A 57,671-nucleotide genomic window follows, 5' to 3' on the forward strand; every position below is an offset into this window, starting at 1 on the left:
TATGCTTTCTAAGCCCTGCAATGAGTGAGGTAGTGCGCAGTTCCTGCGGTTTCTACTGAACCGAGTCCCAGTATCGAGTGCTAGTTTTTATCCCCTATGCTTACTTACCAAAGCTTTCTTTATTATTACCTGGAAACTTTATTCACTAGATTATGTTATTTTCGGGGGAGATTTCTCTGCTTTAGATGTTTTGATTTAGCCACAGGCGCTCATGAAAATAAACTCAGCGCATTTAAAACTTTCCGAACATGGATTTTGTTTGTAGATCTATTTAAGCAAGTGCCTGCCTTAAAGGATATTTGCTACTTCTTCCCCTCTAACCGTCTCCAACCGATAAAGCCACCACTACGTACGTATAACGTGAGCGGTATAGGTGCTCTCATAGCTGTGTTTGCTGAGTAAGTCGTTCACCTGGCACATTGACTGAGGAAAGGTCTTCTTTCAGTGGACCTTCGTGTAAGTCACGATAGTTTTAATAATTATCTGGTACTTTTTATTATAAAGGTGTACGCTTCACATCGAATGTTTTTTCGACAGTAAACCATGTTATATCTCTTGTTTAAAAGCTTTGTAAGAAGGCTGAACTCCGTGCAAAAACGCGATGAAGTGTTGCTCGGAGTCTTAAATTAATCTTCATCAGGTGTTTTATGCGTGAGTAACTTCGCTGAAGTTATACGCAGGGGTCTGTACACCTGATAAAAGAGAAGAGATGGCCGGTGATATTTCATCATCGGCCTTTTTGTATCTGTTAAGCAGCTACAAAGCATTATCCAGTATTGAAATAAGGGCCGGTATTGATCACCGGCCCTTTTTATTTGGTTAAAAACATGAGTATTTTACAAGTTAAAAATTTGTCTTATCAGATCGCTGATAAGAGTTTATATAACAACGCGACATTTCGAATTAACGTGGGAGAGAAAATAGGTATCACTGGAGCGAATGGCGTTGGAAAAAGCACCTTATTAAAACTGCTTATCGGTGAATTATCTGCAGATAAGGGCTGCATTGACTGGTTACCAAACCTTGAGGTGGGGTATTTAGAGCAAAATTTTAAGATGGATAATGCGCTGACGGTTTATGAATGCTTAAAGAGTGCTTTTGAGAACTTATACGCTGCCGAGCAGAAGCTTTGGACTTTGTATCAGGCGATGACCGAGTCTCACTCTACATCTCTTTTAAGCCAAGTCGCCCGACTACAGGCATATTTAGAAGATGAAGACTTCTATGCAATTGATACCAAAATTGAACAAGTTGCTGTAGGTCTTGGCATTTATCAATTTGGCTTAGATACACCGCTTGTCTCGCTAAGTGGTGGTCAAAGACACAAGGTCCTTTTAGGGAGGTTGTTACTCCGCAACCCCGATGTGTTAATTCTCGACGAGCCGACAAACTATCTTGATGCTCTGCACATTGAATGGCTGGCCACGTTTCTCAACGATTACACTGGCACTGTTTTACTGGTTTCTCATGATATTGACTTCCTTAATCAAGTAGCGACCAGTATTTGTGATATTGATTATCAAACGGTCCGAAAATACAGCGGCACTTATGTCAAAGCAATGCAGCAAAAGCATCACGACGGTGCTTTGTTAGAAAAGCAATATAAGGCTCAGCAAAATGAAATTCGAAAGTTAGAGCAATTTATTGCCAAAAATGGCGCTGGAGTTAACGCGAGTCTTGCTAAGGGACGCAAGAAAAAACTGGATAAAATCGAACGTATTCAACTGAATTATATAGGGAAAGTATCGATGTTTGACTTTGCTCACCAGCCTATTGGGCAACAGTATGTGATTGACGCAAAAGCGTTGATGATAGGTTATCAGCAGCCTCTGCTTCCTGCGCTTGATATCACGTTAGCGCACGGGGAGAAGTTGGTCGTTTCTGGTTTTAACGGCGTAGGTAAGTCGACTTTACTTAAAACCCTTATGGGGGAGATCGAGCCGCTCTCTGGTGAGGTGGTATTGGCAAAAGGTGCAATGATTGGGTATTTTTCTCAAGATTTGTCTTGGCGTCACCCTCAGCACACGCCTGAGCAGGAGCTATGCTCTTGTGATCCAACGATATCAAGCAAAGAATCACGCAAGCTATTAGCTCGCTTTGGGGTCACCGGAGATAAGACGCAGCGCCACCTAGATACATTAAGTGGAGGTGAGCAAACTCGCGTGAAACTTTGTTGTTTATCAGTCCAGAAATGCAATGTTTTGCTATTGGACGAGCCAACGACACATTTGGATAGCAGCAGTAAAAATGCGCTTAAAGAAGCTCTCCAGCGCTTTTCTGGTAGCGTGATTGTGGTATCTCATGAGAAGGCGTTTTTACAATCTTGGCCCGACAGAGTTTTAGACATTTCGTTGCTCACTTGTGCTGAATCGGAAACAGAACAGGAGGTGGAGCTATGATGCAGTCCATGATCCTATTTCTCGTTGCTTTTCTTGTTGGTGCTGATGAGTTGATGCTTGGATCTATTCTTGAACCTATCGGAAATGATTTAAGTGTTCAACCGAGTCAGGTTACGTTATTTATTACGGCATATAGTTTAGCTATAGCAATTTGTGCTCCTTACCTGGGACGTTTATCAGACCGGGTTGGGCGTATTCGTATCATGTTGCCTGCTTGCTTCGTATTTGGGGTTGCGTCTATTACGACGGGCATAGTTCATGATTTTGAACTTGCGATTGCAAGTCGAGTGATCACAGGTATTGCAAGTGCAGGCATGTTGCCAATTGCATTCGCGTTGGCGGGAGACGCGAAGGGTAATAGAGCGATGCGTCAAATTGTGATGGTTCAGGCGGGATTAACGCTGGGTATGATAACCAGCCCGGCGCTCGGAGCATTGTTGACCCAGCTTTTATCATGGCGTGCCGCTTTTATTATTTTGGGCGTTGCGGCTCTTCTTGTCGGTGCCATGAGCGTAGTGTTCATGAACAACAAGCATGATGAGTCCAAGGCATTAGATACTCTGCCGCCTATCACAGACGTCATTCATCTTCCAGGCGCTTTGAGGGCGATTTTAGCGATGTGTTTAGGCCTAGGGGGAGGTATTGGTGTATTTAACCTGATAGGCCTTCATATTCGAGATACCAGCGAGTTGGCGCTCGGTTGGGTGGGCGCTATTTATGCTGCTCTAGGGATCGTGAGTGTGGTTGGAAATATGTGCGTGGGGAGAGCTTGCCGTTGGCTTGGTAGCTCTCGAGCCGTTATGCGAGTGGCTTTAATGGTGTGCATACCTTGTAGTGCATGGGTGTTCTCAAATGAGATGAGTACGGTGACCGCTTATCTTCCAGCTCTAGTGCTCTGGTCTCTTGCTGGAGGGGTAGGCTCTCCGGCGTTACAAGCACATATAGCAAGCTTATCTGATGAACATCGAGGTGTGCTGATGTCTTCTGGAATGAGTATGATGCACTTTGGTGTCGCGATTTGGTCTGCCTTGGCGGGCTTTGCTTATTCTGTAGGTAGTGAATGGGTCGGTGTCGTGGCTTTGTTATTGTTTGGCTCAGCGGTAGTTATATTAAAGCCAGTTGGTAATGCTGAACAAAGTGAGCGTTATTCGTAGTGTTTTAGTAGATAAAGAAAAGCCGTTACCTAAAAAGGTAACGGCTTGTTCCAAATACTTTTTGAAAGCCGGTCTTAGTTCATGCCGTATTTCTTAAGTTTTTTGCGAAGAGTACCGCGGTTGATACCCATCATAGTTGCCGCGCGAGTTTGGTTACCGCGAGTGTACTGCATGATAGTATCTAATAGTGGCTGTTCAACTTCAGCTAGAACTAATTCGTATAGTTCTGTTACTTCCTGGCCGTTTAGTTGAGCAAGGTAGTTTTTAAGAGACGCTTTAACAGAGTCACGTAAAGGCTTCTGAGTAATCTGGTCTTGTGACGTTACTGTAGTTACTGTTAATGCTTCTGAAGTCAGATTTTGTTCGAACATATTCGGTCTAGCTCTTCTCTTAATTATGATGCAACGTTATCAAAATAACCTTCTAACGCCTCAATTTGCAGCGGAGCTGCGTCGATAGCGTTGAAGGTACGGCGAAACTCACTTGCCTGTTCATGCTCTTTCAGGTACCACCCAACGTGCTTGCGCGCGATACGTGGACCTAAGAACTCCCCATAAAATTCATGCAGAGCATTTACATGACCAAGCATAATGGTTTTCACTTCCTCAGTTGGAAGCTCCTCCATTGTGGTGCCGTTTTCCAAATAGTGATGGATTTCCTGGAAAATCCAAGGACGACCCTGGGCAGGGCGTCCAATCATTAAAGCGTCCGCACCGGTGTACTCCAGTACAAATTTGGCTTTCTCCGGGCTATCGATATCACCGTTCGCGATAACCGGAATTGAAATCGCCTCTTTTACCGCTTTAATGCTGTCATATTCGGCCTCACCTTTGTACATACATGCTTTCGTTCTGCCATGCAGAGCAAGAGCTTGTATGCCGCAGTTTTCGGCTAATTTAGCGATCTGGACACAGTTCTTGTTGTCTGTATCCCAGCCAGTTCGAGTCTTTAACGTTACAGGAACGTCCACTGCATTCACGACCGCTTTCAAAATCTCTTCGATAATGTTTGGGTATTGAAGCAGAGCAGAGCCCGCTAGCTTCTTATTCACTTTTTTTGCCGGGCAGCCCATGTTGATGTCGATGATTTGTGCACCGTTCTCAACACTGAATTGAGCTGCGTCCGCCATAAGCTGTGGATCGGAACCCGCAATCTGTACAGAGCGAATGCCCGATTCGCCCTCGTGTACCATGCGCTGTTTCGACTTTGACGTTCCCCATAGTTTTGGGTTAGCAGACATCATTTCACTGACGGCCATTCCCGCACCATAGCGAAGACACAACTCGCGAAACGGTCTATCCGTTACACCAGCCATAGGGGCTACGATTAGATTGTTCTTAAGTTGATAGTTTCCGATTTTCAAAACGTCATCACAGTTCTGTACCAGCAAGGGCGCGCATTTTACGCATTTTTTCACTGCGTGAAAAGACTAATATTTGAGCATTTACAAATTGTTTTTGTAAATTGTATGAATTTCAAACAATTAGCTCTGAAAACCTTGTCTAGCCTTGCTTACGACCAGAGATGCGACACCATTCACTTTGCTCAACAATCGGGTCAATGTGAAGCTCGTCACGGTAATAGTTCGCAACATCTTCGGCTTGGGTGTCTAATACGCCAGACATTGCAAGGTCGCCATTTGGTTTAACTAGGCCTTTAATGATTGGTGCAAGTTCACGCAGTGGGCCAGCAAGAATGTTAGCAACAACCACGTCTGCAATCAGACCTTCTGGTTGGTTTTGAGGAAGGTAAACTTCTAGTTTGTCGGCAACGCCGTTACGCTCTGCGTTGTCTTTCGAAGCAAGCAGTGCTTGAGGATCAATGTCGATCCCTATCACTTTTTCAGCGCCCAGTTTGATCGCAGCGATCGCCAGAATGCCAGAGCCACAACCGAAGTCGATAACGGTCTTACCGCTTAAGTCCATGCTTTCTAGCCACTCAAGACAAAGTGCTGTTGTAGGGTGAGTACCCGTACCGAATGCAAGGCCAGGATCCAACATAACATTAACAGCGTCAGGATCTGGAATGTCGCGCCAGCTTGGACAAATCCATAGGCGTTCACCAAATTTCATTGGGTGGAAGTTTTCCATCCATTCGCGTTCCCAGTCTTTATCTTCAAGCTGTTCTACTTTGTAAGCAAAATTGTCAGCCAGCATATTGCTCGCTTTAATTTGGTCGATGATGAAGTTGGTGTCTGCTTCTGCATCGTACAGTGCCAGAATGTCAGTATCGCCCCATAAGCGAGTTTCGCCAGGTAGAGGTTCGAATACAGGTGTATCCTGCGCGTCTAAGAATGTAACAGACAGCGCGCCAGTCTCTTCCATTAGCATATCGCCGATTTGCTCAGCGTTTTCATTGGTCGCGTTGAGTTTGATTTGAATCCAAGGCATTGGTTTTTGCTCTTAAAGTGAATGAAGTGGCGCAGAGTTTACCAGAACTCTACGATTTGTTTGAGTATATACCCAAATAAGCCTACGTATTTGTTGAATGCTTAGAGTACATACAAAACAAAAATGCCCACGGGTGTGGGCATTTTTTAAGACGTTAGCTAAGGCTTATTGTAAGCCGAGCTTCTTCTCTAGGTAGTGGATGTTTGCACCACCATGCTGGAAGTTTTCGTCATTCATAATGGAGAATTGCAGTGGCACGTTGGTTTTGATGCCTTCGATGATCATCTCACCCAGAGCATTCTTCATGCGCGCAATCGCCACATCACGGTTTTCACCGTACGTGATTAGCTTACCAATCATTGAATCGTAATGAGGTGGTACTGTGTAACCAGAATAGATGTGTGATTCCCAACGCACACCCATACCGCCAGGCGCGTGGAAACGCTCGATCTTACCTGGAGATGGTAGGAAGCGTTCTGGGTCTTCTGCGTTGATACGGCACTCAATCGCATGGCCACGGATCTTAATGTCATCTTGAGTGAATGACAGAGGTTGACCCGCTGCAACGCGAAGCTGTTCTTTGATTAGGTCGATGCCGGTAACCATTTCTGTTACTGGGTGTTCTACCTGAATACGAGTGTTCATTTCGATGAAGTAGAATTCACCGTTCTCGTACAGGAATTCGAACGTACCTGCGCCGCGGTAACCAATTTCGATACATGCACGAGTACAACGTTCACCGATGTACTTACGCATCTCTTCAGTGATACCTGGTGCTGGCGCTTCTTCCACTACTTTTTGGTGACGACGTTGCATTGAACAGTCACGCTCACCAAGGTGGATTGCGCCGCCTTGACCGTCAGCGATAACTTGCACTTCAACGTGACGAGGGTTTTCTAGGAATTTCTCCATGTAAACCATATCGTTGTTGAACGCTGCTTTTGCTTCAGCACGCGTCATTGCAATCGCTTGGATTAGGTCTTTTTCTGCGCGAACGACACGCATACCACGGCCACCGCCGCCACCAGACGCTTTGATGATGACTGGATAACCGATGCGTTTAGCAAACGCCTTGTTTTTCTCTTCGTCGTTGTCCAGAGGACCGTCAGAGCCAGGTACACAAGGAACGCCAGCTTTCTTCATTGCGTTGATAGCCGACACTTTGTCACCCATCAGGCGGATAGTGTCTGCTTTTGGACCAACGAAGATGAAACCACTGCGCTCAACTTGCTCAGCGAAGTCTGCGTTTTCTGACAAGAAGCCGTAACCAGGGTGAATGGCAACGGCCCCTGTTACTTCTGCTGCAGAAATAATTCGTGGGATATTTAGGTAGCTGTCGATACCACGAGCAGGGCCGATACATACGGTTTCGTCTGCGAGTAGTACGTGCTTAAGATCGCGGTCAGCTGTCGAGTGAACAGCGACGGTCTTAATACCTAATTCTTTACAAGCGCGAAGAATACGAAGTGCAATTTCACCTCGGTTCGCGATGACTACTTTGTCTAGCATAAGGCAAGCCCCGCTTATTCGATTACAACAAGAGGTTGGTCGAATTCAACTGGTTGGCCGTCTTCAGCTAGGATCGCTGTAACAACGCCAGATTTGTCCGCTTCGATTTGGTTCATCATTTTCATTGCTTCAACAATACATAGCGTATCGCCAGCATTTACTTTCTGACCCACTTCTACGAATGCTTTAGAGTCTGGGCTTGGAGAACGGTAGAAAGTACCAACCATTGGAGAAAGAACTTGGTGACCTGCAGGCGTTGCAGCTGCTGGAGCTTCTGCTGCTGGCGCTTCTGCTACTGGTGCCGCTGCTGCTGGAGCAGGTGCCGCTACTGGAGCTGCTGCGTAGTGAACTGGTGCTTGAGGGGCTGCAGTGCCGTGACGACTGATGCGTACTGACTCTTCACCTTCAGAAATCTCTAGCTCAGCAATGCCAGACTCTTCAACTAACTCAATTAGCTTCTTGATTTTACGAATATCCATCTTTTCTTTCTCTTTTATCTTGTGATTAAGACAACCCTCGTGGGGTTGCAGAGTGTTAGGGTTACTTTGCCTGTAGCTTATTAATCGCGGCAGACAGAGCGAATTCATAACCTTGTGCGCCTAGACCGCAAATCACGCCTTCTGCTTTATCTGACAGATAAGAGTGATGACGAAATGGTTCACGTGCGTGCACATTTGATAAGTGCACCTCAATAAATGGGATGGCGACGCCAAGTAATGCATCTCGCAGTGCCACACTGGTATGAGTGAAAGCCGCTGGATTGATAATGATGAAGTCAATCTTGCCATAAGCAGCATGAATGGCTTCAATCAGTTCGTACTCACGATTTGATTGTAGGTGCTCCAGTTCCACCCCAGCGTTATGAGCTTGCTTCGTAAGAGCATCCACAACTTGTGCTAAGGTGCTGTGACCATAGTGTGTCGGTTCGCGCAGACCCAATAGGTTAATATTTGGTCCGTTTAGAACAAGAATCCGTGACTTTGCAGACATTATGTTGCTATCTTCCCTTATCGTGAGTGGAACGTTTATATTCCCAAATATACGATAGTTCAGCACGATTTTTTTGTTAAAACCGAGCAAATTTTAAAAAATCGACCAAGATTATAGCTAATTCATAGCAATTAGCAGCAATTTACTGGTCTAATCTCCTAATAGCCACCTTCGTTTCTGTAACCAAGTTAACAAAAACAATATAATTGCCATGTTCTTTATGTGGCTAATTTGTGCGCAAAAGCAAAAAACCGCCATGAGTAATGGCGGTTTTTAAAGTGCTTTTAAAACAGTTGGTTGAATTTATGCCAATTCTGCTTTCTCTGCGATGAGTTTGTCTACCACGCTTGGATCGGCAAGCGTTGACGTGTCTCCGAGGTTGCTTGTATCGCCCGTTGCAATCTTACGCAGGATTCGACGCATTATCTTACCAGAGCGAGTCTTCGGTAAGGAATCCGTCCAGTGCAGTACATCTGGTGTCGCGATTGGACCAATCTCTTTACGCACCCAATCTTTCACTTCTTTGTGCAGCTCAGCTGACGGGAATTCACCATCGTTCAATGTAATGTAAGCGTAGATAGCTTGGCCTTTGATGTCATGTGGAATACCAACAATCGCCGCTTCTGCAATCTTGTGGTGCGCCACTAGCGCTGATTCAATTTCAGCGGTACCCATACGGTGACCCGACACGTTTAGTACGTCATCAACACGGCCAGTGATCCAGTAGTAGCCGTCTTCGTCACGACGCGCACCATCACTGGTGAAGTACATCCCCTTAAAGGTTGAGAAGTAGGTTTGTTCAAAGCGCTCATGGTCGCCGTAAACCGTGCGCATCTGGCCTGGCCAAGAATCAAGGATAACCAAGTTACCTTCAGCAACGGTATCTTCAAGAATGTTGCCCATATTATCGACAAGAGCAGGCTGGACGCCGAAGAATGGGCGAGTCGCAGAGCCTGGTTTTAGATCGGTTGCCCCTGGTAGTGGCGCAATCAAGATGCCGCCAGTTTCCGTTTGCCACCAAGTATCGACGATAGGTGAGTTCTCGTTACCAATCGTTTTGTAGTACCACTCCCACGCCTCTGGGTTGATTGGTTCGCCCACTGAGCCCATGATGCGCAGGCTTGAACGAGATGTGCCTGCAACCGCTTCATCACCTTTTGCCATTAGCGCACGAATCGCGGTTGGGGCGGTGTATAGAATGTTGACTTGGTGTTTATCAACCACTTCACTCATTCGGCTTGTGCTTGGGTAGTTTGGTACACCTTCGAATAAGATGGTCTTCGCCCCATTTGCAAGTGGACCGTAGATTAGGTAAGTGTGACCGGTAATCCAACCCACATCCGCGGTACACCAGAAGGTTTCACCTGGTTGGTAATCGAACACATATTTAAAGGTCATCGCCGCGTAGACGAGGTAACCACCAGTCGTGTGTAGTACACCTTTAGGTTTGCCTGTTGAACCTGAAGTGTAAAGGATGAAGAGCGGATCTTCGGCTTTCATTTCTTCTGGTGGGCAAACGTCAGAAACGTTAGCTGTTGCTTCGTGCCACCAAACATCACGGTGTTCATGCCATTCGACATCACCACCTGTACGTTTAAGCACCAACACTTTATTGATGGTTTTTACGTCTGGGTTAGTTAGTGCTTCGTCCACGTTCTTTTTCAGTGGAACGGCACGCCCGCCGCGCACGCCTTCATCAGCGGTGATCACGACTTTAGCGTCAGAGTCGATGATACGGCCGGAGAGTGCTTCTGGTGAGAAACCGCCAAATACAACGGTATGAACCGCACCGATGCGGGTACAAGCGAGCATAGCCACTGCGGCTTCTGGAACCATTGGCATGTATAAACACACCACGTCGCCTTTACGTACGCCTTGCTCTTTCAATGCGTTGGAGAACTTACATACTTCTTTGTGCAGTTCGTTGAAAGTGAGTGTTTTGTCGTCGGCTGGATCATCGCCTTCCCAGATGATTGCGACGTCATCCCCGTGTTCTTCGAGATGACGGTCAATACAGTTAGCCGAGACGTTCAGTGTGCCATCTTCAAACCAACGAATGTCGACATGACCAGTATCGAAAGAGGTGCTTTTTACTTTGGTGAAAGGTTTGATCCAATCAACGATTTTGCCGTGTTCGTTCCAGAAGCCCTCTGGATCGGTTACCGACTGCTGATACATGGCTAAGTAAGTATCATTATCCGCGTGTGTATGAGTTTTAATATTTTCTTTTACCGGATAAACGTGGGCTTCGCTCATGGCTTCTCTCCTTGTGCCTTATTTCTCGGCCTTACACCAATCTAGATAAGATTTTGAATATGTTTTTGTAGGGCTGTTTTTTGGTTCTAAATAACTTGGTCGTGGTAATGACGACGTTGTGCTTATAACTGTCAGTCACTGCGCGTATTTCCACAATTAGACTTTAGGATGAGAGTGAAGGAAGCGCCGTGAAATCGCTGAAACAAAAGTATTTCTGGGAGCTAGGTCAACTGATTTTTATGTATATGGCGCGGTTAGGTTGGGCAAATCGCCTTTCGTTAAGCGAACAAAGACCAAAGCGGCAGAAATCGCATCTTGTAAAGCGTCGTGTTTATCTTGGATAGGAAGTTCGAGGTGTTTACAAATCGCATCCAGACTTAAGTCGAAATAGGCATTCGGCAAATGTCTTTCCAGCTTGTCGTGATAAATCTGACTTACCTCGATGAGCGGGTTAGGAAGTGGAAAGCCAAGTTGCCTCAGACAAGCAAGATCTAAGATCTTTTTATCGTAACGAATGTGATAACCGACAAGTGGTCGGTTGCCGATAAAGTCGAGCAGCTCGAGCAGCGCCTCTTTTTCGCTAATCCCGTCGACTAAGTCTTGGTGGCGAATTCGATGAATTTTGACTGAGCCAGAATCGAGCGATTGCGGCGCGCGTAAGCGGACTTCAAATGGCTGGCTAGTGATGATGCGGTTGTCGATGATCTTCGTGGCCGCAATGGTCACCAACTCGGCGCGATTTGGATCAAGGCTGGTGGTTTCGCAGTCGAGCGAAACGTATTCCGTTTTATCGGGCGTGCAAAAAAGCGACTGATAAGGAGAGCCTTTCAGTTTGTAGTGCCAGTATTTGCGTTGTAACCAGTTCATTGCCTACGCCTCTGTATGATTTATGAAAATCATGGTTAATCACGAATTTGATAGTGGAAGCCTAAAAATTGCTTAAATTTTTTCACTACATGTAAGCTGTGGCGAAGTAAATCACGCTCGGTTCTATCCAGTTGTTTAATATCAATGTTATTCAATGCTTCTTGCTTTTTGAGTTGTTGATTAAGGCGAACCTTAAAGAACAATTTCAGTGCTTCGTTGAGGTTATCTGCCGTTTCAGGCTCTAAGATGCGTTTTTTCCGAAGTGCTTCAATGCGCTCAAACGTGTTCTTCTCCTCAATGGCATATTCCAAAGACAAGGTGCGAATGCCGTGCACAATTGGGAAAATGCCGCCGCGTTTAATATCTAACCCGTCCTTAGCACTTTTTACGTTGCCAAACAGAGTTAGGGGCACAGAAAACTGCAAGGCAGGACGAGTAAAATCAGACAGTATCAACATGCGATCTTTCATTGTGTCGCGAAGGTGGGTCGCGATTGGAGCCAGCAGTTCGCGATTTCCCGCAACAGCATGGGCGTCACTGAAAATGGCTAAGTCCATGATTTGTTGTGGTTCGGCTTTGGCTATCCAGCGGTCTAAGGTGTTTATCCACTCTTGCTGCGTTTTGACCCATTTCGGGTTGTTGACCATGACTTTACCCGGGCAAAGTGGATAACCGAGCTGTTGTAGAGTGTGCGTGAAGGATTGCATCACTTGTTCGCAATGAGGCCATTCCAAACCATCTTGAATAATTAGAGCATTGTCTTGGTCTGTCTTGAGAATTTGTTCTCCTCGACCTTCTGAGCCGAGCACGATTAAGCAGCAATGATCGTGCAAGGCTGGTGGTACCACTAACTCGAACGCTTTTTCGATAATTTGCTCGTTCACGGCGGAAATCAGCTCCATGATAAAGCGAGTGCGGATGCCGTTTCTCAATAAACTCTCGACCAATTGACGCTGGCGGTTTGAGGCCAATGCGAGCTCTTCCACACTGCTTGCTCTGGCAATACTGAGCGTTAACACGTGAGAGTGGGTGGAGAACGCGCTGAGAATTTGGGTCATATCCAGCATGCCGACGGCTTGGTTGCCATCACATACCATGAGACGTTTCATTCGATTGCGGGTCATGGTGATCATGGCGTTGAATAAAAAATCACCATCATCAACGTGATAGACAGGAAAGGTGGCGATATCACCAACAGGGGTATTGAGTGCGCAATCATCTAACATCACGGAGTGCAGCATGTTGGTGCGCGTCACGATGGCGTATGGATGAGCCGAGGGCCATTTTTCTAATCGCGGATCGTCGTCATTGAGTTTGACAAGTGCAGCATCAATCCCATTTGCTTTTAGGGTGTGCGTCACCTCGTTAATCGGCGTGTTTGGCTCAAGGATCATCGGTGGGTGATAAATGCTGCGGTCCACTTTGGTGAGGATAAACTCTGCCAAGTTTTGTTGTTGGTGAGCGGCTTCGATGAGTTCTTGTCGCTTTGATAAATTGTTATCGAAATAGGCCGCAAACTGACCATTCTCGTTGTAAAGCGCCAGAAAGACGTCTTTCGGCAGAAGATAGGAGAGCGTGTCCTCAAGTGCGATGTATTGATGACGTACGTTGTCTTCAAGTAATGAGCGCACATCAAACATATCGTCGTTGGCATAATGCGCGAACACTTCCTGCTGATCTTGGGAGCGCTCTTCTACTGCGCCTTTGATCAGAATATGCAAGTGAGGGTTCTTCTGTCCGCAAGATAAAATAACATCTCGAGCTCGATAGTAGGCAACGTCCAGAGACGAGCGCAGTCGTGTCTGTTGTGCTTCGGTTAAGCGGTCGAACGGTGGAGATTGCATGTTAAATTTGTCAGGCATGAGAACACCCAATGATGGAAGGAACACTCTCTAAGTCTGACAAATTTCCTACCGGAAGCCAGACGACTTTGGTCTAAATCACGATGATTTCGCTTTAAGATGGCCAATGTCGCAAAGTTAGTATTCCATCGAGGAAACGATAAGTTGCCTATTCTTCCCTTTTTATAATACGCATAGCGATCCATAATTCTCGGTTCGAACGTTGATGTTCCCGTTTTAGGATATTAGTAATGTTGAAACCTTCTCCGTATGGCTGGATTTCCCAGTACTTTCTCGGATTCTTCTTTGCGTATGGCGTATATCTGCCATTTTGGTCACTTTGGTTTAAGGAGCAAGGTGTCTCTTCGACCGACATCGGTTTGCTAGTTGGGTTGGGTCTTGCGACACGTTGTGTCGCCAATATCGTGATCACCCCACGAGTGCACAAAGTTGAACACCTTATGCCTGCTTTACGTTGGTTGAGTTTCGCTGCCCTCCTTTTTGTTGGATTTCACTTTTTTACAGGTGGCAGTTTTTGGTTAATGGCGTTAGCGACGGTGCTATTTAACCTCTGTTGTGGACCGATTGTTCCATTATCGGACGCGATGGCAAACTACTACGCTCGTCTGAAAATGCTCGACTACGGCCGTACGCGCTTATGGGGCTCGATCGCCTTTATCGCGGGTTCGACGGCCGTGGGTTATCTGGTGGCTGAATTTGGCTCTGATATGATCTTGTACACGGCGATGGCCGGGGTATTAGTTTCGTTGCTATTTTCAATGCGTATGACTAACCCGATGCCCGTTACACTTGGTGGGCAAAGCGCGGAGCGTCCAAAACTGAGTGCTCTTTTGACAGACAAGCCGATACTTAAATTCTTAGTGTTGGTGTCATTAATTCAGGGCAGTCATGCGGCTTACTACGGTTTTAGCGCTATTCACTGGAAAGCCGCAGGTCATTCGGAAGATGTGATTGGCTATCTGTGGAGCTTGGGTGTTGCAGCCGAAGTGGCAGTGTTTGCGCTGAGCAAGCGTTTATTTGTCGGTTGGTCAATGCGTGCGTTATTTGTTGTTGCTGCCGTTGGTGTGATGATGCGTTGGGGCATTACGGCATCGACAACGTCGATTGTTGCTTTGGTGATTGTTCAATTATTGCATGGCGTGACCTTCGCAACGGCACACATTGCTGCGATTCAATATATCCAAAACTCGGAAGAGAATAAGATAGTGGCGCTGCAAGCATTGTATAACGCGATTCCGCTAGGCGCATTCATCGCACTGATGACCGTGTTGAGCGGTTGGGGTTATGAGCACTGGGGACCACTTGTGTTCTGGGGCATGGCCGCGATGGGGTTATTGGCACTGTTCATCAAGCTCGAACCACAAGAGCCACATCATGTGGTCGATGTATCAGACAAGTCACTGGAAACACAGAATTAGACTTCTGTGACAAAGGTTAAAAACTAAGCTTTGTCTCCGTTGTGAAAGCAGTGTTAAATGAAACCTCTCCCTAATGGAGAGGTTTTTTTATTCTCTTGTTTTAAAACGGCAAGAAAGGCAAGAAAGGATATCGGATGCAAGGATGGCTGGTGGTTCCCGTTTCTTTGGCGTATTTGGGAGCCTTATTTATCATCGCGTGGTACGGCGACATTCAGAAAAGGTGGTTAGCACGCTGGCGGCCGTGGATTTATAGCCTTTCCATTGCGGTGTACTGTACATCGTGGACCTTCTACGGCACGGTCGGGCAGGCCAGCAGTAACCCTTGGTCTTTCTTGCCCATCTATATTGCCCCCATTTTAGTGTTTACCATCGGATGGCGCGTTTTAGCTCGGCTTATTTTGATTGCTAAACGGGAACACATCACGTCGATTGCTGATTTTATCGGGGCTCGTTACGGCAAATCTCAAGGTTTGGCCGTAGTTGTTACACTCATTGCGGTTGCGGGAATTTTGCCGTACATCGCTTTGCAGTTGCGTGGTATCACCATGGGGCTAGAAATCATTGCCCCAGAACTGGCTACCGATTTTGGTTATCAAAACGATAGCGTGTCGTGGTTTGTCGTGGTCGCACTGGCAATTTTTACCATGCTATTTGGTACCCGGCACATTGATAACACGGAACACCATCGTGGGATGATGATGGCGATTGCCTTCGAATCGATTATCAAACTGTTGGCGTTTTTAGTAGTCGGTGTATTCATTGTTTGGTTGGCGATGAACACCGAGAATTTGAGCTTAGTTGATGTTGCCGCACAGACGTATCAGTCACCAAACATCCCGACCATATTGATTCATACCGTACTCACGATGCTGGCGATTGTGTGTCTTCCACGACAATTCCATACGATGGTGGTGGAGAACGAACGCGCGCAAGATTTGCATGTTGCTCGTTGGTTGTTTCCCATTTATCTGATCTTGATGGGGATTTTTGTTTTACCTATTGCGTGGGTAGGGCAAGGGTTGTTGAGTGGTGCTTCGCCTGATACTTATGTGATCAGTGTACCGATGTCGGTAGGGGCGAGTGAAATCGCTTTGCTTGCATTTTTAGGCGGCACTTCGGCGGCCAGTGGCATGGTTATCGTGTCGACGATTGCCTTAGCGATCATGGTATCGAACGACTTGGTTATGCCACTACTGTTGCGTCGCATGCGATTGACGCATCGTAACCATCATCACTTCTCTGAATTATTACTGCGGATCCGCCGTGGTCTGATTTTAGTCCTACTAATTGGCGCTTGGGGTTTTTATCAAGCGTTAGATACCATTCACTCACTTTCAGCGATCGGCTTTCTCTCATTTGCGGCGATCACGCAATTCGCGCCTGCGCTGGTGGGCGGTATGTACTGGCGTCAAGGGAATAAGAAAGGTGTGTATGTTGGCTTGGCGGTAGGCTTTACCATTTGGCTGATTACGTTAATGAGCCAAACGGACATGCTTGCCGGGAATGCCAGTAACAACTTTTTGATTTGGTTGATCACTCCACCAGAGGTATTGGCTGGCTTTGACATTGCGATTTCAGATTGGGGGATGATCCTCAGCGTTGTTGCCAATGCAGTATGTTTTGTTGTGGTTTCTATGACCACACGACCAAGCCTAAGTGAGCGCTTACAATCGGCGTCATTCGTTGGTACGCCACTGCCTGAAAGCGAAAACATGAGCCTGTACCAGAGTCGTGTTACGGTTGCTGAACTAGAAATGCTAGCGTCTAGGTTTGTTGGGCGAACGCGAGTAAAAGCGGCTTTTCAAGCGTACTGGAGCCAGCAACGAGAAGAGCTAATGCCGAATCAGCAAGCGCCATCTTCTCTGATTCGACATACCGAACGTGTATTAGCCGGGGTATTCGGTGCTTCTTCTGCTAAGTTAGTACTTACTTCTGCCCTGCAAGGAAGAAACATGCAGCTTGAAGAGGTGGCGACTATCGTCGATGAAGCCTCTGAACTGTACGATTTTAGCCGAGGCCTACTTCAGGGGGCGATTGAACATATCGGCCAAGGTATTGCGGTGGTCGATAAGCAATTACGCTTGGTGGCCTGGAACCAACGCTACTTAGAACTCTTTGAATTTCCGCCAGGCTTGATCCAAGTTGGGCGACCGATTGCGGATGTGATTCGGCACAATGCAGAGCAAGGTTTATGTGGCCCAGGCGATCCTGATGACCACGTCCGTCGCCGTGTGTATCACCTTGAGCAAGGGACTCGGCACACCTCTTCTCGGGTCCGTCCCGATGGTCGCGTGATTGAGGTACAAGGTAACCCAATGCCAGGTGGTGGCTTTGTGATGAGCTTTACCGACATCACCGTATTCCGAGATGCAGAGCAAGCGCTGAAAGACGCCAACGAGACATTGGAAGAAAGGGTACGTCTGCGGACTCGGGAATTAGAACAACTCAATAAACAGCTAGTGGCAGCGACGCAACGCTCCGATTTGGAATCGAAGTCCAAATCACGGTTCTTGGCGGCAGTAAGCCATGATTTGATGCAGCCACTCAACGCTGCGCGCCTGTTCGCTTCTTCATTGTCGGAAGTAGCCAAAGACAGCGAAGCTAAAAAGCTGTCGGCACACATTGAGAGTGCTTTAGAGGCTGCCGAAGACTTAATTGGAGATTTGCTGGATATTTCGCGTTTGGAATCGGGCAAGTTGGAAGTCAACGTGCACGGCTTTGCGTTAAATGATGTGTTGTCGAATTTGAATGCTGAGTTTAGTGCGTTAGCCAAACAGCAAGGTATAGAGTTCACCATGATTCCATCCTCACTCATGGTGAAATCGGATCCCAAACTGCTGCGCCGTGTGGTGCAAAACTTCCTGACCAATGCATTTCGTTATAACCCGAATGGCAAAGTGGCGCTCGGTGTTCGCCGGGTAAAAGGGCGAGTGCGTATTGATGTGTGGGACAACGGTGTAGGTATTGAAGAAGAGAAGCAGCAAGAGATCTTTGAAGAGTTTAATCGCGGAACTCAAGTTCGTTCCGACCAAGGTCTCGGGCTTGGTTTGGCGATTTCTAAAGGAATTGCTCAAGTGCTCGGGCATGAAATTTCGATGCGTTCTTGGGTCGGGAAAGGCAGTGTCTTTTCTATCACACTTGATAAAGCTGATCATGTGCAGCCGCACCCAGTTCAAGTTGCGACAAGTAACCAGTCTGAACTTGGTCATCTAAGAATTCTATGTGTGGATAATGAGCCCGATATTTTAGTCGGTATGGAAAACTTACTGTCTCGATGGGGCTGCGATACGCGAGTGGCGACCGATTTGGTCGAAAGTCTACAAGCACTCGAGGATGGTTGGATTCCGGACGTGATTTTCTCCGATTACCGACTTGATGATGGTCGTACTGGCTTGGAAGTGCTACAGCAATGTCGCTTGAGACTAGGCAGCTGCTTTGAAGGTGTCATCATCAGCGCGGATCGCACCGATGATATGCTTGATGGCATCAAGGCAAATGGGTTCAGCTTTATTGCGAAGCCAGTTAAGCCGCTTAAATTGCGTTCGGTGCTCAACCGCGTCGCATAGATTTAGAGTGTTTTAGCGCTGCTATAAAAGAGACCTCCGAATGGAGGTCTCTGTGTTTGTAATCTTATTTTGGTTTGTCGGCTGAGTTTGCCGCTTATTCCGCGACGCCGCCTTGGGTTAGCTTCGCTGGATTAAGCAATCGTTCTAGCGTTGCTCTATCTAAATCGGTTTCTTCTTCCGCGACATCAATAATCGCACGCCCCTGCTTATAGGCGTTTTTCGCGACTTCTGCCGCTTTTAGGTAGCCAATGACCGGGTTGAGGGCCGTGACCAAAATTGGGTTTTTGGTGAGCGCTACATCCAAGTTATCTTGACGAACTTCGAATGTTGCAATGGCTTTATCAGCTAAAGCCGTTGCGCTGTTAGCGAGTAAATCGATGCTCTCCAATACGTTATGAGCAATGACAGGTAGCATGACGTTTAGTTGGAAGTTGCCTGCTTGGCCCGCGACGGTAATCGTGGTGTCATTACCAATGACTTGCGCTGAGGCCATAGCTGCGGCTTCTGGGATCACAGGATTTACTTTGCCAGGCATGATGGAAGAACCCGGTTGCAAGCCCTGTAATTCAATCTCACCTAAACCAGCCAATGGGCCTGAGTTCATCCAGCGAAGATCGTTTGCGATCTTCATGATCGCAACTGCTGCTGTTTTGAGCTGTCCCGATAGGGCGACGATCGCATCTTGGCTGCTTAAATTGAAAAAGAAATTATCACTGGCTGTGAACTGAATACGAGTAGATTGTGTCAGGTTGCTGGCGAATAAGTCCGCAAAGCGTGGATCGGCATTGATCCCTGTGCCAACCGCCGTACCACCTTGGGCTAAGGCTTTTACCGCTGGCAGTGCTTGCTCAATCGCTTGCTTAGCATGGTCGATTTGGAACTGCCAACCGCCAAGCTCTTGAGCAAAGGTAATGGGCATCGCGTCCATTAAGTGAGTGCGCCCGGTTTTTACAACATCTTTCAGTGCTTGCTGCTTAGACTCTAGTGCTTGGCTGAGGTGTGACAAGGCCGGAAAGAGCTGTTTTTCAATGGCTAATGCTGCGCTAACTTGAATGGCCGTTGGCACCACATCGTTACTGCTTTGTCCCATGTTGACGTGATCATTAGGGCTGACAGTGCCGCCTAGATGCTGGGAGGCCAGTGTTGCAATCACTTCATTCGCATTCATATTTGAGCTGGTGCCTGATCCGGTTTGAAATACGTCAATTGGAAATTGCTCAATATGATTGCCCTCGATAATCGCCTGAGCTGCGTCAGCAATCGCATTAGCGATATCACCTTCAAGCAGCCCCAATTGTGCGTTGGTGAGTGCCGCAGTCTGCTTGATGTGTGCCAACGCTTGGATGAAGCCAGATGGCATCTTATGTTGACTGAATGAGAAGTTATCGACGGCGCGCTGAGTTTGGGCTTGGTAGAGTGCATCTGCTGGGACTTTCACTTCGCCCATACTGTCAGTTTCTATGCGGAATTCGGTGCTCATGGTAGGGATCCTTTTGGTTAATCGAGTGAGATTTGAATCAGGCGTAATTGTTGTTGTAATGCGAGAAATTTCACGTCGCCTTGTTCAAACTGATAGTAATAGCGTTTGAGACAGAATAATGGCGTATGGATAGAATCGAGACAGACACGACGGAAGATGCGACTGCGAGTGGAGTCTTGAATTGCGTCTAGTAGATGGAAATAAACCTGACGCAAAAACAGCTCACACAACAATAGATTTTCTTCATCGGCACCGTGTTCATAGCAGGAAGACAACACCATTCCCCAATGAATATAGTCATGAATTACGTCTGGCTCAAAGCCGTGTGGTACGGCGAGAAGGAATCTATCTTGTGCTTTAAAAAATGCGTTGAAGATGTCCCGTTTGTTGTCCATAACCACCTCTCGTTTAATGTAATGATAATTATTATCAATTAAGTGGTGGGTTGGCAACCCTTTTTAGAGTAAGAGGTTGTTGAAGAAAGACTTACGGAAACAAAAGCCGACGTAAAAGCGTCGGCAGAGAGGGAATTATTTAGTCCTGAGGTGACAATGAGGTATCGACGTTTTGGATATCGGTGTCTTTATCTGTGGCCATTACTCTGTAAATAAGGTTTCGTACTTCACAAACGCGGTTTGTGTTTCGCCGTAATAAAGTGTGCCTCCAGATTGAATGACGACTCTTAACCAACTTTCTGCGGATGCTGGTCTTGGTAAGGTAATGTACCAACTTTTTCCAGCCTGATCGGCGGGCTTCATATCAATCGGCTGAGCATTTTTCTCTTCGTCATTAACGATGGAAACTTTGACCCCTTCGAGTGGATAGGCGGCATTGAGTGACAATTCTAAGCCATTTTTCGTGAGCTGTTCTGAGCGAAACTTCACTTTAAAGTCGCCATTTTCCATGTCACACAGTCCACTGGTGTAACGACAGTTAGACTTACTCGCGAGTTTGTAAGTTTCCCCTTCTTGTGCCGCGTGGGGTTTCTCGCTGAGTGCCATATCGGTGCCGAAGTAGGCGATCAAAGAAAGAATCGGCGCAATCAGCAGAGCGAGAATGAAGTGCTTGTTTTTGAACATAAAATACTAATTCCATCAATTATCTGTTCATTTTAACTGGCTAAAATCACTAATAACTTCGTTAATGATTTTGAAGGTAGAGCAACTAGCTTGCTGCAATCTTTGCCTTGTTCTAAACGATTGTTTCTGCGTTCCCCGAACATATAACCAATGCCATTCGTGTGCTTCCTTGCTACGGCTCAGGGAATCTAATTATTAGAATAAGTTAGGTGAATAAAAAGCCCCAAGTGGGGCTTTTGTGGCTTGCGTTATATTTTAGTGGTCCACGGCATCGCCTGCACCAACAGGGACACGAACGTGTTCAACAAGATCTTTAACTTCTTGAGGTGTTTCCGCCGTAACTTTCGATACCGCGAATGCCACGATGAAGTTAAATAGGGCGCCGATAGCACCAAACGCGTTTGGCTCAATACCTAGGAACCAGTTGGTTCCCCAGCTTTCTAGATATTTCCAGTCAGCAACGAATAGGATGCCTTTGTGCTGGAATACGTAGAACAGTGTGATACTGATACCGGCAATCATACCGGCGATTGCGCCTTCTTTATTGATGCCTTTGCTGAAGATACCCATCATCAACGCAGGGAAGATGGATGACGCAGCAAGACCAAAGGCGAGCGCCACCGTACCAGCGGCAAAGCCTGGAGGATTCAATCCGAGATAGCCTGCGGCTGCGATTGCCACCGCCATCGAGATTCGGCTGGCAAGCAGCTCCTTCTTCTCGGATATGTTCGGATTTATAACCCCTTTAATTAAGTCATGGGAAATCGCCGACGAAATAGCAAGCAACAGACCCGCTGCTGTGGATAGTGCTGCAGCGAGACCACCAGCGGCAACGAGTGCAATGACCCAGTTTGGTAGCTTAGCGATTTCTGGGTTTGCTAGTACCATGATGTCACGGTCAACTCGCAATTCATTGGTGTCAGGGTTTGAGGTGTACTCGATCAGGCCATCGCCATTCTTATCATCAAAGCCTAATAGACCTGTTGTTTCCCAGTTTTTGAACCAATCAGGGCGCTCATCATACGCAAGGTGTTGGCCCGGAGCTGGGTTAACGGTATCCATTAGGTTTAGACGAGCCATTGCTGATACTGCTGGCGCCGTTGTGTATAGAATCGCGATGAACACAAGTGCCCAGCCTGCAGAAGTACGCGCATCACGCACCTTAGGTACTGTAAAGAAACGGATGATAACGTGTGGTAGACCTGCAGTACCGATCATCAATGACATGGTGTAAACGAACATGTTTAGTGTGCTACCGCGAACCTGCGTAGTGTATTCACTAAAGCCGAGTTCGGTCACCACTTGGTCGAGCCTATCGAGAAGATAAACATCGGTGCCTTGAATGGTACTCCCGAGGCCAATCTGAGGTAGCGGGTTACCTGTAAGTTGCAGAGAGATAAAGATTGCAGGGATAGTGTAAGCAAGAATGAGTACGCAATATTGAGCAATCTGCGTGTAAGTGATGCCTTTCATACCGCCAAGTACGGCGTACATGAATACGATACACATACCAATCAGTAGGCCTGTTGAGTAATCAACTTCTAGGAAGCGACCGAAGGCAACGCCAACGCCTTTCATCTGGCCGATAACATAAGTGACCGATGCGATGATAAGACAGATAACCGCCACGATACGTGCTGTGTTCGAGTAGAAGCGTTCACCAACAAACTCTGGCACCGTAAACTTACCAAACTTACGTAGATAAGGGGCGAGTAGTAGCGCAAGCAGTACGTAACCGCCCGTCCAACCCATTAGGAATACGGAGCCGCCGTAACCCATAAAGGCAATCAGACCCGCCATTGAGATGAACGATGCCGCCGACATCCAGTCAGCAGCGGTTGCCATACCGTTAGCGATTGGGTTGACCCCGCCACCAGCGACATAGAACTCTTTGGTTGACCCCGCACGCGCCCAGATCGCAATACCGATGTAGAGGACGAAGGTTGCACCAACAACCAAGTAGGTAATAGTTTTCAAATCCATCTGAGTTACTCCTTACTCATCTACGCCGAATTCACGGTCGATTTGGCGCATCTTCCATGCGTAATAGAAAATAATACCTAGGAAGGTGTAGATGGAGCCTTGCTGAGCAAACCAGAAACCAAGTTTGTATCCACCTAATTGAAATTGATTAAGTACGTCGACAAATAAAATGCCGCAGCCGAAAGACACTACGAACCAGATGACCATAAGGCCAATCATGAGCTTCACGTTTTTGTCCCAATAGGCTTTGGCTCTTTCTTCGCTTTCAAATGCCATTGCCGTCTCCTTACGATTGGTATTGTTGTTAAAAAAATGTTTCAACATGTACATTAGCAAGGTGTTGGCAAGAACGCTTTTCAACTTTAGTCGGGGTATAAAAAATAAAAAACTCCCGTGATATGGGCGCTTAGAGAAGAGTTAGGGTTATTTGTTAATGTTAAAAAGCTGTTAAATTAGCCAAAGGTCTAAAGAGAGAAATGATAAAAAGCACGAATAAGAGACGTGATTAATTTTTTCTTCATTGATTTTAGCGATCCTTAACAGAAACATTCTGCGTTCTTCTTTTTATCAATCAGCGAAAAAGTTGGCGTGAAAAATTCACAAGTAATTTATTTACATAAAGTTTTCGTACCAAATCACCGTTTTAGCGCACAATAAAGTAATATAACTGAGTCATTCTCGTACAACCTCGCGCTTTGGGACGGTTTAAGGAGGAGGCAGATTAAGGCATTAACTTATTAACGAAGTCGCCTTAGCTCATCACAAGCATATCGTTTTTCATTAAGGGAGGGTGAGAATGGACGCAGACACCATTAATAGTTTTTTTCTTATAGGTGCGTTGTTAATCGCACTTAGCGTTCTTTTAAGCCCAGTTTCCTCTAAGTTGGGAATCCCAATTCTTTTGGTATTTTTAGCCGTTGGAATGCTGGCGGGGGAAGACGGTTTAGGCGGTATTTTATTTGATAATTTTTCGATCGCTTACTTGGTCAGTAACCTCGCATTAGCCATCATTTTGCTCGATGGTGGTATGAGAACACGGGTTGCCAGCTTTAGGGTGGCGTTATGGCCTTCGGTGTCCTTGGCAACGTTTGGGGTTGCGATCACCACTATTTTGACCGGGCTGATGGCAACGTGGTTATTCGACTTAGACTTGCTGCAAGGTATATTAGTTGGTGCGATTGTCGGCTCCACTGATGCCGCCGCGGTTTTTTCTCTACTCAAAGGTCGTAGTCTTAACGAACGTGTTGGCTCAACGCTGGAAATTGAATCCGGCACCAATGATCCTATGGCGGTGTTTCTGACTGTTACTCTGATTGCTATTTTAGCGAACCCAGATGCAGATTTGAGTGTGGGCTTTTTGGCGCTCAGTTTTCTTAAGCAGTTTGGTATTGGCGCTTTACTCGGTTTTGCTGGTGGCTGGATTTTGTGGAAGGTCATCAATCGTAATCAACTGCCGGATGGCTTATATTCGATTTTAACCGTCAGTGGTGGCTTGCTGATTTTCGCTTTATCTAATGCATTAGGTGGCAGCGGTATTCTGTCAATTTATCTGGTTGGTTTACTGCTAGGTAATCGTCCAACACGCAGCCGCCATTCCATTCTTCATGTGCTAGATGGCATGACGTGGCTAGCTCAAATCGGTATGTTCCTCGTGCTTGGTTTATTGGTTACGCCTTCCAACTTGCTTTCTATTGCGTTGCCTGGTTTGGCGCTGGCCTTTGGGATGATTTTATTTGCCCGTCCAATCTCGGTTTGGATCGGTTTACTGCCATTCAAGAGTTTCACACCACGTGAAAAGTGGTTTGTTTCTTGGGTGGGCTTGCGCGGTGCTGTCCCAATCATTCTCGCGGTATTTCCAATGATGGCAGGATTGCCAGATGCGCAGTTGTACTTCAATTTGGCGTTTTTCGTGGTAATGGTCTCTTTGATTGTGCAAGGTGGCACATTGACTAAAGCGATGTCTCTGGCGAAGGTAGAGCTGCCTTCTAAACCTGAGCCAATTTCACGAACTGGTGTGGAGATTTACCCAACTAGTGAGTGGGAGCTGTTTATCTATAAGCTTAAAGCGGATAAATGGTGTATTGGTGAACCATTGCGTAGTCTTTCGATGCCGGATGGAACGCGCATCGCCGCAGTATTTCGCAATAAGGCGTTATTGCATCCGTCAGGCAGCACGCGCCTCGAAGAAGACGATACCTTGTGTGTGTTGGCGCAAGAAAAGGATTTGGATGCTCTGAGCTTGCTATTCAGTGAAGCGCCTGAGAAAGCGTCATTGGCACGATTCTTTGGTGATTTCTTCCTAGATATTGAAGTGAACCTTGCCGATATCGCGATGATGTATGGCTTGAACTTGGGCGATGAGTCACTCGATAAAAGCTTAAGAAACCTTGTAGAAGAACAATTGGGGAGTACACCAGTGTTAGGGGATCAATTCGAGTGGCAAGGCTTGCAATGGATCATTGCCGATGTCGTTGACCAACAAGTCACCAAAGTAGGTATCCGTTTGCCAAGCGAGCAAAGCCTGCTCGCTGACGAGGAGTGAACCTAGTCGTTCATCTCCGTTAGCATGATGACGGCTTGTGTGCGGTTTTTTACGCCGAGCTTGCGGAAAATCGCCGTCATATGCGCTTTGATGGTGGCTTCTGAAACATTCAATTCGTAGGCGATTTGTTTGTTCAGTAAGCCATCTGACAACATCCCCAACACCTTATATTGCTGTGGCGTTAGCGCGGCAATCTTCTCCGCTAAGTCATTACATGCCGCGTTATTGGTGATCAGCCCTTCTGGAAAATACGGGTCGCCATTGAGCACTTGATTGAGCGCATTCACTAATTCGCGCATGTCGCTCGATTTAGGAATAAAACCAAACGCACCATGGCTTTTCACTTGTGTCACGATCGCTGGCTCTTCACTAGCCGAGACGACGACGATTGGTAAGTCTGGGTGTTCTGCTCGCAAGTGAATCAAGCCAGACATACCATTTGCTCCTGGCATTTTGAGATCCAATAGCACCAAATCTGGCTCTTCTTCTCGCTCTAACAAAGCCAGTAGTGCGTCGAGTGAGTCCGCTTCCAGCAAATTTGCCCCACTGATTGCCATGTGGATAGATTGAAACAAGGCATTACGGAAGAGTGGGTGATCATCTGCAATGATGATGGTGTAGGTCGAATCCATGACGTTAAACACTTTTGACTATTTCGTTAAATTTATTATTGTCCAGCTTTGAGAGAGTGGACAATATTTATTCGCTAAAAGTCTGAACCAAATCGACTTTTATTAGGAAAATTGCATATAAGCGCAATTTTCTCATTCAAATCTGGGTAATAAAAAACGCCAGTGGTCATCACTGGCGTTTGAATATCTGGTGATCAGAATTGTTGGATGTGCTTTAAGAAAGGCTCGGCTTGCATAAAGCCGGTTAAACGCGCGTTTGAAATGTGTTCGCCATTCGCATCCCAGAACTCGATGGTTGGCAAGCCAAGTACGTTCATGTGTTTGAGTAACTCAATATCTTGCACTTGGTTCTTGGTTACATCAGCTTGCAAAAGAACAAAGTCTTTTAGCTTGGCTTCGACGCTTGGATCATGGAAGGTGTACTTCTCAAACTCTTTACACGCCACACACCAATCGGCGTAGAAGTCGAGCATCACAGGTTTGCCAGCTGTTTTGGCTAGCGCTAGTTGTTCTTCCAACTCTGCAACATTGGCAATGCGTGTAAAGCTTACGGAAGTTTGTTGAGCTTGCGTTGCGTTATTACCAAACCAGTAATTTAATACTGGCTGTGCTGACGCGAGCAAACCCAATACGGCCATGATGCCAACGGCGCTTTGTTTCCAGCCACCAAACTCCAAGCTGTTTTTCACATGATACAGCCAACCAAAGGCAGCGATGCCCAGTGTTGACCACAGAATTGTTGACCATATTTCTGGCATGATGCGTTCCAACAAGAAGATAGGCGCAGCAAGCAGAATAAAGCCGAACAGCGTTTTCACGCGGTCCATCCAACCGCCGGCTTTTGGTAGCAACTTGTTGCCAAATACCGCTACAAGGATCAACGGAATACCCATGCCCATCGCTAGCGCGTAAAGGGCGACCCCACCAGTGAGTAAGTCGCCACTTTGTGCGACGTAAAGCAGCGCACCAGAGAGTGGGGCGGTAGTACACGGAGAACAAACCAAGCCAGATATTGCCCCCATTGCAAACACGCCAGCACTGCTACCACCTTGCTGCTTGTTACTTAAGTTATTCAGCCACGTTTGCACGCTGCTTGGTAACTGCAATGAGTACAGACCAAACATCGACAGAGCTAATGCAATGAACAGTACACTCAAACCAATCAGCACATAAGGGTGTTGCATCGCCGCTTGGAACTGCATGCCCGCAGACGCCACTACAAGGCCGAGCAGCGTGTAAGTCAGCGCCATGCCTTGTACGTAAACAAATGACAAACCAAGCGCACGACGTTGGCTCAGCTTGCCACTGCCAAGCACGATGCTGGTCAAAATTGGGTACATCGGCAGCACACAAGGGGTAAATGCTAGACCCACACCAAGTGCCAAAAACAACAACGGCGTCCACCACTTGTCGGCTAGATTCGCGGCTAAGCTATCTTGCTCACTGACTGGTACTGAAGTGGTGGTTGGTTTTGTTGCTGGCTGTGCTTTTTCTGTCGTCGGTGCCTTGGCAGTCGGTGCTACGGTGTCGGAATTGGATGAAGAAAACGCGCTGATTGGAATCTCACGCGTTTCTGGTGGGTAGCAGAAGCCCGCTTTCGCACAGCCTTGATATTGCACAATGACACGTGCGCCCTCTTGCCAATTACTCATTGGGATATTGACAAATAGTGGTGTGGTATAGATATGCACATCACCAAAGAATTCATCTTTATGTGGCGTGCCGTTTTCCATTTGCAGTTCGCCCAGTGAGATGTTCTCACCAGACACAGATAAACGCTCTTGATACAGGTAATAACCATCGCGTACCTGCCAATCGAGCATCAATTTGTCGTCTTGCTGGTAGAAATTAAACGGAAATGCCTGATCGACCGGAACAAAGTTGTCGCTGCTGCTACCAAAACTGTTGTTCTGGCTATTGGTAAACTGGTCTTTGCCAAATAAAGCTAAAGACGGAGTGGAAAAGGTAATGAGCCCTAAGAGTAAAACGGAAAGTAATGCGCGCATAAAAGAGTCAATTCATCTTAGATAATTGCCGTTAGTGTAACTCAATCAGACCCGGAGGCGAGTCAATAAGTTTCATGAAAATGAAGATTTATTGAGCATAAATCAAGACAACAGGCAATAAAAAAGGGAGCCGAAGCTCCCCGAGTAAGACTCTGTTTCTACTAGATCAGTAGACCACCGAATGCGAAGCCAAGTGCTACCGCAGAAGCAATGGTTACCACACCAGGTACAAAGAATGGGTGGTTGAATACGTACTTACCGATACGCGTTGAACCCGTGTCGTCCATCTCAACCGCTGCTAGAAGCGTTGGGTAAGTTGGCAGTACGAATAGCGCACTTACTGCTGCGAAAGATGCAACTGCGGTAAGTGGTGCCACACCGATAGCAAGTGCTGCTGGCATCAGCGCAACCGTGGTTGCACCTTGCGAGTAAAGCAGCATAGACGCGAAGAATAGAACAAGCGCTAGCATCCATGGGTAGTCTGCTAGTAGTGCTCCAGCGACTTCTTTGATGCCGTCAACGTGCGCGTTAACGAACGTAGAACCTAACCATGCCACACCAAGAACACACACACACGCTGTCATACCAGAGCGGAATGTTGCTGCGGCTGGAATTTTGCCAGCGTCGATTTTACAGCTCATTACGATAGCTGCCGCGGCTGCTAGCATTACCGTCATGATAGCTTCGTTACGACCTAGAGCAGGGTTCTCGATAAGGCCAACAGAGCCAGAAATTGCTGCTGCGTAACACACTACGAATGCGATTGCGCCTAGGAAGATGAACGTCGCTTTCTTCGCTGTTGGTAGGATTTCGCGTTTTGCTTCTGTATTTAGCTTGATTAAGCCTTTTTCTAGACGCTCTTGGTATTCAGCATCGTCTTTTAGCTCACAGCCCATGAAGTTCGCAACGAACGCACCGATCATACACGCGATGAACGTCGTTGGGATACAGATTGCCAATAGTGTTAGGTAGTCAACGCCGAATGGATGCAGCATCGCAGCGAACGCCACTACTGCCGCTGAGATTGGTGATGCGGTGATAGCGATTTGCGATGCCACTACTGCGATAGACAGTGGACGAGAAGGACGCACGCCTTGGCCTTTCGCGACTTCTGCAATTACTGGCAAAGTAGAGAATGCCGTGTGGCCAGTACCCGCCATTAATGTCATTAGGTAAGTTACGATAGGCGCATAAAAGGTGATGCGCTCAGGATGCTTGCGCAAAAAGTTTTCAGCAACTTGCACCATCCAGTCTAAACCACCAGCCACTTGCATTGCTGCGATGGCCGTGATGACAGACATGATGATCAAAATTACGTCAACGGGAATGTAAGCTTGGCTTGTTGGCACACCTAAGATCAAAGACAACGCAATGACCCCAGCACCACCGGCAAAACCAATGCCGATACCACCGATTCTTGCCCCCAAATAGATGAAGAGCAGAACCACGAAGAGTTCGACCATGACCATATTGATACCTCTTTAGTTTTTATTTGATTCTGATTTTTTGAACACTCAGGAACAGGAGTAAATGCTCAGAGAATTAGAACCCAGTGGCCTAATGGCAATAAAAGCATATAAAAAATGTGGTTAACCGTATGAGAGCCTAAAAAAGGGGCCTGAGTGGCCCCCTTCGAATTAGTTATTACTCGTAGCGTTTCGCTTTGTAAGTTGGATGCATGAAGTTTTCGACTGACAAGATTTCATCAAGCTCTTCTGCGGTTAGCAGGCCGCGCTCTAGCACAACTTCGCGAACACTCTTACCGGTTTCCGCACAAATCTTACCTACGATGTCACCTTCGTGGTGGCCGATGTATGGGTTTAGATAAGTGACGATACCGATAGAGTTGTAAACGTAGTTTTCACAAGTCTCTTTATTGACTGTGATGCCGTCGATACATTTATCACGTAGGTTCACACACGCATTGTGTAGTAGAGAGATAGACTCAAACATGCTTTGTGCGATAACTGGTTCCATTACGTTTAGCTGTAGCTGACCGCCTTCTGCTGCGAAAGAAACCGTGTTGTCGTTACCTAGAACTTTAAAGCAAACTTGGTTTACTACTTCTGGGATAACTGGGTTTACTTTTGCTGGCATGATTGAAGAACCTGCTTGCATTTCAGGTAGGTTCAATTCATTTAGACCAGCGCGTGGGCCAGAAGAAAGTAGACGAAGGTCGTTACAGATCTTCGATAGTTTCACCGCTAGACGTTTTAGTGCACTGTGCGTCATTACGTATGCGCCACAGTCAGAAGTCGCTTCGATAAGGTCTTCTGCCGCAACAACGTCAAGACCTGTTACTTCCGCTAGGTGTTTTACTGCAAGGGCTTGGTAGCCAGTCGGTGTATTTAGACCTGTACCGATTGCGGTTGCACCTAGGTTGATTTCTAGGAGTAGTTTAGAGGTGTAATCTAGAGCACGAATCTCTTCGTTTAGTGTTACTGCCCAAGCGTGGAACTCTTGACCTACAGTCATCGGTACCGCGTCTTGTAGCTGAGTACGACCCATTTTCAGTACATCTTTAAACTCAATTGCTTTAAGTTCGAATGCGCCTTTTAGGTACTCAATTGCTTCCATTAGTTTGTGTACGCTGTTGTAAACCGCGATACGGAAACCCGTTGGGTACGCACAGTTGGTTGATTGGCTCTTGTTTACGTGGTCATTTGGGTTAACAAATTCGTATTGACCTTTCTCTTTACCCATTAGCTCAAGCGCAACGTTTGCAATCACTTCGTTCGTGTTCATGTTCACTGAAGTGCCCGCACCACCTTGGAATACGTCTGATGGGAACTGATCCATGCACTTGCCAGTTTCTAGGATCAAATCACACGCTTCGATGATGTAGTTTGCAACGTCTTTTGGAATCGCACCAAGTTCTTTGTTTGCCAACGCCGCTGCTTTTTTGGTCATTACCATACCGCGTACAAATTCTGGTACGTCAGAGATGGTCATATTAGAGATGTTGAAGTTCTCGATCGCACGTAGCGTATGAATACCGTAGTACGCATCTGCAGGGACATGACGTTGACCTAATAGATCTTCTTCAATACGAGTGGCTGGGTTTGCTGTTTTTGGAGCATCAGATAGGGTAGCCATAGCAGGATCCTTAGATGATAATTCTGATAATAAAGTTATTTATTAGCCATTTCTGCAATCTAGAATCCATTCATCAGAATTTTTGGCTGGAAAATCCGTCCTGACTTATGTGGCACATGATACTGCACCTAGCGCATAAAAATAGTAACTAGATCACCTTTTTCGTTTTTCATGAGTCAATAATTTGCAAAGTATGAACGGGTTATTAATAACCCTTTATGGGTACTCGATTTTCCTCGACAAACATGGGTTTTTAGAGTTCGAAATTAGCACTTTAAAAGCACGAAAAAATCGGTATGCAATTGAATGAAACACTCCACTACCGCTTTTTCTGAGTAGGAAGAGACCAGTATGAACACGCTTTTTTACAACGATTCGTTTGAGCTTAGTCCGCTTTTACCATTACACTGAATTAAACAAAGGAGGGCGTGTGTTTCCTATCTTATTATTGGCGTTTATTTTTGTCCCGATCACTGAAATCGGCTTATTTATTCAGGTGGGCGGCTTTTTAGGTTTGTGGCCGACTATCGCATTAGTATTAATCACGGCATTTGTCGGTGCATCGTTGGTGCGCAGCCAAGGCATCCAAACTCTGATGTCTGTGCAGGGGCGTCTGGAACAAGGTGAAATTCCAGCCCAGCAAATTTTTGAAGGCGTAATGCTAGCGGTGGCTGGCGTGCTGCTGTTAACACCGGGCTTTATGACCGATGCTCTTGGTATGCTGGTGTTGCTTCCTGCGCCACGCGCCGCGATTGCCAAATACTTGATGAGTAAAATGGTGGTGAAAACCATGCATGGTGGTGGCTTCCAAGGTGGTTTCTCTAACCAAGGGCCATTTGAGCAAGACCCGTTTCACCGTGACCCATTTAATTCCCAGTCAGAAGATGGCAATACCTTTGAAGGGGAATACGAGCGTAAAGACGATGATGATCGCAACAAGCTCAACTGATTGAGTCAGAGAGTAAAGAAAACAAAAGGGCGCACGAGCGCCCTTTTTTGTGTTTGGAATTCGTGGGGCTTACAACGCGCCTTCAAATCCCATTTGACGCCATGCTTCAAAAGCAATGATCGCAACGGCGTTCGAAAGGTTTAGGCTGCGCGCATCTGGCATCATTGGAATGCGGATACGCTGCTCCATTGGCAAGCTATCGATGATTTCAGCAGGCAAGCCACGAGTTTCTGGACCAAACATCAATACGTCACCTGCTTGGTATTGTGCATCAACGTGGTGACCTGTGGTTTTGGTGGTGCAGGCAAACAATCGGTAGTTACCTTGTTTCTCTTTCTCTAAATATTCTAAGAATGCTTGATAGTTCTTATGACGCGTTACGCGAGCTAAATCATGGTAATCCAAACCAGCGCGGCGGACTTTCTTCTCTTCAAGATCGAAACCTAGAGGTTCAATTAAGTGAAGGTTTGCACCGCAGTTGGCACAAAGTCGAATGATGTTGCCGGTGTTCGGCGCGATTTCTGGTTCGTATAAAGCGATATCAAACATGGTATTGAAATAGAGTTGGTCAAATAGAGGGGCAGTATATACCCAAGTCAGCAAGATATGCGAGATTCAGCAAGATTGACCTGGGTATGAAAGCAGGCATTAGCGCGGACGTTAATACCGTAAGTATCGATGCTCTTTATAATAGAGCGTGAGCGTAATTTTCTTCAACCGCTCGCCAGTTGACGACGTTCCACCATGCGTCAATGTATTCTGGACGACGGTTTTGGTAGCTGATGTAATACGCGTGCTCCCACACGTCAAGAGCGAGAATTGGCTCGCCGCGTACATCCACTACGTCCATCAGAGGGTTATCTTGATTGCTGGTGGACGTAATGTGAATCTCACCATCTTTTACGATCAGCCATGCAAAGCCAGACCCAAAGGTATTAATCGCGGCTTGGGCAAACGCTTCTTTAAATTGCGCAAAGCTACCAAATTTGTCGTTAATTGCCTGAGCAAGTGCGCCTTGAGGTTCACCGCCACCGTTTGGAGACATGCAATTCCAATAAATGATGTGGTTGTAGTAGCCGCCGCCATTATTACGCACTGCAGGGCTGAGCTTAGAGATATTGTCAAAGATCTCGTCTAATGACTGAGCTTCGAGCTCGCTCCCTTCAACGGCACTTACGAACTTATCGAAATAAGTCTTGTGATGTTTGCTGTAGTGCACTTCCATGGTTTTCGCGTCGATGTACGGCTCTAGTGAATCGTACGGGTAAGGCAGAGCGGGAAATGTATGTGACATAGTAAATCCTCCTTAATTGGAAAATTTACTTTAATGCTAACGATAATTATTATCAACTTTGATCTTTGTAAGGGTATTCGAAGGCGTTCCCACCCAATTTCTAAAGTGAAGATGAAGCCGTGAATCTCTCACTCTAGAAATAGGGTGTGGCTTACTGTTAGCTCATCGGCTTGAAGTTAACGATTGATAGGTAAGGTGATACTCATGCGCAATCCGCCTAACGGACTTCGACTGGCGACGATCGTTCCACTGTGCTGGCGGATGGCACTTTCGGTAATGGTTAGGCCGAGACCCGTGCCGCCGGAGTGGCGATCGCGGGCAGTCGAAACGCGATAAAACGGGCGAAAAATCGCGGATAATTCTTCTTCTGGAACGCCCTCGCCATTGTCATCAACCGTTATATGCAGCGTATCATCATCGGCCTTGATGTCGATTTTCACCTCATCTTTCCCGTAATAAATGGCGTTACGAACGATGTTTTCCACCGCACTCATCAGCAATTTAGGATTGCCGGAGATACTTCGTTTTGGCAGTTCAGAATAGTGTAGGTGCTTACCCATTTGCTCAGCTTCAAACTGCGCATCTTTAATGATCTCTTCCCACAAACTTTCCAGTGGCTGCGTTTCGCGAGTCATATGGCTGTTCGCCTGCATGCGAGACAGTTCAAGCAATTCGCTGATCATCTGTTCCAAGCGCTGTGCTTCGGTATCGATACGAGTCAGTTCTGGGCTTTCACCCTGCTTACGCGTCGCTAATGCACTCGCCATGCGTAGGCGAGTTAAAGGTGAGCGTAACTCGTGAGAGATGTCGGATAGCAGGCGTTGTTGTCCTGAAATCATCTGATTGACCGCCTCGACCATCTGGTTGAAGCTGCTGCCAGCCTGACGAAACTCTGCCGTGCCTTTTTCTAAATTTGGGTCTGTGACAAATTCGCCTTTCGCGACACGTTGAGCGGCGGCTTCAAGACGGCGCGCTGGCTGACTCAATGCCCAGGCAAGCCATAACAACAGTGGTGTACTAACCAGCATGACCGCGAGCAATAGCTGGAATGGGTGATCAAACAGACGCAAGAGTAGTGGTGGTGGCTCATTCCACTTGAAGCCCACATACATCAAGATATCGGAGCCAGCCAAAGTAATTGGGATTGGACCTGCAATCATGTATCGACCATACAGTTTCTGCTTTGGCTGGTTGTAATCTTCGATACTGGTGACAAAGTTTTGCATGGCACGCAATTGGAAGTTACTGCGTTTTTCTGTCGTAAGAACATTACCGCTGTAGTCAGAAAAAAATACGCGCGGACGAGGGTCATGCTTACCGTGACGGTTACCCTCGATACGAAATAGTATTCGACCTAAATCAGTTTGCTGGCTGTATTTTTGTTGGATTGCGTCACGCGTTTCTACCATACGTTTATAGTGCTCTTCTGGAATGTCGCGAGCTTTGCGAGGGTCCAAATGTGGCAGTGATAGCACGGCTATCAACACCAATAACATAGTGAACCAAAAAATGGCAAAGATGCGTCCATACAAGCTATTGATGTTTGGCAGTTTGATGCGTGATAGGCGCATTAATCCTCCTCAAGTAGCATATAGCCACGACCACGCAGGGTTTTGATTCGCGGCTTGCCATTGCTCTGATCTGGTAATTTTTTACGTAAGTTCGAAACATGCATATCGATCGCGCGATCAAAAGCGGCGAGTCGCTTACCAAGCACATCTAGGCTCAATGTTTCTTTAGTTAGCACTTGTCCTGGGTTTTGCACAAAGTGGGTCAACAGAGCAAACTCGGTTGCTGTGAGATCGAGCAACTGTTGATCGCAGTATGCTTCTTGTTTACCTGGGTAAAGACGGAGCTCTTGATACTCAATGCAATCGCTGTTTTTGGTGTTTTTCTGTGTGCTGCTGGTACGGCGTAAGATCGCACGGATACGAGCTAACAGTTCACGGTCACTAAAAGGTTTCGGTAAATAATCATCCGCGCCTAGCTCTAAACCGATCACGCGGTCAATTTCTTCCCCTTTAGCGGTCAGCATCAAGACAGGAGTTTCCCAGTTTTCACGCAAGCGTTTAAGGGTTTCCATGCCATTTAGCTTCGGCATCATGACATCCAACAAAATCAAATCAATCTTATCATTTACCGCAGCTAAGCCTGCTTCGCCATCATTTGCTTCGCTGACGTCAAATCCTTCGAAACTGAGTACTTCTTTTAATAAGCTGGTTAGCTCGATATCGTCATCAATTAAAAGAATGTTTGCCATGGGGGCACCTATAGTAAGTTACCGATAGCTTAATATTACATTGGAATGATGTGCTGCGAAGAGGGTAAAAATCACTCTTTACGATTCTTTACGCTCCCTATACGTCGCTTTACCTAGTGGGTCGTATTCTATACTCAAGCGCTGTGAGAACAGCTCAGAAGAATCACTCACCTGTGTAAGGAATCAAATTATGAAATCTGCAAAAAAACTTGTGTTAGCTGCTGTTGTTCTACCTCTTACTCTCGGCGCAGCAAGCGCATTCGCTTACGGTGGTAAAAACCATCATCAAGGCCCGCGTGATGAATGTGGCATGGGAATGGACCGCGGCATTATGCGTGATTTGAGTTTGACGGATGCTCAAAAAGATCAGCTTAAGTCTTTCCGTGAAGCAAACCGCGCACAGATGAAAGGCAAATATTCTGAAAATCGCGAAGCTCGTATGGCTGAGCGACAAGCACACCATGCAAAAATGCAGTCACTCTTACTAGCGGATAGTTTTGATGAAGCACAAGCGACCGCATTAGCAAAAGAAATGGTTGAACGTCAAACTGAGCACCGTGTGCAAATGCTAGAAAGAAAGCACCAAATGCTGAGCGTATTAACGCCAGAACAAAAAGCAGAGTTTGTGAAGTTGCAAAATGAACGCATGCAAGAGTGTGGCGACAGAATGCATAAGCGCATGGAAAAATACCGCAATAATTAAGTCATGAATTGATGTTATATAAAGAGGCAGCCATTGGTTGCCTCTTTTTTGATCTGGTTATTTCATGGGCATTCAATATACTCAACGTATGGTTTGAGTTAACTCTTTGATTATGAAACAGCAATATGCACGTTTAGTGACGACCGCAGCTTGGACTGCAACTATTGTGGCGACTCTTCTCTTGATTGTAAAAGTCATCACGTGGTGGGTAACCGGCTCAGTTAGCCTATTGGCATCACTTATCGACTCAATGTTGGATATCGCCGCGTCGGTGGTAAATCTCGTTGTTGTCCGTTATGCCTTACAACCAGCAGACCGCGAACATACGTTTGGGCATGGTAAAGCTGAGTCTTTAGCGGCCTTAGCTCAGGCTATGTTTATTTCGGGGTCGGCGGTATTTTTGATCCTGAACGGGATTGACCGATTTTTCCGTCCACACGCACTGCATGCGCCGGAGCTCGGTGTTTATGTATCGCTGTTTGCGATTGTGGTCACACTTGGCTTGGTGATGTTCCAAAAACATGTGGTACGCGTGACAGGGAGCCAAGCAATCGCGGCGGATTCTCTGCATTATCAGACTGATTTGTATATGAACGCTGCGATCATGGTGGCTCTGGGACTCAGCTACTTTGGCGTGACGCAAGCGGATGCGGTGTTTGCGATTGGCATTGGTGTCTTCATTCTTTACAGCGCCTTTAAAATGGTCAGCGAAGCGATTCAGACGTTATTAGACCGAAAGCTGCCGGATTCCGAATTGGAGCAAATCCGCAATGAATGTTTGAATGTGAAAGGGGTTCTTGGGGTTCATCAACTGCGTACCCGTATGTCAGGGCCGACACGCTTTATTCAGTTGCACTTGGAGCTAGACGATAACTTACGTTTAATCGAAGCGCACTATATTGCCGATAAAGTTGAGGAAAACCTTTTAGCTTTGTTTCCTGATGCGGATGTTTTGATCCATCAAGATCCATTGTCTGTCGTTTTTGGGCCAGAGAAAGAGCAAAAAGCGCAAGATTGGTAGGGCTCGAAAAATCAATAAGTGCCTGACGACAAACAGGCACTTATTGACTATCTTTCCATCAATACTTATTAAGATTCGTGATCCTGATGTGAATCAACAAAGTTTCATAGAGAAACTGTAATACTCTTACATAAGTAGAAAAGTTACATAAAAAAGTGCGTTTTCATTGGTAATCCTGTAGAGGAAATGTAACATAACGCACAGTTCTGGATTATGCAGGTTGCTTGGTAACAAGGGGCCTAAAAGAAAATTAAATAATTGATTGCCAAAGATCGAGGGTGAGCATGATTAAGAAGATCGGTGTTTTAACAAGTGGCGGTGACGCACCTGGTATGAACGCGGCGATACGCGGCGTAGTACGTACAGCACTATCCGAGGGATTGGAAGTATTCGGTGTGTACGACGGCTACCTAGGCCTATACGAAGGCCGCATCGAGAAGCTAGATCGTTCTAGCGTTTCAGATGTGATCAACAAAGGTGGTACGTTCCTAGGTTCTGCACGTTTCCCTGAATTTAAAGAAGTGGAAGTGCGTGAAAAAGCGATTGAGAACCTGAAAAAACATGGTATCGATGCGCTAGTCGTGATCGGTGGTGACGGTTCGTACATGGGTGCGAAGAAACTGACTGAAATGGGTTACCCATGTATCGGTCTACCAGGCACAATCGACAACGATATCGCTGGTACTGACTACACAGTGGGCTACCTAAGTGCACTAAACACAGTTATCGATGCAATCGACCGTCTACGTGATACTTCTTCATCTCACCAACGTATTTCAATTGTAGAAATCATGGGCCGTCACTGTGGTGACCTAACTCTGATGTCTGCAATCGCGGGTGGTTGTGAGTACATCATCACTCCAGAAACTGGTCTAGACAAAGACAAGCTGATCAGCAACATCCAAGACGGCATTGCAAAAGGTAAGAAACACGCAATCATCGCGTTGACTGAGCTAATGATGGATGCCAATGAACTGGCTCGTGACATCGAAGCGGCGACAGGTCGTGAAACTCGTGCAACAGTACTTGGTCACATCCAACGTGGTGGTCGTCCAACGGCATTTGACCGCGTTCTAGCATCTCGTATGGGTAACTACGCTGTTCACCTATTGATCGAAGGTCATGGTGGTCGTTGTGTCGGTATCGTGAAAGAGCAACTTGTTCACCACGACATCATCGACGCGATCGAAAACATGAAGCGTCCAGTACGCAACGATCTATACAAAGTTGCTGAAGAACTGTTCTAAGCAAGTTTGAAATAGATAAAGAAAAACCGCGGCTTTCCGCGGTTTTTTTGTATTTGAGTATCAGCAAAAGGAAGCTGACGCATCGGACAAAATCTTACGAAGCGCTGCTCTGTTCAATGAGCGTCAATTTACGTTCGCGCAGTGCAAACATATAGCCAAGTAGGCCACCTAACGTATTCCCCACTGCGATACCTATAAACAAGCCTTCAATACTGTAAATTTGGCTTCCGATCCATGCAGATGGCAGGGTAAACACAAACAAACGCATAAAGCTCCATTGAAATGCTCGTAATGGTTTGTGCATCGCATTCAAACCACTGATTAACATCATCACAATGCCTTGAAAACCATAACTGAACGGCACCACAAGCAGGTAATGCCACAGCAGATTTTTAACCGCTTCTTCCTGCGAGAACAATGCCGCTAGAGGAATACTCAATGGCACCATCATCAAGAAGATAAACCCTTGGAACACGACCGCAAAACGCATGCTGATAAATAAGCCGGAAAAGGCACGTTGAGGGTTTTTCGCCCCTAAGTTTTGTGCCATGAATGGCGTGAGTGCTGAGGTCAGAGACATCAAGACTAGGATCAAAATAGACTCAATACGCTGCGCCGCACCGTAAGCCGCAACCGCTGCCGTACCGTGGCTGGATAAGAGCATCATCAAAATTGCGCCCGACAGTGGATTCATCGCGTTCGACAGTGCGGCAGGAGTGCCGATTTTTAACGTTTGCTGCCAATCTTGTTTCAGCAAGGACCATTGGGGTTGAGCGAGCAACTTTTCGCGTTTAACTAGCACATAGAATGAGCCACATAGTGCACCTAACCAGCTAAAAGCACTGGCTATTGCCGCCCCTTGGATGCCAAGCTCGGGGAATGGGCCAAGTCCGAAGATCAGTAGTGGATCGAGCATGCCGTTAATCAAGCCCGCCAACATCATGATTTTGGCGGGTGTTTTTGTATCCCCAGATGCTCGTATCGCGCTATTGCCCGCCATTGGGATCACCAACAATGGAATGGTGAGATACCACACCTGCATGTACTCTTCGATGAGTGGAATTAGGTCGTCGGCTGCGCCAAGAAAGCGGAACAGTGGTGCAATGGTGGCAAAGCCAATCGAAGAGGCGATAGCCACGAGTAACACCGCTAATAACAAACCGTGAGTGGTAAACCGAGCGGCTTGTGGGGCGTGACCTTGTCCAAGTAAGCGACCAATATTGGTCGATAGACCCATCCCTATTCCCATCGTGATGCAGTTAACCGCAAAGGTTACAGGGAAGGTATAGCTGATCGCCGCTAGCGCTTGAGTACCAAGCAACGAGATAAAAAACGTGTCCACCAAGTTAAACATCAAAATCGCGATCATGCCCATGGTCATGGGGACGGTCATTTTCCGCAGCGTTTCAGGAATAGGTGCGGTCAACAAACCATGCTTATCGGTCGCTTGGGGTTCCAGCTTGTTATTTTCCTGCATGTATGACAACTATGTGGTGAGCAAACTGCAAGGATACAAGAAAGCGAGATGCTGGGCGAGTGAGCATTTCGAACGCAAACCGTTGCTTAGTTGTTCGTTATTTTAACTAAGTCACAAAAATTTTGTGCCACCCCCTTGGGATCGCTGCTTCGACCCCTTATATAGGGATCACGTGTCTGGGGCTACAGTCCCTAAGGACAATTATCAAATAAACATGGAAATTTTCAGGAGAGACGACCGATGAACATTCGTCCATTACATGACCGAGTTATCGTTGAACGTAAAGAAGTTGAATCTAAGTCTGCTGGTGGCATCGTTCTCACTGGTTCTGCTGCAGAAAAATCAACTCGCGGTGTTGTTCTAGCTGTGGGTAAAGGCCGCATCCTAGAAAACGGCACAGTACTGCCGCTGGACGTTAAAGTTGGTGATACTGTTATCTTCGCTGAAGGTTACGGTACAAAAACTGAAAAAATCGACGGTAAAGAAGTGCTTGTCATGTCTGAAAACGACATCATGGCGATCGTTGAATAATAGCAATCATTGAGTAATTTTTTGCTCAGATTCAATTACGAAATTACACACAAAGAATTTTAGAAAGGAAATCAAAGATGGCTGCTAAAGACGTTAAATTTGGTAATGACGCACGAGTTAAAATGCTAGAGGGTGTAAACGTTCTGGCTGACGCAGTAAAAGTAACACTGGGTCCTAAAGGACGTAATGTCGTTCTAGACAAATCTTTTGGTGCACCGACTATCACGAAAGATGGTGTATCAGTAGCGCGTGAAATTGAACTGGAAGATAAATTCCAGAACATGGGCGCACAAATGGTTAAAGAAGTTGCGTCTAAAGCAAACGACGCGGCAGGTGACGGTACAACAACAGCAACAGTACTAGCACAATCTATCGTAAACGAAGGTCTAAAAGCAGTCGCAGCGGGTATGAACCCAATGGACCTTAAGCGCGGTATCGACAAAGCAGTAGCAGCAGCAGTAGAGCAACTAAAAGAGCTTTCTGTTGAATGTAACGACACGAAAGCGATCGCACAGGTTGGTACTATCTCTGCAAACTCAGACGCAAGCGTAGGTAACATCATTGCTGAAGCAATGGAGCGTGTGGGCCGTGATGGCGTTATCACTGTTGAAGAAGGTCAGGCGCTACAAGATGAGCTAGACGTAGTAGAAGGTATGCAGTTCGACCGCGGTTACCTATCTCCTTACTTCATCAACAACCAAGAGTCAGGCAGTGTTGATCTAGAAAACCCATTCATCCTGCTAGTTGATAAGAAGATCTCAAACATTCGTGAACTTCTTCCAACGCTAGAAGCTGTAGCGAAAGCGTCTCGTCCACTGCTTATCATCGCAGAAGATGTAGAAGGCGAAGCGCTAGCAACATTGGTTGTCAACAACATGCGTGGCATCGTGAAAGTTGCAGCAGTGAAAGCACCTGGCTTCGGTGACCGTCGTAAAGCAATGCTACAAGACATCGCTATCCTAACAGGCGGTACTGTGATTTCTGAAGAAATCGGTCTAGAGCTTGAAAAAGTAGCACTAGAAGATCTAGGTCAAGCGAAGCGTGTTTCTATCACGAAAGAAAACACGACTATCATCGATGGTATCGGTGAAGAAGAGATGATCTCTGGTCGCGTAGCTCAAATTCGTCAACAAATCGAAGACGCAACTTCAGACTACGACAAAGAGAAACTACAAGAGCGCGTAGCGAAACTGGCTGGCGGTGTTGCAGTAATCAAAGTTGGTGCAGCAACTGAAGTTGAAATGAAAGAGAAGAAAGACCGTGTAGAAGATGCGCTAGCCGCGACTCGTGCAGCGGTTGAAGAAGGTGTTGTTGCTGGTGGTGGTGTTGCACTTATCCGCGCGGCATCTAAGATTGCTCACCTAACGGGTGACAACGAAGAGCAAAACGTTGGTATCCGCGTTGCACTACGTGCAATGGAAGCGCCAATCCGTCAAATCACGAAGAACGCAGGTGAGGAAGACTCAGTGGTTGCGAACAACGTGAAAGCGGGTGAAGGCTCTTACGGTTACAACGCGGCAACAGGCGAATACGGCGACATGCTAGAGATGGGTATTCTAGACCCAACGAAAGTAACTCGTTCTGCGCTACAGTTCGCAGCATCGGTTGCGGGTCTGATGATCACGACTGAAGCAATGGTTACTGACCTACCGCAAAAAGACGCACCAGCGATGCCTGACATGGGCGGCATGGGTGGCATGGGCGGTATGGGTGGCATGATGTAAGCCAGCTTATCTCTTTGCTCTAAGGGAATCCTTATAGCGGAAAGATAACCGACCAAACCTTTAAAAGTCGAGGCATTTGCCTCGACTTTTTTATGCGCGTTATCCGAGAAATATAGCATTCTGATGTGGCTTCGATTGTGAGAGGCGAGTTCAAGAAATGTCAGTGGAAAAACATGAAAATAGAAGCAATAAAATTTTTTCTTTTGAGTCAGATGGTTAAATCTGACCTACCGCTAACATTTTTTGAACGTGGATAGCGCAAAATCTGAACATTACACTATGTTGTAAATTGTTGCTTCCCATCATGGAGATGAAAATGAAAAAGCTTATGACGTCATTGGCGGTTGCAGCCGCTATTGCATCACCAGTTGCTCTTGCTGACAGTACACCTGTGATGTTCTCTACTATCGACAACACAAACGCACCTTCTAACTCGTCAGTTGGTGGTGTTCGTTTAGCCGTGTTGCATGGACAGGTGAATGAGGTTAAAGGTGTCGACTTTTCACTGCTTGGTATGTCAGAAACGGATCGTACGACAGGTGTGAACTTCGGTCTGTTTTTTGGTGCAGCAAAGGTAAACCAAGAAATGAAAGGTGCGTCTTTAGGCTTAGTTAACTGGAACCAAGGTCAGACGACGGGTGTTAACTTGGGTGCTGTCAACATTACGAACAATGTAAAAGGCTTGAACTGGAGCGCGGTGAACTATTCTGAAGGCTACACCATGGCGGATGTGGGCTTAGCGAGTATCTCTAAAAAGTCTAACTTCCAGTTTGGTTTCTTCAACATGACCGATCAAATTGATGGCGTACAAATTGGTCTTTTGAACTGTGCGGATAACGGTTTCTTCAAGTGTTTCCCACTCATCAACTTCGCTAAATAATCCCTGAGCAAGTCAGAATCTTTAGATACCGAAAGCCCTCGATATTCGTCGAGGGCTTTTTAATTACTGATGGGGTGAAGCGAGTTATCGGCGCGTTAACTATTTAATTAAGCGGGATGAGGTTTTGCGTTGTTGAATTCTTTGGTGAACCCCTCGGCGCAATGCTTTGATGTGGTTTTCTGCTTTATCCACGCCCAGCAACACCGTTAAAGCCAGTAGGGTAATGACCACCGACTGCGTTAAATAACCCAAACCGATCATCAACCCTAATCCTGCCAGTACCCAAATAACCGCTGCGGATGTTACGCCGTGGATTTTTCCATCGAGTGTCATCATCACCCCTGCGCCCAAGAAGCCGACACCAGTAATAATCTGACCAAGCACGCGTGCTTGATCGAGTGTATTTGGCGATAACGATACTGCCATCGACATAAACAGGTAAGTGCCTGAAATAATAAGAATTGCCGTACGAATGCCAACAGGTTTACCACGAGTTTGGCGTTCGATACCGATCATTAGCCCATTAATGGCACAGCATAGTAGGGCAGGCCAGCTGAATGGGCCAAGATCGAAAATTTGTTCGAGTGCTGTATGCATCTTGACCTCCAAAAGAGCGGAGTATGCATAGACTTACCGTGCAAAGCGAACAAAAAGGAACGGTCGTGACGACAAATTTAATTGAACGTCAGGACCTATTCTAAATGCAAGTCCAATGGCGTTTTACTTGGCCTGCCACCAATTTCTCGTGTCAGTTTTGGTACCAGATAACCCGATACACGCGTGATGAGTCCACGCATAATGGCTTTTGCTTCTTCGTCCGAAATAAAGTAGTGCGCCGCGCCTTGCACCTTATCAAGAACGTGGAGGTAATAAGGCAAGATACCCGCGTCAAATAAGGCTTCACTTAACGCCACTTGAGCTTCTACCGAATCATTCACGCCTTTCAGTAGAACGCCTTGGTTTAGAAGCGTAACGCCCGCTCTTTTGAGCTTGAACATCTGTTCAGCAAATTCGTCATTGATTTCGTTGGCATGGTTGATGTGAGTGACGAGGATGATTTGTAACCTTGATGCTTGCAGCAGTTGGCATAGCTCATCAGTGACTCGAGCTGGAATCACCACAGGTAAACGGCTATGAATACGCAGACGTTTGATGTGAGGTATGTGAGCAATGTGCTCTAAAAGCCAATGAATCTCATCGTCTTTTGCCATTAATGGGTCACCACCTGAGAAGATGACTTCGTTCAACTCTGGTTGCTGCGCCATGTACTCTAAGCACTTGGTCCATGCCTGCTTGCCGCTTTTGTTCTCTTGATAAGGGAAGTGACGACGAAAACAGTAACGGCAATTTACCGCGCAGCCACCTTTGACAATCATTAGGGCGCGGTTGCGATACTTGTGTAGCAGACCAGGGACTTCATTATCCTGCTCTTCTAACGGATCGTTGGAATAGCCCGGATGTACTTCAAATTCGTCACTTAATGGTAAAACCTGACGTAAAAGAGGGTCTTTAGGGTTGCCTTTCTCCATCCTATCGACAAAACTTTGCGGTACACGCTGTGCAAACAGCTTGCGCGCGGCAAACCCGTCTTGCCACGGTGAAGGATCTATTTCCAGTATTTCGAGCAATTTTGCAGGATCAGAGATCCCATTCGCCAACTGTTTGAGCCAGTTTTGCTCAACAGATTCGACTTTTCGGGTTATTATGTGCGGCATTGAATTTAGCTCTAAGAATGTAAGAGGAAAAAATGGCTACAGTTAGCACCAATGAATTTAAAGGCGGTCTTAAGTTAATGCTTGATAACGAGCCTTGTGTAATTCTGGAAAACGAATACGTTAAACCAGGTAAAGGCCAAGCGTTCAACCGCGTTAAAATTCGTAAACTTCTTTCTGGTAAAGTGCTAGAGAAAACATTCAAGTCTGGTGACACTTGTGAAGTGGCAGACGTAATGGATATCGACCTAGATTATCTATATTCAGACGGCGAATTCTACCACTTTATGAACAGTGAAACGTTTGAACAGATCGCAGCAGACGCAAAAGCGGTAGGTGACAACGCTAAGTGGTTGGTAGAAAACAACACTTGTATGATCACACTTTGGAACGGTAACCCAATTACTGTTACTCCACCAAACTTCGTTGAGCTAGAAGTGGTAGACACAGATCCAGGCCTGAAAGGTGATACTCAAGGTACTGGCGGTAAACCAGCTACGCTATCAACTGGCGCTGTTGTTCGTGTTCCTCTGTTCATCTCAATTGGTGAAGTGATTCGCGTAGATACTCGTACGGCTGAATACGTAGGCCGTGTGAAGTAAGCACTTTAGATTGATTGTTAGAAAGGTCGCTTCGGCGGCCTTTTTTATTGCCTGTAATTCTCTCTTGAATGTTCCTGCATAGAAAATCGATATCCTCCGCAAATTTTCGATGATTTTGTATTATTCGTAAAAATCTTATTTATTTCATGAATCTGTCGATTATTCCTTAATGTAACATTTTGATACATTAGTTCTTGTTGTTGAGTTGCATAGCAATCTGATTTTTATCGATTTAACTCAGTAACAATCCAAAAAGGAGAACAAAATGGAAAGTAGAGGTTTAGGAAGGGGTTTAAAGGTGGAAGAAAGACGTCAGTTACTACACAAAGGATTGAAAGCTGCGGTGTTTGGCGTACCGCTGTTGGCAATAGGCTTAACGATTAATAGCTCTGTGCTGATGACCGATGCAGGTTACAGCTACGTGCATCAGAACAATATCACTGGTGAGTTGGATGTGTTTACTGAACCTGGCATTCATTTTCGTATGCCATTTCTGTCCAAAATCACCAAGTATGACCAAGTGATCACCGTGTCATTCGGTAATAGCAAGGGCGAAGATTTTTATCAACGTCTTGATGCGATTCAGGTTCGGTTTGCCGACACTTACATTGGTCAGATCCCCGTAACATTCCGCTTTAAGCTCAGTAATGACCCTGAAGCGGTTAAGAAGATGCACAAAGAGTTCCGTAACAACAGTAACTTGATTGATGCGCTGCTTGTAAAGAACGCACGTAACGTGACGGTGATTACTGCTACCCAATACACGGGTGAAGAGTTTTTCCAAGGTGGTTTGAACCAGTTCAAATCGAAACTTGGCGATCAGTTGCGAGAGGGGATTTATCTAACAGAGCGACGTCAGGTTGAAGTGGAAGAGTTGGATCTTGCGCCTGTTGGGGCGAATCAGGCCAATGCGAACCAATTACAGCGTACCAATCAACTGGTTTGGAAAACGGTGCCAGTTGTAGATAAAACCGGGCAACCAATTCGTCAAGACAACCCATTACAACAATACGGCATTCAAGTGACGCAGGTGACCATTGGTGACCCGCAGCCAGAAAAGCAATTGGATCAGCTATTGGCGGATAAAAAGCGTTTAGTGGCGGATCGTATTCGCGCGATTCAGGAGCAAGAAACGTCGAAAGCACAGGCAGAGACCGAGCAGTTACGCAAAGAGATTCAACGAACACGTGAGGTGCAAGACGCCCAGCGTGGTAAAGAACTCGCTATTATTGCTCAACAAAAAGAAGTGGAAGTTGCACGTCAGATTGCAGAGCGTGAAATCGTTGAAGTGGAAAAAACCAAACGACTTGCTGAAGTCGAGAAGGAGAAAGAGCTAGCTATCGCGGAGGCTAACTTAGCCATTCAAAAGGCGAACGCACTTTCTGCTGAGTTTGAAGCGAAAGCGATATTAGCGAAAGGTCGTGCAGAATCTGAGGTCCTAAAAGCGAAGTACTCGGCGTTAGGGGCAAACCGTGAAGTTTATTTGGCAGAGTTGAATCGAGACGTAGCGAACTCGTTGTACAACAACTTGCAAAACTTCCAAGTTCAGATGCCACAAAACTACATTGGTGGTAGCGAAGAAACGGGCTTGAAAACAAACCTAGATGTGATTACTGGCTTTGGTGCCCTGGGTCTTATGGACCAAACGAAGAAGGTCATACAGCAATAAGATCATGGGTGGTCAAAAGCTTAAAAAGCAAAAAGATCATGGGTAACCCAAAGCAATAAAAAAGCTGGCATAGAGCCAGCTTTTTCTTTTTTGGTCAGCCTCTTAAATCATGAAGATAAAGATAACGGCTAGTGCAGTAATGAGGCCTGCAAATGCATAGCATGCAATTTTACCTATCACACCAGTGTGGAATTTAAGGTCGTGCATGCCGTGGTGTACACGGTGCATCGCATGCCACATTGGTAGAGCTAGGGTGCCAATGATGAATAGCGCACCGATGATACTGGTTGCGAATTCGGAGACACGCTCGTAGCTCATCGCTTCTGCATCAATCACGCCTAGTGGGACCAAGATACCTAGCACCAATACCGTGATTGGCGTGATCATCGCGAACCAAGTACCGCCAGCACCAAATAGACCCCACCAGATTGGCTCATCAGAACGTTTTGGTGATGTGTTTACACTATAATTCGGTTTCATGCTCAGCTCCTTACACCACGATGAGAACGATCAGTGAGATGAACGCAACCGCAGCCCACTGAGTCAATACGATGATTTTCTTGTCCACCAGTTTGCCTTTCAAACGAATTGGCATTACTTGTGGCATCATGCTGAAGAAAGTTTGAGCGTGGAATAGGCTACCTAGTAGTGCAACGATGTTGATTGCGACTACGATTGGGTTTGCCATAAAATCCAACCAACCTTGCCATGCTTCAGGGCCTTTCACCAAGCAACCTAAACCGAAAGTTAGGAACAGAGTGAATAGGATCAAAGGCAGCACAGTCGCTTCACGTAGCATGTAGAAGCGGTAGAAAGGATGGTTCTTCCACCAAGTGCGTTTTACTTCACGAACGTAAGGTTTACGATTGCTCATCCTTATGCCTCCACTTTCTTTGGTGAACCATCAGGTTTCAACATAGCAATCACGAAGTCCATAGAAGACTCCACTTTGCCTTGGTTTACTGCCGCTGCTGGGTCAACGTTCTTCGGACAAACTTCAGAACAGTAACCAACAAACGTACAACCCCAAGCACCGTTTTCACCGTTGATAAGCTTCATGCGCTCATCTTTACCGTTGTCACGACTGTCTAGATTGTAGCGGTGCGCTAGCGTTAGTGCCGCAGGACCGATGAACTCAGGGTTCAGACCAAACTGAGGACACGCCGCGTAGCACAGACCGCAGTTGATACAACCAGCGAACTGCTTGTATTTCGCCATTTGCTCTGGCGTTTGCAAGTTCGTACCGTCTTCTGGTTTACGGTCGTTACCAATGATGTACGGTTTGATTGCTTCAAGACGTTCGATGAACGGTGTCATATCAACAATCAAGTCTTTCTCGATTGGGAAGTTTGCTAGAGGCTCGATAGTCACACCGTCTGGGTAATCACGTAGGAAGCTCTTACAAGCAAGCTTCGGTACGTTGTTCACCATGATGCCGCAAGAACCACAGATCGCCATACGGCAAGACCAACGGTAAGATAGATCTTTGTCTAGGTGATCTTTAATGTAGCCCAGTGCGTCAAGCACAGACATGGTTTCATCGAATGGCACTTCGAATGTTTGCTTGTATGGTTCTGCATCTTTTTCTGGGTCATAACGCAGAATGTCTACTTTTTGAATGCGATTTGCTGACATTATGCTTGCTCCTCTGCGTTCTTCTCTTCAGCTGCGGCTTTTTCTGCTGCTTCACCGTATAGACGAGCTTTTGGTTGTGACTTAGTGATAGTCACATTGCTGTAATCGATACTTGGCGCTGAGTCTGGTTTGTAGAAAGCAAGTGAGTGTTTTAGGAAGTTCACGTCATCACGTTCTGTACAACCGTCGTCCAGACGTTGGTGCGCGCCGCGAGATTCTTTACGTAGAATCGCAGAGTGAACCATCGCTTCTGCGACTTCTAGGCCGTAACCCACTTCAATTGCGTACAGAAGATCAGTGTTAAACACTTTGCCTTTGTCTTTAATGCTGATGCGTTTGTAGCGTTCTTTTAGTTCGGTGATCTTGTTAATGGTTTCTTGCATCAAATCTTCTTGACGGTAGATACCACAACCCGCTTCCATGGTATGACCCATTTCCGTGCGGATGTTTGCCCAGTTCTCATCACCTTCTTGGTTCATCAGTTTGGCGATGCGCTCTTCAACTGCTTTCACTTGAGCATCGATTGCAGACTCGTTCCAGCCTTTGAATTCTTCAGCGCGTTTTACAGCGTTTTCACCCGCTACGCGACCAAATACCACGAACTCAGCCAGTGAGTTAGAACCTAGACGGTTTGCACCGTGAAGACCAACAGACGCACATTCACCAACCGCGAATAGGCCTTTAATGCGAGTTTCACAGCCGCCGTTTGTCTCGATACCACCCATGGTGTAGTGAACTGTTGGACGAATTGGAATTGGCTCTTTTGCAGGGTCTACGTTTACGTAAGCTTTTGCTAGCTCACAGATGAACGGTAGACGCTCTTGTAGGTACTCTTCACCAAGGTGGCGAAGGTCTAGGTGCACCACGTCACCCAGTGGGTGTTTGATGGTGTTGCCTTTCTGTTGTTCGTGCCAGAAAGCTTGAGAAACCTTGTCACGAGGACCCAGTTCCATGTATTTGTTCTTCGGTTGGCCAACTGGAGTTTCAGGGCCCATGCCGTAATCTTGTAGGTAACGGTAGCCGTTCTTGTTAACGATGATACCGCCTTCACCACGACAACCTTCCGTCATCAGGATACCTGTGCCAGGAAGACCTGTTGGGTGGTATTGAACGAACTCCATATCACGTAGAGGAACGCCGTGACGGTAAGCCATTGCCATACCATCGCCCGTTACGATACCGCCATTGGTGTTACAGTGGTAAACACGGCCCGCCCCACCTGTTGCTAGAACAACAGATTTTGCTTTGATAGTAACAAGCTCGCCTTCAGACATGTGAATAGCAATCAGACCTTGAACTTCGCCTTCATCAACAAGCAGATCCAACACAAAGTACTCATCAAAACGTTTGATGTTGCTGTACTTCATGGATGTCTGGAATAGCGTATGAAGCATGTGGAAGCCAGTTTTATCTGCAGCGAACCAAGTACGTTCAACCTTCATACCACCAAAGCGGCGTACGTTGACTTCACCGTTCTCTTTGCGACTCCATGGGCAACCCCATTGCTCCATTTGGATCATTTCGCGAGTCGCGTTCTCTACAAAGTATTCAACAACGTCCTGTTCACATAGCCAGTCACCACCGCCAACAGTGTCGTTGAAGTGGTTGTCTAAGCTATCTTCATCCTTGATAACTGCTGCTGAGCCACCCTCTGCAGCGACCGTGTGGGAGCGCATTGGATAAACTTTAGAAATCAGAGCGACTTCTAAGTCTGGGTTTGCTTCAGCCGCTGCAATAGCAGTACGAAGACCAGCGCCGCCTGCGCCGATGACTGCGATATCTGTGGTGATAATTTGCACAGTTATCCTCCAGTGTGTGATTGCGGAAATCCGCTTGTTATTGTCATTACGAGGCGCTCTTTAAAAAGAACTCCCCAAAAGTAGTAGGGTTAGTGTAGATGAGCCACATGGCAGAAAAATTGATGTAATTGGGTTTTTGCTTCGGTAATGCACTTAAGGGCATAGAATTTATAGGTTATGTGACTGCTATCACGGCATCGAGGTTTTGGCCCTCAAGCATTAACATTAGGGATGTTAAACCTGTGTTGCGTGACATTAACCGCATGGATAATAGGATTTTAACTGAGTGTTTTTTGTGCTGCGGCACGAGTAATGCTTGCCTCAAATTTGAACAATGTGGCGGGAGAATAGAGAAGGGAAATTCCCCTCTCGTTGAACAGTGAAAAGCATGTAGAATGGGTTTTTACGCGCTAAATTAGAGTTTTGAGAGACTTATTATGCAAACCAACTGGCAACCTACCGCTTCCATTGACCAACTGCGTCAACGTGCGACGTTAATCGCGTCGATTCGCCAATTCTTCGCTGATCGACAGGTGATGGAAGTCGACACGCCAGCCATGAGTCACGCGACCGTGACCGACATTCATTTGCATACTTTCCAAACCGAGTTTGTTGGCCCGGGTTACGCCGATGGTAGCAAGCTGTTCTTTATGACCAGCCCTGAATTCCACATGAAGCGCCTTTTGGCAGCGGGCAGCGGTTGTATTTATCAAATCAACAAAGCATTTCGTAACGAAGAAAATGGTCGTTACCACAATCCAGAATTCACGATGTTGGAGTGGTATCGCGTTGGCTTTGACCATCACAAGCTGATGGATGAAATGGATGACCTATTGCAGTTGGTATTGAAGTGTGGTGCAGCGCAGCGCATGACGTATCAACAAGCCTTCATTGATGTGTTGGGTGTGTGCCCACTAGAAGGCTCGATGACGGAGCTGAAAGCGGCGGCAAGCAAGCTGGGTTTGAGTGACATTGCAGAGCCTGAAGAAGATCGCGATACGCTGCTGCAATTGCTATTTAGCGTGGGAGTCGAACACAAAATTGGTCAGGATGTGCCTGCTTTTGTGTACGACTTCCCGGCATCACAGGCGGCGCTTGCGAAAATCAATCCTCAAGACCATCGTGTTGCGGATCGCTTTGAGGTGTATTTTAAGGGAATTGAGCTGGCAAATGGGTTCCATGAGCTCGATAACCCGAAAGAGCAACTGGCGCGTTTTGAGCAAGATAACGCGAAGCGTCTCGACATGGGTTTAAAACCGCAGCCAATCGACTATCATTTGATCTCCGCATTGGAGGCAGGGTTGCCAGATTGTGCGGGTGTTGCGTTAGGCATCGATCGTTTGATCATGCTAGCGCTCGGCTGTGACCACATTGATCAAGTGACGGCTTTTCCATTCCCAATCGCATAAGGATATTCAATGAACTTGGCTGCTGCACGTTTGGTCATTCTCAGCTACGCAATACTGATCGCTTACTTATCGTTGAGCTCGAGCGAGTTGCAAGACTGGGGCAACATTGCGTATCTTGATAAAATGCAGCACGCCATGGCGTACAGCGGATTTGCGTTTTTAGGTTGCTTTTGCGTGTGGCGTTGGCGTCAACGTTGGGCGGTGGCGATTGGTATCTTATTATTTAGTGCTGCCATCGAATGGCTACAAGGGTATGTTGGAAGACAAACCTCTTGGTTAGACCTTGTCGCCAACTCAACGGGTATTCTAACTGGTCTGTTATGTTACCGTATTTGGAGCCTCTATCGACCTAGGTTGGTGAAGTCGCTATACTCGATTCGTTAATGAAGAGGGAACACGATAACAATGAAAACGCGCGACAAAATCGTCTACGCGGCACTGGAGTTGTTCAACCAACATGGTGAACGCAACATCACCACCAATCACATTGCCGATCACATCGAAATTAGCCCAGGTAATCTGTATTACCACTTCCGTAATAAGCAAGAAATCGTTCGTGAGATCTTTGCGCTTTATTCAGCAGAACTTTTAGAAAGATTTACCCCTATTCAAGGCTCACAGGAAAGCCTGACTATGCTGAAGAGCTACCTAGATTCCATCTTTACGCTAATGTGGAAATACCGCTTTTTCTACGCGAATCTACCTGAGATCTTGTCACGAGATGAGCAGTTACATGAGCAGTACATCGATGTGCAAGAAAAGCTGCAAGCGAACCTCATTGCGATCATGCAAGAGTTTGTATCGCTGAAGCTGCTTAATGTTGATCAACAGCAGTTGAAGTCACTGGTGTGTACGTTGCATTTGATTGCGTGTAGCTGGTTGGCGTATCAATCTGCAATGGCTTCGAAAACCAGCATCACTGAGCAAATGGTGAAGCAAGGGATGTTGCAGATGCTTAATGTCGTTAAGCCATTAGCAACTGAGCAGGGGTTAGAGCAGCTACTGTTACTGGAAGATGCAGTCAGCAATCTACACAGTTAAACGTCAAGCTGCTTAATATTTCGAGAGTCACTCTCATTTTCGAGTCGTGGCTCGAGTTGACTTGTCAAATATGCCACGCACAATAGTCCTCATACCGTTCAGCCCTCTCTGGGATATGACTCTCGATAAAGGAACTATCGCTCCATGAATTACGACATTTTTAATGGCGATGCTGATGGCATCATTGCGCTTCTACAATTACGCTTGGCTGATCCTATCGAGGCTCAGTTAATTACTGGTGTAAAGCGCGACATCAAGCTGGTGGAAAAAGTAGACGTGCAAGCGGGTGATGAGCTAACGGTGTTAGACATTTCGATGGAAAAGAACATGGTAGGCCTAGAGCAAGCATTGGCTCAAGGCGCGTACGTGTTTTACGTCGATCACCATAAGGCGGGTGATATTCCTCAGCATGGCAACTTGGATGCGCACATCGATCTCGATGCCAATATGTGTACGGCTTTAATTGTCGATCAATTGCTAAATGGACGTTTTCACACATGGGCGATTACGGCGGCTTATGGCGATAACATGATCGCGAAAGCGGATGAATTGGCTGACAAGGTCGGATTGTCACACGAGCAGAAAGCGCAGCTTAAAGAGCTTGGCACTTTGATTAATTACAACGGTTACGGTTCGAAAGTGGATGACTTACATTTCCATCCAGCGGATTTGTACCAAGCTTTGCTGAAGTACGCGTCGCCATTTGACGCTATTGAAGATAAAACTTCGCCTTACTACCAACTGCAATCTGCTTACCAACAAGATATGGATGCCGCTCTGGCACTGCCTGCCACGCATGAGAGCGGTAAGCTAAAGCTGTTCGAACTACCAAACACGGCCGCATCACGTCGAATCAGCGGTGTGTATGGTAATTGGCTGGCTAATCAAAACCCAGATTCTGCTCATGCAGTACTCACCGAAAATGCAGATGGCACTTACACGGTCTCTCTACGTGCCCCGTTGAACAACAAACAAGGCGCCGTTGCCGTGTGTGGGCAGTTTCCAACTGGTGGCGGCCGAGAAGCGGCGGCAGGCATCAACGCATTAAGCAAAGATGATGTAAGTACTTTTATTGATGCGGTAGAAACGTATTACGTATAGCATTTGCCAAAATATGAATACAAAAAAGGAGCCGAGTGGCTCCTTTTTTATTATAAGTCGATGAGTCAGATAATCAGCGCTTCAACCAAGATTTCGGGTTTTGTGCTTCACTGTTGCGGCGAATTTCGAAGTAGAGTGATGCGCGATCTTGCCCGCCAGTATCACCCGCAAGAGCGATCACTTCGCCTGCGGTCACTCGATCGCCTTCTTTTTTCGTCAACGCTTGGTTGTAGCCGTAGAGCGTCATGTCGCCTTTGCCGTGGTCAAGCAATACCACTAAGCCATACCCGCGTAAATACTCAGCAAATACGACAGTACCCGGATAAACGGCTTTCACTTGTTGACCGTAATTGGCCGCAAGCACCATTCCCTTCCAGTTTACTTGCCCGGTTTGGCGAGTACCGAAGTTGTGTAATACACGACCTTTGAGTGGCCATGGCAGTTTACCGCGCTGTTTGCCCAGTCCGTCCATTGGCACGGCATTACGCTTAGCCGCTTTGGCGATCTCGGCTTTTAGGCGTGTTTCGTTGCGCTGCAGTTCAGCAAGGTAGCGTTTATCGTTCTTGATACTGCTCTGAATTTTATTCAGGGTTTGCTTACGTTTGGATTGTGTACTTGCCAGCGCCGTACGTTTCTCAGATTGTTGTTTGAGTAACGTCTCGATTTGCTCTTTTTCTAGCTCAAGCTGGTTTTTGTTGTGTGCCAATTCTTGAGTGGTTTTGGTGATTGCATCAATCACTTCCGCACGCGCTTTGGCTAAGTGCTGGAAGTATTGACTCATGCGGTCTTCTTCCACACCTTGATTCAACAAGTGACCATTGGCTTTTGCTCGTTCGGTCACGTAATACGTTTGCAGCAACTGTTTGAGTTCTTCCTCTTGCTCTTGGCGCTGCGCTTCTTGCAAGGCAATTTTATCTTCTAGCTTGTCTATGTTTTTGTCTGCTTGTGCGAGCTCAGATTTGGTTTGTCTTATTTCGCGTTCAAGTTTAGAAATGCCAAGTTCTTGCTCTTTGAGCGATTTTTGTAGCTCATTGAGTTGCTTTTCTTGGGAAGAGAGAGATTTGCGTTGACGGCTTATCTCACTTGATACGCCTTTGAGCTCTTGTTGACTAGCGGCAGAAGAGGCGAGGGGATATGTGGCAGATAAAGCACAAGTTAATAAAATAGCCGAGCGTAGAACAGGGTGATTTTGTTTTCGCACTTGAGATTTACCTACCACGTTGTTGTCAAAGGTTTGTTGACGATTAAATACCATCTCCATGGATAAAGCTTTGTGATTTACCATTAAAGCCTTGATCCATATCGAGAGAAGGTTTGTCCGTTTTTGGACGACCGACGATTTTCGCAGGAACCCCCGCCACAGTTGTGTGTGGTGGCACTGCTTGCAATACCACAGAGCAAGAGCCGATTTTCGCGCCTTCGCCGACTTCGATATTGCCAAGAATTTTTGCACCTGCACCAATCATCACACCTTCACGGATTTTCGGGTGACGATCGCCGCACTCTTTACCCGTACCGCCTAAGGTAACGTCTTGTAGAATTGAGACGTCATTATCGATAACCGCAGTTTCACCGATGACGATCCCCGTTGCGTGGTCGAGCATGATGCCGCTACCAATGCGTGCTGCCGGGTGAATGTCTACCTGACACGCAACCGAAATTTGGTTTTGCAGGTAGGTTGCCAGTGCATGGCGCCCTTGTTTCCATAGCCAGTTTGCCACGCGGTAGCCTTGCAGAGCGTGGTAGCCCTTTAAGTACAGCAGCGGCATAGAGTACATCGAAACTGCAGGGTCGCGATTAACCGTGGCACAAATGTCACAAGCGGCACAATCGGTAATGGTTGGGTCGGCAGAGAACGCTTCTTCTACCACTTCACGTACTGCCATTGCTGGCATCGATGCCGTGTTTAACTTGTTTGCCAAAATGTAGCTGAGCGCGGCACAGAAACTTTCATGCTTGATGATGGTGGCATGGTAAAAGCTGGCCAGCATTGGCTCTTGCTCTGACATTTCGCGGGCTTCTGAGACAATTCTGTTCCAGACTTTTTGTTTTTCGCAGTGTTTCATTCTCAATATCCTGAGTGGTTCTTCCGTGACCCGACAACTTCTATTCTTCTCAGATGAGGTGCGAAGGGGCGTAGAGTGCTACTTTCCTTCGGCTTTTTTGTCACGAGCAAGTAAATCTTGCGCTGCCAGGTGTGCATCCTTCCCTTGATACAATACTTGATAAATTTGATCAACAATTGGCATCTCAACACCCATGCGTTGAGAGAGCATCCATACTTCTTTCGTGTTGCGGTAGCCTTCTACGACTTGGCCAATTTCTTCTTGTGCCGTGTCGACGTCTTTACCTTGACCTAGCGCTAAACCAAAGCGGCGGTTGCGTGATTGGTTGTCGGTACACGTTAGGACAAGGTCGCCCAAACCAGCCATACCCATGAAGGTTTCTGGTTTTGCACCAAGCGCAGCACCAAGACGGCTCATTTCGGCCAAACCACGAGTAATCAATGCAGTACGCGCGTTGGCTCCAAAACCGATGCCGTCAGACATACCCGCACCAATTGCGATAACGTTTTTCACCGCACCGCCCAATTGCATCCCGATAAAGTCACTATTGGCGTACACGCGGAAGGTTTTGCTGCAGTGGATTTTTTCTTGTAGGTCAGCGACAAATTCAGCATCTGGAGAAGCAACTGAAATTGCAGTAGGCATGCCCATCGCGAGCTCTTTGGCGAACGTTGGGCCAGACAATACAGCCAGTGAGTAGTTTTCACCGATAATGTCATAAGCGACGTCTTTCAGCAGACGACCCGTTTCTGGCTCAAGACCTTTGGTTGCCCAGCAGATACGAGAGTCTTCACGTAAGAAAGGCTTACAGCTGTTCAGTACGATGCCAAAAACATGGCTTGGAACCACAACCAATAAATCTCGGCTTGCTTGTACGGCTTTTTCTAAATCCGATTCAATGATCAAGCTTTCAGGGAAATCAACACCAGGTAAGAAAGCGTGGTTCGCGCGATCCGCTTCTAAACGTGCCATGTGCTCAGGCTCGTGTCCCCAAAGGACTACGTTCGCGCCGTTACGAGCGAGTGAGATCGCCAGAGAGGTACCGTATGAACCTGCGCCAATCACCGTCATTGCGATGTCTTTACCGTAAGCATTGTTTGTATTTGCTTGTGTCATGCTACCGCCTAATTGTCTTTCTACTAGTAGAATCTAGTTCCTAATCGTCAAATTTTACGCCTTCTGGCGATTAGGAACTAGGAACTTTTGTCAGAAATAAAAAATGCACATTGCATCGGATGGTAGACGCTCTGTGCATTTTATTAGAGTCGGTGACGTCAGCACTCAGGCTATTCGTCACTTACAAAACGTGAATTACGCTTCAG

51 protein-coding genes (1 of these 51 running past the window's edge) are annotated in these 57,671 nt (G+C 46.6%); 18 read left to right on the top strand and 33 right to left on the bottom strand.

Translation table 11 applies throughout. The annotated features are described in order from the left end of the window. Positions 1-827 precede the first annotated feature (827 nt). Both LIX84_RS21435 and LIX84_RS21440 read left to right on the top strand, forming a co-directional pair. Complete coding sequence (locus tag LIX84_RS21435) at positions 828-2,399, top strand: ABC-F family ATP-binding cassette domain-containing protein (protein WP_226422139.1); 1,572 nt, start codon at positions 828-830, stop codon at positions 2,397-2,399. After that, complete coding sequence (locus LIX84_RS21440; RefSeq protein ID WP_226422140.1) at positions 2,396-3,553, top strand: MFS transporter; 1,158 nt, start codon at positions 2,396-2,398, stop codon at positions 3,551-3,553. Before LIX84_RS21435 ends, LIX84_RS21440 begins: the two co-directional genes overlap by 4 nt. A gap of 74 nt (positions 3,554-3,627) precedes the next feature. Here LIX84_RS21440 and fis read toward each other — a convergent pair whose 3' ends face one another. The 9 genes from fis to LIX84_RS21485 form a co-directional block, all read right to left on the bottom strand. After that, the gene (gene fis, locus LIX84_RS21445) at positions 3,628-3,924 is read right to left on the bottom strand and encodes a DNA-binding transcriptional regulator Fis (protein ID WP_000462885.1); all 297 of its coding nucleotides are present in this window, start codon (positions 3,922-3,924) and stop codon (positions 3,628-3,630) included. Between the two features lie 23 nt (positions 3,925-3,947). Next, positions 3,948-4,916, bottom strand: a complete 969-nt coding sequence (gene dusB, locus LIX84_RS21450) for a tRNA dihydrouridine synthase DusB (RefSeq protein WP_005382505.1) — start codon at positions 4,914-4,916, stop codon at positions 3,948-3,950. A 139-nt stretch (positions 4,917-5,055) separates the two neighbouring features. Further along, positions 5,056-5,943: a 50S ribosomal protein L11 methyltransferase gene (prmA, locus tag LIX84_RS21455; protein WP_005397838.1), complete on the bottom strand. Its 888-nt coding sequence runs from the start codon at positions 5,941-5,943 to the stop codon at positions 5,056-5,058. 165 nt (positions 5,944-6,108) lie between these two features. Further along, positions 6,109-7,452: an acetyl-CoA carboxylase biotin carboxylase subunit gene (gene accC, locus LIX84_RS21460; RefSeq protein WP_005397839.1), complete on the bottom strand. Its 1,344-nt coding sequence runs from the start codon at positions 7,450-7,452 to the stop codon at positions 6,109-6,111. 14 nt (positions 7,453-7,466) lie between these two features. Then, positions 7,467-7,931: an acetyl-CoA carboxylase biotin carboxyl carrier protein gene (gene accB, locus LIX84_RS21465; RefSeq protein WP_005397840.1), complete on the bottom strand. Its 465-nt coding sequence runs from the start codon at positions 7,929-7,931 to the stop codon at positions 7,467-7,469. Positions 7,932-7,992: 61 nt separating this feature from the next. Next, positions 7,993-8,442: a type II 3-dehydroquinate dehydratase gene (gene aroQ, locus LIX84_RS21470; protein ID WP_226422141.1), complete on the bottom strand. Its 450-nt coding sequence runs from the start codon at positions 8,440-8,442 to the stop codon at positions 7,993-7,995. Positions 8,443-8,745: 303 nt separating this feature from the next. Then, on the bottom strand, positions 8,746-10,698 hold the full coding sequence (gene acs, locus LIX84_RS21475) for an acetate--CoA ligase (protein WP_124009035.1): 1,953 nt from the start codon (positions 10,696-10,698) through the stop codon (positions 8,746-8,748). A 237-nt stretch (positions 10,699-10,935) separates the two neighbouring features. Beyond that, on the bottom strand, positions 10,936-11,565 hold the full coding sequence (locus LIX84_RS21480) for a 3'-5' exonuclease (RefSeq protein WP_005382363.1): 630 nt from the start codon (positions 11,563-11,565) through the stop codon (positions 10,936-10,938). Positions 11,566-11,600: 35 nt separating this feature from the next. After that, positions 11,601-13,427: a DUF294 nucleotidyltransferase-like domain-containing protein gene (locus LIX84_RS21485; RefSeq protein ID WP_226422142.1), complete on the bottom strand. Its 1,827-nt coding sequence runs from the start codon at positions 13,425-13,427 to the stop codon at positions 11,601-11,603. Between the two features lie 230 nt (positions 13,428-13,657). Here LIX84_RS21485 and LIX84_RS21490 point away from each other — a divergent pair, with 230 nt between their 5' ends. Beyond that, positions 13,658-14,845 carry a 3-phenylpropionate MFS transporter gene (locus tag LIX84_RS21490; RefSeq protein ID WP_005397849.1) on the top strand — a complete coding sequence of 396 codons (1,188 nt, stop codon included), beginning with the start codon at positions 13,658-13,660 and terminating at the stop codon, positions 14,843-14,845. A 134-nt stretch (positions 14,846-14,979) separates the two neighbouring features. Next, on the top strand, positions 14,980-18,411 hold the full coding sequence (locus LIX84_RS21495) for a hybrid sensor histidine kinase/response regulator (protein ID WP_226422143.1): 3,432 nt from the start codon (positions 14,980-14,982) through the stop codon (positions 18,409-18,411). 94 nt (positions 18,412-18,505) lie between these two features. Here LIX84_RS21495 and LIX84_RS21500 read toward each other — a convergent pair whose 3' ends face one another. The 5 genes from LIX84_RS21500 to LIX84_RS21520 form a co-directional block, all read right to left on the bottom strand. Further along, the gene (locus LIX84_RS21500; protein WP_226422144.1) at positions 18,506-19,891 is read right to left on the bottom strand and encodes a class II fumarate hydratase; all 1,386 of its coding nucleotides are present in this window, start codon (positions 19,889-19,891) and stop codon (positions 18,506-18,508) included. A 17-nt stretch (positions 19,892-19,908) separates the two neighbouring features. Then, the gene (locus LIX84_RS21505) at positions 19,909-20,286 is read right to left on the bottom strand and encodes a hypothetical protein (RefSeq protein WP_226422145.1); all 378 of its coding nucleotides are present in this window, start codon (positions 20,284-20,286) and stop codon (positions 19,909-19,911) included. A 201-nt stretch (positions 20,287-20,487) separates the two neighbouring features. After that, positions 20,488-20,970: a hypothetical protein gene (locus LIX84_RS21510; RefSeq protein WP_012841321.1), complete on the bottom strand. Its 483-nt coding sequence runs from the start codon at positions 20,968-20,970 to the stop codon at positions 20,488-20,490. A gap of 255 nt (positions 20,971-21,225) precedes the next feature. Continuing rightward, positions 21,226-22,953 carry a sodium:solute symporter family protein gene (locus LIX84_RS21515; protein ID WP_005397550.1) on the bottom strand — a complete coding sequence of 576 codons (1,728 nt, stop codon included), beginning with the start codon at positions 22,951-22,953 and terminating at the stop codon, positions 21,226-21,228. 12 nt (positions 22,954-22,965) lie between these two features. After that, entirely contained in the window at positions 22,966-23,229 is a 264-nt protein-coding gene (locus LIX84_RS21520; protein ID WP_005397548.1) for a DUF4212 domain-containing protein, read from the bottom strand. 520 nt (positions 23,230-23,749) lie between these two features. Here LIX84_RS21520 and LIX84_RS21525 point away from each other — a divergent pair. Then, on the top strand, positions 23,750-25,495 hold the full coding sequence (locus tag LIX84_RS21525; RefSeq protein WP_047010251.1) for a potassium/proton antiporter: 1,746 nt from the start codon (positions 23,750-23,752) through the stop codon (positions 25,493-25,495). A gap of 2 nt (positions 25,496-25,497) precedes the next feature. On the opposite strand, the gene LIX84_RS21530 is transcribed toward LIX84_RS21525, so the two are convergent. The 4 genes from LIX84_RS21530 to aspA all read right to left on the bottom strand — a co-directional run bounded on the left by LIX84_RS21530 (position 25,498) and on the right by aspA (position 31,229). After that, positions 25,498-26,127 (bottom strand): response regulator, encoded by a 630-nt coding sequence (locus tag LIX84_RS21530; RefSeq protein ID WP_005397542.1) that lies wholly within the window; start codon positions 26,125-26,127, stop codon positions 25,498-25,500. 194 nt (positions 26,128-26,321) lie between these two features. Next, the gene (locus LIX84_RS21535; RefSeq protein WP_226422146.1) at positions 26,322-28,133 is read right to left on the bottom strand and encodes a protein-disulfide reductase DsbD; all 1,812 of its coding nucleotides are present in this window, start codon (positions 28,131-28,133) and stop codon (positions 26,322-26,324) included. 161 nt (positions 28,134-28,294) lie between these two features. After that, positions 28,295-29,602, bottom strand: a complete 1,308-nt coding sequence (locus LIX84_RS21540) for an anaerobic C4-dicarboxylate transporter (protein ID WP_005382378.1) — start codon at positions 29,600-29,602, stop codon at positions 28,295-28,297. A 175-nt stretch (positions 29,603-29,777) separates the two neighbouring features. After that, positions 29,778-31,229, bottom strand: a complete 1,452-nt coding sequence (aspA, locus tag LIX84_RS21545) for an aspartate ammonia-lyase (protein WP_005397540.1) — start codon at positions 31,227-31,229, stop codon at positions 29,778-29,780. 430 nt (positions 31,230-31,659) lie between these two features. Between aspA and LIX84_RS21550 the strand changes: the two genes are divergently transcribed. Beyond that, positions 31,660-32,178 carry an FxsA family protein gene (locus tag LIX84_RS21550; RefSeq protein WP_226422147.1) on the top strand — a complete coding sequence of 173 codons (519 nt, stop codon included), beginning with the start codon at positions 31,660-31,662 and terminating at the stop codon, positions 32,176-32,178. 69 nt (positions 32,179-32,247) lie between these two features. Here the strand turns inward: LIX84_RS21550 and trmL are convergent, their stop codons facing one another. The 4 genes from trmL to LIX84_RS21570 form a co-directional block, all read right to left on the bottom strand. After that, positions 32,248-32,727, bottom strand: a complete 480-nt coding sequence (gene trmL / locus LIX84_RS21555; RefSeq protein WP_005382381.1) for a tRNA (uridine(34)/cytosine(34)/5-carboxymethylaminomethyluridine(34)-2'-O)-methyltransferase TrmL — start codon at positions 32,725-32,727, stop codon at positions 32,248-32,250. A gap of 136 nt (positions 32,728-32,863) precedes the next feature. Continuing rightward, positions 32,864-33,472, bottom strand: a complete 609-nt coding sequence (locus tag LIX84_RS21560; protein ID WP_226422148.1) for a superoxide dismutase — start codon at positions 33,470-33,472, stop codon at positions 32,864-32,866. Between the two features lie 176 nt (positions 33,473-33,648). After that, the gene (gene cpxA, locus LIX84_RS21565) at positions 33,649-35,043 is read right to left on the bottom strand and encodes an envelope stress sensor histidine kinase CpxA (protein ID WP_046874657.1); all 1,395 of its coding nucleotides are present in this window, start codon (positions 35,041-35,043) and stop codon (positions 33,649-33,651) included. Next, on the bottom strand, positions 35,043-35,732 hold the full coding sequence (locus tag LIX84_RS21570) for a response regulator (protein ID WP_005397534.1): 690 nt from the start codon (positions 35,730-35,732) through the stop codon (positions 35,043-35,045). The genes cpxA and LIX84_RS21570 overlap by 1 nt, the downstream gene beginning before the upstream one ends. Positions 35,733-35,922: 190 nt before the next feature. Here LIX84_RS21570 and LIX84_RS21575 point away from each other — a divergent pair, with 190 nt between their 5' ends. The 3 genes from LIX84_RS21575 to pfkA all read left to right on the top strand — a co-directional run bounded on the left by LIX84_RS21575 (position 35,923) and on the right by pfkA (position 38,703). Beyond that, on the top strand, positions 35,923-36,435 hold the full coding sequence (locus LIX84_RS21575) for a CpxP family protein (protein ID WP_114324032.1): 513 nt from the start codon (positions 35,923-35,925) through the stop codon (positions 36,433-36,435). 112 nt (positions 36,436-36,547) lie between these two features. Next, entirely contained in the window at positions 36,548-37,456 is a 909-nt protein-coding gene (fieF, locus tag LIX84_RS21580) for a CDF family cation-efflux transporter FieF (protein ID WP_005397530.1), read from the top strand. Positions 37,457-37,740: 284 nt separating this feature from the next. After that, entirely contained in the window at positions 37,741-38,703 is a 963-nt protein-coding gene (gene pfkA / locus LIX84_RS21585) for a 6-phosphofructokinase (protein ID WP_005397529.1), read from the top strand. 94 nt (positions 38,704-38,797) lie between these two features. Here the strand turns inward: pfkA and LIX84_RS21590 are convergent, their stop codons facing one another. Beyond that, a complete protein-coding gene (locus LIX84_RS21590) occupies positions 38,798-40,180 on the bottom strand; it encodes an MATE family efflux transporter (protein ID WP_104974720.1) in 1,383 nt (460 codons plus the stop codon). Positions 40,181-40,420: 240 nt separating this feature from the next. On the opposite strand from LIX84_RS21590, the gene LIX84_RS21595 reads away from it, so the two are divergent. The 3 genes from LIX84_RS21595 to LIX84_RS21605 all read left to right on the top strand — a co-directional run bounded on the left by LIX84_RS21595 (position 40,421) and on the right by LIX84_RS21605 (position 43,315). Beyond that, entirely contained in the window at positions 40,421-40,711 is a 291-nt protein-coding gene (locus LIX84_RS21595; RefSeq protein WP_005381516.1) for a co-chaperone GroES, read from the top strand. 77 nt (positions 40,712-40,788) lie between these two features. Further along, positions 40,789-42,435: a chaperonin GroEL gene (gene groL / locus LIX84_RS21600; RefSeq protein ID WP_005381509.1), complete on the top strand. Its 1,647-nt coding sequence runs from the start codon at positions 40,789-40,791 to the stop codon at positions 42,433-42,435. 316 nt (positions 42,436-42,751) lie between these two features. Continuing rightward, the gene (locus tag LIX84_RS21605; protein WP_005395435.1) at positions 42,752-43,315 is read left to right on the top strand and encodes a VC2662 family protein; all 564 of its coding nucleotides are present in this window, start codon (positions 42,752-42,754) and stop codon (positions 43,313-43,315) included. 99 nt (positions 43,316-43,414) lie between these two features. On the opposite strand, the gene LIX84_RS21610 is transcribed toward LIX84_RS21605, so the two are convergent. Together LIX84_RS21610 and epmB are read right to left on the bottom strand one after the other, a co-directional pair. Then, positions 43,415-43,912 carry an MgtC/SapB family protein gene (locus LIX84_RS21610; RefSeq protein ID WP_005395427.1) on the bottom strand — a complete coding sequence of 166 codons (498 nt, stop codon included), beginning with the start codon at positions 43,910-43,912 and terminating at the stop codon, positions 43,415-43,417. A 95-nt stretch (positions 43,913-44,007) separates the two neighbouring features. Next, positions 44,008-45,030 carry an EF-P beta-lysylation protein EpmB gene (epmB, locus tag LIX84_RS21615; RefSeq protein WP_005381502.1) on the bottom strand — a complete coding sequence of 341 codons (1,023 nt, stop codon included), beginning with the start codon at positions 45,028-45,030 and terminating at the stop codon, positions 44,008-44,010. Positions 45,031-45,062: 32 nt separating this feature from the next. On the opposite strand from epmB, the gene efp reads away from it, so the two are divergent. Both efp and LIX84_RS21625 read left to right on the top strand, forming a co-directional pair. Next, a complete protein-coding gene (efp, locus tag LIX84_RS21620) occupies positions 45,063-45,629 on the top strand; it encodes an elongation factor P (RefSeq protein ID WP_005395425.1) in 567 nt (188 codons plus the stop codon). Between the two features lie 265 nt (positions 45,630-45,894). Continuing rightward, positions 45,895-47,298, top strand: a complete 1,404-nt coding sequence (locus LIX84_RS21625) for an SPFH domain-containing protein (RefSeq protein WP_005395423.1) — start codon at positions 45,895-45,897, stop codon at positions 47,296-47,298. Positions 47,299-47,400: 102 nt separating this feature from the next. On the opposite strand, the gene frdD is transcribed toward LIX84_RS21625, so the two are convergent. The 4 genes from frdD to frdA are packed head-to-tail and all read right to left on the bottom strand — an operon-like array spanning position 47,401 to position 50,732. Then, positions 47,401-47,778, bottom strand: a complete 378-nt coding sequence (gene frdD / locus LIX84_RS21630; RefSeq protein ID WP_005395421.1) for a fumarate reductase subunit FrdD — start codon at positions 47,776-47,778, stop codon at positions 47,401-47,403. Positions 47,779-47,788: 10 nt separating this feature from the next. After that, on the bottom strand, positions 47,789-48,172 hold the full coding sequence (gene frdC, locus LIX84_RS21635; RefSeq protein WP_005395419.1) for a fumarate reductase subunit FrdC: 384 nt from the start codon (positions 48,170-48,172) through the stop codon (positions 47,789-47,791). A gap of 2 nt (positions 48,173-48,174) precedes the next feature. Then, the gene (locus tag LIX84_RS21640; protein ID WP_005381489.1) at positions 48,175-48,933 is read right to left on the bottom strand and encodes a succinate dehydrogenase/fumarate reductase iron-sulfur subunit; all 759 of its coding nucleotides are present in this window, start codon (positions 48,931-48,933) and stop codon (positions 48,175-48,177) included. Continuing rightward, entirely contained in the window at positions 48,933-50,732 is a 1,800-nt protein-coding gene (frdA, locus tag LIX84_RS21645) for a fumarate reductase (quinol) flavoprotein subunit (protein WP_226422149.1), read from the bottom strand. Before frdA ends, LIX84_RS21640 begins: the two co-directional genes overlap by 1 nt. Before the next feature lie 437 nt (positions 50,733-51,169). Here frdA and epmA point away from each other — a divergent pair, with 437 nt between their 5' ends. The 4 genes from epmA to LIX84_RS21665 all read left to right on the top strand — a co-directional run bounded on the left by epmA (position 51,170) and on the right by LIX84_RS21665 (position 54,283). Further along, a complete protein-coding gene (gene epmA / locus LIX84_RS21650) occupies positions 51,170-52,141 on the top strand; it encodes an elongation factor P--(R)-beta-lysine ligase (RefSeq protein ID WP_046874653.1) in 972 nt (323 codons plus the stop codon). Positions 52,142-52,150: 9 nt separating this feature from the next. Continuing rightward, positions 52,151-52,525 (top strand): VanZ family protein, encoded by a 375-nt coding sequence (locus LIX84_RS21655; protein ID WP_104971029.1) that lies wholly within the window; start codon positions 52,151-52,153, stop codon positions 52,523-52,525. 21 nt (positions 52,526-52,546) lie between these two features. After that, the gene (locus LIX84_RS21660; RefSeq protein WP_005395413.1) at positions 52,547-53,182 is read left to right on the top strand and encodes a TetR/AcrR family transcriptional regulator; all 636 of its coding nucleotides are present in this window, start codon (positions 52,547-52,549) and stop codon (positions 53,180-53,182) included. 144 nt (positions 53,183-53,326) lie between these two features. Next, positions 53,327-54,283 carry a DHH family phosphoesterase gene (locus LIX84_RS21665; protein ID WP_226422150.1) on the top strand — a complete coding sequence of 319 codons (957 nt, stop codon included), beginning with the start codon at positions 53,327-53,329 and terminating at the stop codon, positions 54,281-54,283. 73 nt (positions 54,284-54,356) lie between these two features. Here the strand turns inward: LIX84_RS21665 and LIX84_RS21670 are convergent, their stop codons facing one another. From LIX84_RS21670 to secB, 4 genes are all read right to left on the bottom strand, one after another. Next, positions 54,357-55,502, bottom strand: coding sequence for a murein hydrolase activator EnvC family protein (locus LIX84_RS21670; RefSeq protein ID WP_170903524.1), 1,146 nt, complete (start codon positions 55,500-55,502; stop codon positions 54,357-54,359). 25 nt (positions 55,503-55,527) lie between these two features. Continuing rightward, positions 55,528-56,349, bottom strand: a complete 822-nt coding sequence (cysE, locus tag LIX84_RS21675; RefSeq protein WP_005395410.1) for a serine O-acetyltransferase — start codon at positions 56,347-56,349, stop codon at positions 55,528-55,530. Positions 56,350-56,427: 78 nt separating this feature from the next. Next, a complete protein-coding gene (gene gpsA / locus LIX84_RS21680) occupies positions 56,428-57,465 on the bottom strand; it encodes an NAD(P)H-dependent glycerol-3-phosphate dehydrogenase (protein ID WP_226422151.1) in 1,038 nt (345 codons plus the stop codon). A 195-nt stretch (positions 57,466-57,660) separates the two neighbouring features. Then, positions 57,661-57,671, bottom strand: the 3' end of a protein-coding gene (secB, locus tag LIX84_RS21685) for a protein-export chaperone SecB (protein WP_005395400.1). The gene runs 454 nt beyond the window's last position; only the last 11 of its 465 coding nucleotides appear in the window; the start codon falls outside the window, past its right edge — the gene reads right to left on this strand; it ends in the stop codon at positions 57,661-57,663.

This window comes from Vibrio sp. E14 (assembly GCF_020515785.1).
GTDB classification, from domain to species: Bacteria; Pseudomonadota; Gammaproteobacteria; order Enterobacterales; family Vibrionaceae; genus Vibrio; species Vibrio diabolicus.

Coding starts and splice junctions, on each gene's coding strand:
- LIX84_RS21480 (WP_005382363.1), bottom strand. CDS start 11,565: ATGAACTGGTTACAACGCAAATACTGGCACTACAAACTGAAAGGCTCT.
- efp (WP_005395425.1), top strand. CDS start 45,063: ATGGCTACAGTTAGCACCAATGAATTTAAAGGCGGTCTTAAGTTAATG.
- LIX84_RS21490 (WP_005397849.1), top strand. CDS start 13,658: ATGTTGAAACCTTCTCCGTATGGCTGGATTTCCCAGTACTTTCTCGGA.
- LIX84_RS21440 (WP_226422140.1), top strand. CDS start 2,396: ATGATGCAGTCCATGATCCTATTTCTCGTTGCTTTTCTTGTTGGTGCT.
- LIX84_RS21595 (WP_005381516.1), top strand. CDS start 40,421: ATGAACATTCGTCCATTACATGACCGAGTTATCGTTGAACGTAAAGAA.
- LIX84_RS21560 (WP_226422148.1), bottom strand. CDS start 33,472: ATGTCACATACATTTCCCGCTCTGCCTTACCCGTACGATTCACTAGAG.
- LIX84_RS21485 (WP_226422142.1), bottom strand. CDS start 13,427: ATGCCTGACAAATTTAACATGCAATCTCCACCGTTCGACCGCTTAACC.
- LIX84_RS21605 (WP_005395435.1), top strand. CDS start 42,752: ATGAAAAAGCTTATGACGTCATTGGCGGTTGCAGCCGCTATTGCATCA.
- LIX84_RS21660 (WP_005395413.1), top strand. CDS start 52,547: ATGAAAACGCGCGACAAAATCGTCTACGCGGCACTGGAGTTGTTCAAC.
- frdD (WP_005395421.1), bottom strand. CDS start 47,778: ATGAAACCGAATTATAGTGTAAACACATCACCAAAACGTTCTGATGAG.
- LIX84_RS21570 (WP_005397534.1), bottom strand. CDS start 35,732: ATGGCAAACATTCTTTTAATTGATGACGATATCGAGCTAACCAGCTTA.
- LIX84_RS21495 (WP_226422143.1), top strand. CDS start 14,980: ATGCAAGGATGGCTGGTGGTTCCCGTTTCTTTGGCGTATTTGGGAGCC.
- acs (WP_124009035.1), bottom strand. CDS start 10,698: ATGAGCGAAGCCCACGTTTATCCGGTAAAAGAAAATATTAAAACTCAT.
- LIX84_RS21535 (WP_226422146.1), bottom strand. CDS start 28,133: ATGCGCGCATTACTTTCCGTTTTACTCTTAGGGCTCATTACCTTTTCC.
- LIX84_RS21500 (WP_226422144.1), bottom strand. CDS start 19,891: ATGAGCACCGAATTCCGCATAGAAACTGACAGTATGGGCGAAGTGAAA.
- LIX84_RS21540 (WP_005382378.1), bottom strand. CDS start 29,602: ATGGTCATGGTCGAACTCTTCGTGGTTCTGCTCTTCATCTATTTGGGG.
- cysE (WP_005395410.1), bottom strand. CDS start 56,349: ATGAAACACTGCGAAAAACAAAAAGTCTGGAACAGAATTGTCTCAGAA.
- LIX84_RS21435 (WP_226422139.1), top strand. CDS start 828: ATGAGTATTTTACAAGTTAAAAATTTGTCTTATCAGATCGCTGATAAG.
- fis (WP_000462885.1), bottom strand. CDS start 3,924: ATGTTCGAACAAAATCTGACTTCAGAAGCATTAACAGTAACTACAGTA.
- LIX84_RS21515 (WP_005397550.1), bottom strand. CDS start 22,953: ATGGATTTGAAAACTATTACCTACTTGGTTGTTGGTGCAACCTTCGTC.
- LIX84_RS21520 (WP_005397548.1), bottom strand. CDS start 23,229: ATGGCATTTGAAAGCGAAGAAAGAGCCAAAGCCTATTGGGACAAAAAC.
- LIX84_RS21510 (WP_012841321.1), bottom strand. CDS start 20,970: ATGTTCAAAAACAAGCACTTCATTCTCGCTCTGCTGATTGCGCCGATT.
- accC (WP_005397839.1), bottom strand. CDS start 7,452: ATGCTAGACAAAGTAGTCATCGCGAACCGAGGTGAAATTGCACTTCGT.
- cpxA (WP_046874657.1), bottom strand. CDS start 35,043: ATGCGCCTATCACGCATCAAACTGCCAAACATCAATAGCTTGTATGGA.
- LIX84_RS21640 (WP_005381489.1), bottom strand. CDS start 48,933: ATGTCAGCAAATCGCATTCAAAAAGTAGACATTCTGCGTTATGACCCA.
- accB (WP_005397840.1), bottom strand. CDS start 7,931: ATGGATATTCGTAAAATCAAGAAGCTAATTGAGTTAGTTGAAGAGTCT.
- groL (WP_005381509.1), top strand. CDS start 40,789: ATGGCTGCTAAAGACGTTAAATTTGGTAATGACGCACGAGTTAAAATG.
- trmL (WP_005382381.1), bottom strand. CDS start 32,727: ATGTTTGATATCGCTTTATACGAACCAGAAATCGCGCCGAACACCGGC.
- prmA (WP_005397838.1), bottom strand. CDS start 5,943: ATGCCTTGGATTCAAATCAAACTCAACGCGACCAATGAAAACGCTGAG.
- aspA (WP_005397540.1), bottom strand. CDS start 31,229: ATGGCTACCCTATCTGATGCTCCAAAAACAGCAAACCCAGCCACTCGT.
- LIX84_RS21665 (WP_226422150.1), top strand. CDS start 53,327: ATGAATTACGACATTTTTAATGGCGATGCTGATGGCATCATTGCGCTT.
- aroQ (WP_226422141.1), bottom strand. CDS start 8,442: ATGTCTGCAAAGTCACGGATTCTTGTTCTAAACGGACCAAATATTAAC.
- pfkA (WP_005397529.1), top strand. CDS start 37,741: ATGATTAAGAAGATCGGTGTTTTAACAAGTGGCGGTGACGCACCTGGT.
- LIX84_RS21625 (WP_005395423.1), top strand. CDS start 45,895: ATGGAAAGTAGAGGTTTAGGAAGGGGTTTAAAGGTGGAAGAAAGACGT.
- gpsA (WP_226422151.1), bottom strand. CDS start 57,465: ATGACACAAGCAAATACAAACAATGCTTACGGTAAAGACATCGCAATG.
- LIX84_RS21575 (WP_114324032.1), top strand. CDS start 35,923: ATGAAATCTGCAAAAAAACTTGTGTTAGCTGCTGTTGTTCTACCTCTT.
- LIX84_RS21505 (WP_226422145.1), bottom strand. CDS start 20,286: ATGGACAACAAACGGGACATCTTCAACGCATTTTTTAAAGCACAAGAT.
- epmA (WP_046874653.1), top strand. CDS start 51,170: ATGCAAACCAACTGGCAACCTACCGCTTCCATTGACCAACTGCGTCAA.
- LIX84_RS21530 (WP_005397542.1), bottom strand. CDS start 26,127: ATGGATTCGACCTACACCATCATCATTGCAGATGATCACCCACTCTTC.
- LIX84_RS21525 (WP_047010251.1), top strand. CDS start 23,750: ATGGACGCAGACACCATTAATAGTTTTTTTCTTATAGGTGCGTTGTTA.
- LIX84_RS21590 (WP_104974720.1), bottom strand. CDS start 40,180: ATGCAGGAAAATAACAAGCTGGAACCCCAAGCGACCGATAAGCATGGT.
- fieF (WP_005397530.1), top strand. CDS start 36,548: ATGAAACAGCAATATGCACGTTTAGTGACGACCGCAGCTTGGACTGCA.
- LIX84_RS21655 (WP_104971029.1), top strand. CDS start 52,151: ATGAACTTGGCTGCTGCACGTTTGGTCATTCTCAGCTACGCAATACTG.
- epmB (WP_005381502.1), bottom strand. CDS start 45,030: ATGCCGCACATAATAACCCGAAAAGTCGAATCTGTTGAGCAAAACTGG.
- frdC (WP_005395419.1), bottom strand. CDS start 48,172: ATGAGCAATCGTAAACCTTACGTTCGTGAAGTAAAACGCACTTGGTGG.
- LIX84_RS21610 (WP_005395427.1), bottom strand. CDS start 43,912: ATGCATACAGCACTCGAACAAATTTTCGATCTTGGCCCATTCAGCTGG.